We start from the raw sequence: 56,762 nt of genomic DNA on the forward strand, positions 1-56,762 counted from the left end.
GGAGTCCGAACACGGCGGCCGCCTCGGCGAGCACCTCCGCCGACGGGTCCTGGAAACCGCCGACGATCTTCGCCACAGCCCTCTCCCGTCCTCTCGGATCAACCGGACCAAGTGTAGGGGCGGCACAGTGATCGTCCCGCTTCGTCCGGTACCGGTCCCTCCCCTCGTGGGGACCGGTACCGGACGGAAGCGGGTGACCGTGGGCAGAACGTGGCCGAGAACGTACGGCGCGCTGGTTGGAACGCGGGGCGCCGGGCTGGTGGCCTGTCATGGCGTCGCCCGTTGGCTGCGCCGCAGGGCCATGATCCTGCCAGCCGGGGGACCCGCAGAGGAGGTTCCGGTGCTGGAGACAGTGCGTTACCGCAGGTCAGCCATATAAAGTGAGTTTTCCGGTCCGGATTCAACCGCGAGGGAAGTAAGGGGTGGAAGACCTTGAGCTCCGACTCAGGAGCACGCACGGCCTTCGCGGAGCGTCTCGCACTGTTGTACAGAGAGGCCGGAAATCCGCCCCTCAAGCGCGTCTCCGAGGGAGTCGGCCGGCTGCAGCGGGTCGACGAGCGGGGACGGCCCGTCCGGGTCTCCGCGCAGCGGATCAGCGACTGGCGCCGGGCCCGTAACGTCCCCGCTCAGTTCACCGCCCTCGCGGCCGTGCTGCACATCCTCATTCCCGAAGCCCGGCGGATCAGTCCCACCCCCGTCTCGGCCGGCCTGTACGACCTCGGGCAGTGGCAGCGGCTGTGGGAGCGCGCGCTGGCGCCGGACGAGGACGAGAACCCCCAGCCGGAGCCGCCCGCCGGGGTCTGCCCGTACCGCGGCCTCGCCTCCTACCGGCAGGAGGACGCCCGCTGGTTCTTCGGCCGGGAACGGAGCACGGAGGCCCTGGTCAAACTGCTCCGCTCGGCGGCCGACACCGGCACCGGCGGTCTGGTGATGCTCGTGGGCGCCTCGGGCGCGGGCAAGTCCTCGCTGCTCAACGCCGGTCTGGTGACGGCCCTGGAGGACGGCGCGCTCGGCGGTACCGGCGAGGACGGCGACCGCAGGGTCGTTCAGCTCGTCCCGGGCGCCGATCCGCTCACGGAGCTGACCGCTCGTATACCCGAGCTGAAACCGCTCGTCTGCGGCACCGACACCGGCGGACCGGACATCGACCATCCCCCGGAATTCCCGCACGCCGTCCGGGAAGCGGTCGCCTCGTGGGCTCAGCGCGAGGCCGCCGCCGCCCGGCCGGTAGTGATCGTCGACCAGTTCGAGGAGGCGTTCACGCTCTGCTCGGACGAGACGGCCAGGCGTACGTTCGTCCGGCTGCTGCACGCCGCGTGCACGCCCGCCGGCCCGGACGTCCCCGCGCCCGCCCTGGTCCTGCTCGGCATCCGCGCCGACTTCTACGAGCGCTGCCTGGACCATCCCGAGCTGGCCGACGCGCTCCAGCACCGGCACATGGTGCTCGGACCGCTCACCGACGGGGAACTGCGCGAGGCCGTGACGGGTCCGGCCCGGGCCGTGGGCCTGGAGCTGGAGCCGGGGCTCGCGGAGCTGATCGTGCGCGAGGTGAGCGCCGACGGTCCGCGCGGCGCCCATGACGCGGGCGTACTGCCGTTGCTCTCGCACGCCCTGCTCGCGACCTGGCAGCGCCGCAAGGCGGGCCGGCTGACGCTGGCCGGCTACCGCGCGGCCGGCGGTATCCAGGGCGCGGTCGCGGCGACCGCAGAGCGGGCCTGGACGGGTCTGGACCCGGCGGCCCGTACGGCGGCCCGGCTGCTCCTGCTGCGTCTGGTGCGGCTGGGCGAGGACACCCAGGCCACCCGCCGGCGCGGCACCCGGCGCCAGCTGGCCGCCGAGTCGACGGACCCGGGCAAGACCGAGGAGTCCCTCGAAGCGCTGGTGCGGGCCCGGCTGGTGACGCTGGACGCGGACACCGTGGAGATCACCCACGAGGCGCTGCTGACGGCATGGCCCCGGCTGCGCGAGTGGATCGACGAGGACCGCAGCGACCATCTGCTGCGCCAGCGCATCGAGGAGGACGGCCGCTCCTGGGAGGGCTCCAACCGCGACTCCTCGCTGCTGTACCGGGGATCGCGGCTGGAACAGGCCCGCACCTGGGCGAAGTCCGCCGGGGACACCTATCTGACCCGCAGCGCGGTGGAGTTCCTGGCCGCCTCGGTCCGGCTGCGCCGGCGTACCGTCCTGATCGCCCGGGGCGCGGTGTCGGCGCTGGTCGTCCTCGCGCTGGTGGCCGTCGGTTCGGCGGTGGTCGCCTGGCAGCAGCGCAACGACGCCGTGTTCGAGCAGGTCGTCGCGGAGGCGGACCGCGTCCAGTACACGGATCCGTCGCTGTCCGCCCGCATCGACCTGGTCGCGCACCGGCTCAGGCCCGACGACGAGGGCACCAACACCCGGCTGATCTCCATCGTCAACGCGCCGCTGGCCACCCCGCTGACCGGCCACAGCGGCGCCGTGTACCTGACCTCGTTCAGCCCGGACGGAAAGCTCCTCGCGAGCGCCAGCTACGACCGGACCGTCCGGCTGTGGGACGTCAGCGACCGCCGGCACCCCAGGGCGCTGGGCAAACCCCTCGCCGGCGGCACCAGCTGGGTGAGCAGCGCGGTCTTCAGCCCGGACGGCAGGACGCTCGCCGCCGCCGGGGACGACGGGAGGATCCGGCGGTGGGACCTCGCCGACCCGCGTCACCCGAAGCCCCTCGGCGCTCCCCTGACCGGCCATCGCGGCACCATCTACCTGATCGCGTTCAGCCCGGACGGGCGCACGCTGGCCTCCGCCGGTGAGGACCGCACCGTACGCCTGTGGGACACGCGGGGCGCGAAGCGGCCGCCGACCGTTCTGAGCGGGGCCGGTGCCGCCGTGCGGTCCGTGGCGTGGAGCCCCGACGGGCACACCGTGGCCGCCGGGGGCGACGACAACTCGATCCGGCTGTGGGACACCACCGACGTACGGCGGCCCCGGGCGTACGACAGGGTGCTGCAGGGGCACACGGGACTGGTGCACTCGGTCGCCTTCAGCCCGGACGGGACGGAGCTGGCCAGCGGCAGCGCGGACGACAGCGTCCGGCTGTGGGACGTGCGGGACCCGGCCGACGCGAGCCAGATCGGCTCGCCGCTCACCGGTCACACCGGTCCGATCTGGTCCGTGGCCTTCAGCCCGGACGGCAGGATGCTGGCCGCCGCCAGCGCGGACAGCACGGCGAGTCTGTGGAACGTGAGCGACCCGGCGTACCCCTCGAAGGTCGGCGAGCCGCTCGCCGGGAGCAGCGGTGAGATGTACGCGCTGGGCTTCAGCCCCGACGGCCGGACGCTCGTGACCGGCAGCGGCGACAGCAAGGTGCGCCTGTGGTCGATCCCGGCGGGCGACCTGGTGGGCAGCAGCGGGGCGTTCCGGCGGGACGGCCAGGTGCTCGCCACGGCCGGGCGGGACGGGCGGATCCGGCTGTGGAACGTGACGGACCCCGGCCGGCCCGTGGCGCTGGGCAAGCCGTTCACCCCGGTGGTGCGCGACCCGTTCTCCCAGGTGCTGTTCTCCCCCGACGGCCGCACGCTCGCGGTGCTCACCACCGGCCGGGTCCACCTGTGGAACGTCACCGACCCGGCCCACCCCGTGCCCTACGGCCCGGCGCTCGTCCTGCACTCCAGGTTCATGGGTCCCGACGCGCTGGCGTTCAGCCCGGACGGGCGCACCCTGGCCACCGCCTACGACAGCCGCAGCCTCCAGCTGTGGGACGTCACCGACCCGGCGCACCCGGTGTCCCACGGTCCGATCTCCGGGCACCGGGGGTACATCGACAGCCTGGTCTTCAGCCCGGACGGCGGGACCCTGGCCAGTGGCAGCGCGGACGGCACGATCCGCCTGTGGAAGGTGACGGACCCAGCTCGCCCGGCCCTGCTGCGCAAGCCGCTCACCGGGCACACCGGGCCCGTCAACGTGCTGGTCTTCAGCCCGGACGGGCACACCCTGGCCAGTGGCGGCGACGACGACACGGTCCGGCTCTGGGACGTGACCGATCCCGCCCGCGCCCTGCAGACGGGTGCGGGGCTCACCGGGCACTCCGAGGCGGTCGTGTCGCTGACGTACAGCCGCGACGGCTCCACGCTGGCCAGCGGCGGCAACGACAACACGGTCCGGCTCTGGGACGTGGCCGACCCGTCCGCGGCCGGTCCCATCGGGCAGTCGATGAGCCCCAGCGCCAAGACGGGCAGCTTCCTGTCCTTCAGCCCCGACAGCCGGATGCTCGGGGTCTCCAGCGGCGCGGACACGATCCGGCTGTGGGACCTGGACGTCGACGACGCGATCAGCCGTATCTGCGCCACCACGTCGAACGTGCTGACCCGCCCGGTCTGGGAGGAGTACCTGCCACGGCTCTCGTACGATCCTCCGTGCGACTGAAGCGCATTACGTGATCCCGCTCACAACTCCTCCCCGCAGCGGAGCAGTCCGCTCCCGCTGTTCCTGCGGCCTTGTTAGTCTTGGCCACAGCCCGACCGCTGGTGCATCCCCCGTCGCCAGCGGTCGGGTCTTTTCGTTCGTGATCCCGTTTTGGTCCGGGGCCGTGCGCATGACGATCATCACGGCCGTCCAGGCGCTGGGTGATACAGGAGGACGGCCGGACGGACGAGGTGCGCCCGTGCATCCCCGACGACCCCCGGGTGACGTTTCGTCAGGGCCGCCCCGGCGGGCCGGGGGTCGCCCGCACCATCGCGCTCGCGCACGCGACGGGGCCGTACGTGAAGATCCTGGACGCCGACGACCTGCTCACCCCGGACGCCCTCGCCCGGGACCTGGCCGCGCTGGAGGCCGATCCCGCGCTCGGCTGGGCCACCTCCCGGGCCCTGGACCGGCTCCCCGACGGCTCCACGATCGCCTCCCCCGGCGACCCCGAGGAGGGCCCGCTCGCACCCGGCGCGCTGCTCGCGCACTGGAAGGCCCACGCCTTCCCGCTGGTCGTCCCCGGCACCCTGTTCGTCCGCCGTGAGCTGCTGCTCGCCCTCGGCGGCTGGATGGCCCTGCCCGCCTCCGAGGACACCGGCCTGCTGCTGGCCCTGGACGCGGTGAGCCGCGGCTGGTTCACCGCCGAGCCCGGCCTCCTGTACCGCAAGTGGGAGGGCCAGGTCACCGGGCAGGCGGCGCACGTGGACCCGGCGGAGCGGGCGGCCCGCGTGGCCGTGACGGAGGCCCGGGCGCGGGCGCCGGCCTCCCTCGACTGGAGCCGCTGACCGGCTTGTGGGGCTACCGGTCGAAGTCGAGCCCCAGCATCCGGATCGCGTTGCCGCGCAGCAGCTTGTAGGTGACGTCCTCGGACAGCCCGGACACGTGCTCCCACGCGACCTTCTTGGTGTGCGGCCAGGTCGAGTCGACGTGCGGGTAGTCGGTCTCGAAGGTCGCGTTGTCCACGCCGACGGTCTCGATCGCCTCGATGCCGTGCTTGTCGCGGAAGAAGCAGCAGAAGATCTGCCGGTAGTAGTACGTCGACGGCGGCTCCGGGATCAGGTCCCTGACCCCGCCCCAGGCCCGGTGCTCCTCCCAGACGTCGTCGGCGCGTTCCAGGGCGTACGGGATCCAACCCATCTGGCCCTCGCTGTAGGCCAGTTTGAGCCGCGGGAACTTCACCAGGACCCCGGAGAAGAGGAAGTCCATCATCGAGGCCATGGCGTTGTTGAAGGACAGGGAGGCCTGCACGGCGGGCGGGGCGTCGGGGGACGCGGCCGGCATCTGCGAGCTGCTGCCGATGTGCATGTTGACGACCGTCCCGGTCTCCTCGCACACGGCGAAGAACGGGTCCCAGTAGCCGGAGTGGATCGACGGCAGCCCCAGATAGGTCGGGATCTCGCTGAAGGTGACGGCCCGTACGCCCCGTTCGGCGTTGCGGCGGATCTCCGCGACGGCGAGCTCGACGTCCCACAGCGGGATCAGGCACAGCGGGATCAGCCGTCCCGCGCTGTCCCCGCACCACTCCTCGACCATCCAGTCGTTGTAGGCGCGCACACAGGCGAGCCCGACCTCCTTGTCCTTTGCCTCGGCGAAGGTCTGCCCGCAGAAGCGGGGGAAGGTGGGGAAGCACAGGGAGGCCTCGACATGGTTCATCTCCATGTCCTCGACCCGCGCCTTGGGGTCCCAGCAGCCCCGCCGCATCTGCTCGCGGGTGATCCCGTCGAGGGTCATCTCGTCCCGCGAGAAGCCGACGGCCGCAATGATCCGCTTGTACGGGAAGAGGTCTCCCTCGTACTCCCACCAGTCCGTGAGCTGGCCTTCCGGATCGGTGGTGAACCGGTACTTCCCGCCGACGTACGCGAGGTCCCCGATGCCGGCGGTGAGCGGCTTCGGCCCCCTGTCCCGGTACTTCGCCGGAAGCCAGGTCTCGAAGAGGTGCGCGGGCTCGATCACGTGATCGTCCACGCTGATCACTTTGGGGATGTCCCCGATGCCCGGTCCCGTTCCGGTTCCGCTCTCGCTGGTGACGGCCATTGCCTGCCCCCTAGCCGGTATCTGATGGATCGTCAGATTGCAGGCTAGGGGGAGGCACCCGCATCGGCAAGGGCCGGACGGGTCGGAACGACGTCACGGCGCCGCGCCCTTGGCCGACCGCACCGCATCCGGCACTCGCACGGACCGCTCGCGTCAGTTGTTCCAGGTCTCGTCGTACGGGTCGTGCGGTGTGGGGACCGGCTCGGCCTTCGTGACCTGGAGGTACGGGATCGGGCCGCCGTTCACCGAGTCCTTGGTCCGCTTGGCGGTGTAGGTGCCGGTGACCTGGAGCCAGCCGTCCGGCTTGAGGACCGGCGGGATCTGCCCGGTGAGGCCGACCTTGACCGGCTGGGCGTCCGCCGCACAGCAGTTGAGGGCCATGCGGACCAGATAGGGCGCGCCAGAGCGGTCCAGGGCGACGAACCCGGTGACGGTGATCTGCCGTCCGGCCAGGCCCCGGCCGTGCTCGTAGACGGCCCGGCCCGCGTAGTCGGCGAGTCCGAGCCGCAGGGGTCCGCTCCGCGGGAGCTTCATATAGCCGTACGACTGCTGCAGGGCCGTGCCCGTGCGCATCGCGCTGTAGGAGCCGAGGGCGGGCGGGGCGACGAGGATCAGGGCGAAGAGGGGGAGGACGAGGAGCCAGGAGACGCGGGGTTCGCGGTGGGGGTGTTCCTCCTCCTTGGCTTTGGCCCGCCACTCGTACCAGGCCGTCGCCAGCGCCGTCACGATCAGGACGACCCCGGCCGCCAGGACCAGCGGGCGCAGGCCCGCCTTGACGTAGCGGAGGTAGAGATCGGTGAGGCCCGCGTGCAGGAGGGCCGCGCCGAGGACGAACAGGACCGCCGACTGTGCCTGCCGGTTCACAACATCACCAGCCCGGTCAGCACGGACACGACGATCGCCAGGGCGAGGGTGGCGGGCGCGAAGCGCAGGGCGAAGGCGCGGCCGAAGGTGCCCGTCTGCATCGCGAACAGCTTGAGGTCGATCATCGGGCCGACGACCAGGAAGGTCAGCCGGGCGGTCAGCGAGAACTGGGTGAGCGAGGCGGCCACGAACGCGTCCGCCTCCGAGCAGATCGACAGCACCACGGCGAGCGCGGCGAGGGCCAGCACCGCGATCACCGGGTTCTCCGCGGCCGTACGCAGCCATGTCTGCGGGACCACCGCCTTCAGGGTCGCCGCCGCCATCGCGCCCACGACCAGGAAACCGCCCGCGTGCATCACGTCGTGCCGGACCGACCCCCAGAAGGCGGCCCCCTTGCCCTGGCCCTCGTACGAGTGACGGGCCGGCTCCTTCAGCAGGTCGGTGCGGCCGAGGCGCAGCCACAGCCAGCCCATCGCGCAGGCCACCAGCAGGCTCGCGACCAGCCGGGCCACCACCATCTCGGGATCGCGCGGGAACGCCACGGCGGTCGCCGTCAGCACGATCGGGTTGATCGCCGGGGCGGAGAGCAGGAAGGCGAGGGCCGCGGCCGGGGTGACACCGCGCCGGACCAGCGCCCCCGCCACCGGCACCGACGCGCACTCGCAGCCCGGCAGCACCACGCCCGCCGCCCCCGCCACCGGAACCGCGAGGACGGGGTTGCTCGGCAGGGCGCGGGCGAAGAACGACGGCGGCACGAACACCGCGATCGCCGCCGACAGCAGCACGCCGAGCACCAGGAAGGGCAGCGCCTGGACGAGCACGGCGACGAACACCGTCATCCAGCTCTGCATGACCGGCGCGCCCAGCGCCCCACGGATCGGCCCCTGGAGCAGCACCACCAGCAGCATCAACAGGGTCAGCACGAGGGGGGAGTTCAGGCGCCGTTCGGCCGCGTCCGGCGGTGCCGGGCGCGGGTCCTCGCCGGTGTCCCGCGTGGGCGGGGGTGCTTTGGTGACGGACACGGCCGGGGTCCCTCCGGGGGTGGGGTGCTGGTTTCCCTGTCCGTGCGTACGGCGGGGAAGGTCCGATTGCTCAGCGTGCGGGGCGTTTTGGGGATTTCTTGGCAGAGGGACTCGGGAAGGGGCGGACGTGGCGACATCCGTCCCGGTGAGGCAGTCTTCTCCCTCGTGGGGAGCGTTCCGAACCAGGGTCCCGGACTGCCGGGCGACACGGCCGCGCACATGGTGGTGTGCGGGGACGACGGGCTCGCGCACCGGCTGGCGGCCGAACTCAGAGGGGTCTACGGCGAGCAGGTCACGCTCGTCGTACCGGCCTCCGAACGGTCCGTGCGGCCGCCGGTGGTGGTGCGGGCCCGCTCCGCGTCCGCTCTGCTCGACCGGGTGGTGACCGCGGCCGCCGGCCTGACCGGCAACGGCAACGGCGCTGTCGCCGCCGCCGGCGAACCCCCGGGCGGCATACGGCTGATGGAGGCCGCCGAGCCCAACGAGGCGGCGCTCGCCGGGGCGGGCGTGGAACGCGCGGACGCGCTCGCGCTCGTGTACGACGACGACGAGACCAACATCCGCGCCGCCCTCACCGCCCGCCGCCTCAACCCCCGGCTGCGGCTCGTCCTGCGGCTCTACAACCGGCGCCTCGGCCAGCACATCGAGGAGCTCCTCGACCAGGCGTCCGCGCTGGCCACCGGCGGCCCGGCCGACGGGTCCGGCTTCGACGCCTCCACGACCGTGCTCTCCGACGCCGACACCGCCGCGCCCGCACTGGCCGCCACCGCCCTCACGGGCACCAGCAAGGTCCTCCAGACCGGCGGTCTGCTGCTGCGGGCGGTCGAACGGCCGCCGGCCGGCGACGGGGTGAGCCCCGCTCCGGGGCTTGCCACGCTCGCCCTGCTCTCGCCGACCGACAGTGCCGGGCCCGGCGGCGACCAGGGCCCGACGCTGCTGCCGGACGCGGCCACGGTACGGGAGGGCGGCGGGCGCACGACCGTCGTGCTGGAGCAGGTGTCGTACGCCGGGCCCGCGCTGCCCGACGGGCGGGGGGTGATGCCCTGGTTCGCCTCGCTGTTCTCGCGGCGGCTGCGGTGGTCGCTGGCCGGGATGGTGGGCTGCGTGGTCGCGCTCGCCGTCGCGCTGTGGCTGGTGACCGGGATCCATCCGCTGCGCGCCTTCTATCTGACACTGCTCGACCTGTTCGCGATCGACGACCCCGCGATCGGCCAGTCCGTCGGGCGGCAGATCCTGCAGCTGCTGTCCGGACTCGCCGGGCTGCTGCTCCTGCCGGTGCTCCTCGCGGCGGTCCTGGAGGTCCTCGGCACCTTCCGCACCACGTCCAGCCTGCGCAAACCGCCCCGGGGTCTCGGCGGCCATGTCGTGCTGCTCGGGCTCGGCAAGATCGGCACCCGGGTGCTGACCCGGCTGCGGGAGCTGAACATCCCCGTGGTGTGCGTCGAGTCCGACCCCGAGGCGCGCGGACTGGCCACAGCGCGCCGGCTGCGGGTGCCGGTGGTGCTCGGGGACGTCACGCAGGAGGGCGTCCTGGAGGCCGCCAAGATCCACCGCGCGCACGCACTGCTCGCGGTGACCAGCGCGGACACCACGAATCTGGAGGCCGTGCTGTACGCCCGGGCCGTCCACCCCGACCTGCGGGTGGTGCTGCGGCTGTACGACGACGACTTCGCGACGGCGGTGTACCGGACCCTGAGGGCCGCCCACCCCCGGGCCTCCACCCGCAGCCGCAGCGTCTCCCACCTGGCGGCCCCCGCCTTCGCCGGGGCGATGATGGGCCGCCAGATCCTGGGGGCGTTCCCGGTGGAGCGGCGGGTGCTGCTGTTCGCGGCGGTGGACGTGGGCGGGCATCCCCAGCTGGAGGGCAGGACGGTGGGCGAGGCGTTCCGGGCCGGGTCCTGGCGGGTGCTGGCCCGGGAGGAGTCCGGGGACTCCCCGGGGCTGGTGTGGGACCTGCCGGACACATATGTGCTCCAGGCCTCGGACCGGGTGGTGCTGGCGGCCACGCGGCGGGGGCTCGCGGAGTTGCTGGGGCGCAGGGGCCGGGCGGCGGCGTAGCCGTACGCGAAGGCCGTGCCGGGTCGGGCGGTGGTGCGGCTGCGGGCAGGTGGGGGCCGATCGCGCAGTTCCCCGCGCCCCTTGGGTGGGTACAGCTCGTCCGACTTCGACCGCACCCACCTGAGGACAAGGGAAACTGCGCTCCCGCCTACCCCAAATGCCTCGCCGCGAAGTCCAGTTCCAGCTTCACCTGCTTGATCCGCTCGTCCACCACCAGCGAACCGTGACCCGCGTCGTACCGGTACACCTCGTGCACCGCTCCCCTCGTCTCCAGCCGCTTCACGTAGTTGTCGATCTGGCGGATGGGGCACCGCGGGTCGTTGACGCCCGCCGAGATGTACACGGGAGCCTTGACCTGGTCCACGTACGTCAGGGGCGAGGACGCCTCGAAACGCTCCGGGACCTCCTCCGGCGTACCGCCCAGCAGTGTGCGGTCCATCGCCTTCAGCGCCTCCATCTCGTCGTGGAACGCCGTGACGTAGTCGGCGACCGGGACCGCCGCGATCCCGAGCGTCCACGCGTCCGGCTGGGTGCCGAGGCCGAGGAGGGTGAGATAGCCGCCCCAGGAACCGCCCGTGAGGATCAGCCGGCCGGGGTCGGCGAGGCCGGACGTGATCGCCCATTCCCGCACCGCCGCGATGTCCTCCAGCTCGATCAGGCCGACCCGGTGCTTCAGCGCGTCGGTCCACTCGCGCCCGTAGCCCGTGGAGCCGCGGTAGTTGACCCGGACGACCGCGTACCCGTGGTCCACCCAAGCCGCCGGACCCGCGGCGAAGGAGTCGCTGTCGTGCCAGGTCGGGCCGCCGTGGATGTCGAAGACCGTCGGCAGCGGTCCCGTGGTGCCCGCCGGCCGCTGGACCAGGGCGTGGATCCGGCCCCCCGGACCCTCCACCCACACGTCCTCCACCGGTACCGAACCGGGGGACTTCAGACCCGGCGGGTCCAGGACCACCTCGCCGGTCGTCGAGCGGACCGCCGACGGCTCGGCGGCGGAGGACCACAGGTACTCCACGCTGCCGTCGGGGCGGGCCGTCGCCCCGGAGACCGACCCGGGCGGGGTCGCGACCTTCTCCAGCTTGCCGCTCTCCAGGTCGTACCGGAAGAGCTCGCTGCGGGCCTCGAAGCTGTGCGCGATGAGCAGGCCCGTGCCGTCCGGGTACCACTCGGCGCCCACGTCACCGGGCAGGTCCAGGGCGAGGTCGGTCTCCTCCCCCGTGGCCACGTCCCACACCAGCGGCTCCCAACGGCCCCGCCGCTGATGGCCGATGAGCAGCCGGGTGTCCCCGTCGACCGGGGCGAAGCCCAGGACCTCCAGGCCCAGTTCCTCGGTGCCGCCCCGGGTGTCGTCGAGTTCGGCGACCGCTCTGCCGTCGGGGCGCACCACGCGCAGCGCCGAGTGCATCGCGTCGCCGTGTTCGGTGTGCTCGATCGCGATCAGCGAGCCGTCGTGGGAGAGGTCCCCGACGCCGGCCGACTCGCGGTGCCGGTAGATCTCCACCGGGTCCTCGCCGGTGCGCACGAGGTGGACCGAGGTGCCCTCGTCGTCGGTGGAGCGGCCCACGACCGCCGTACGGCCGTCCCGGCCCAGGGCCAGGCCCGCCGGGTAGGAGGGCTCCAGGCCCGGTGCGGCGGGCTCGTCCGCGCCGCCCTCGAAGGGCTGGCGGCGCCAGACGCCGAACTCGTCGCCGTCCTTGTCGTCGAACCACCAGATCCACGCGCCGTCCGGGGAGAGCACGCCGTCCGTGGTGCCGTTGGGCCGGTCCGTGACCTGCCGCTGGACGCCGGTGGCCCGGTCCCAGGCGTACAGCTCGTAGGTCCCCGTGGCGTTGGACACGAACAGGGAGCGGTCGGGGGCGTCCTCCGCCCAGTCGGGCAGCGACACCCGGGGCGCCCGGAATCGCTTCTCCCAGTCCGGCATCTCGTCGTTCCGCTCGGCCGCGGCGGACCCGTTGCTCTCAGTCATGACCCCATACTGCCCGCCTTCACAGACAATCCGCAGACCAGGCCCCCAGCCTGTGGACAACTTCTACCCGCCGCTTACCCGGAGCCCCGCGACCAGGCCGGAAAGGCCGTCCCGGGCCCGTTGTCAGTGGCGGGGTGCACACTCGTCCCCATGACCGATCTGCGCGAGACCGTGGAGCGTTTCTGGGCCTTCGCCGAGGCCCGCGACTGGACCGCGTTCGCGGACACCCTGGCCGAGGACGTCGTCTACACCCTGCCGCAGACCCGCGAGCGCATCAGCGGGCGGAAGCGGTACGTCGAGTTCAACCGCGAGTACCCGGGCGACTGGCATCTGCGGACGGAGCGGATCGTCGCCGAGCCGGACCAGGTCGTCACCTGGGTGCACGTCACGGTGGGCCTGGAGGAGATGTACGGCATCTCGTTCTTCACCGGGGACGACAGCGGCCGGATAGCCACGGTCACCGACTTCTGGCCGGAGCCGTACGAACCCCCGGCGGGCCGCGACCACCTCACCGAGCGGTACTGACCGTTCCTGGCCGCCCGCTTTCGCTCCACATCCGGCGCCGACGGATCGTGTCCGTGGTCCGGAAGGGGAGGGCGGGGTCCCTCACGCGCGGGGACACGCCGGTCGGCCCGGACGGTCCGATGCCCCGCACGATCACTCCGGTCGTGTGGGGGGGTGTCGTCCGTCGCCGGACGACGACTCCGCCGTCAGACCCCGCTTACGCGCCGCCCACGTCTCTGTCCCAACCCCGCGCCCCGCCGCCCGGAAGCGGCCCCGTACCGTGGGAGTGTGTACCGGTTTCTGCTGACACCTCGCTGGTTTGGCATCAACGTCTTCGTGCTGCTCGCCATCCCGTTCTGCATCTTCATGGGGTCGTGGCAGCTGAGCCGGTTCGAGGACCGGATGACGGAGAGCCGGGACGCGAAGCAGTCGGTCGTCACCGACGAGCGGGAGGCCGCACGGCCGCTGGCCGAGCTGCTGCCGGTGGACAAGGCGACCTCCGGCAAGCAGGTCACCGCGACCGGCCGGTACGACAAACAGCTGCTCGTCCCCGACCGGCAGGTGGACGACCGCGAGGGCTACTACGTCCTGACGCTGCTGCGCACCGACGGCGGCGAGGCCCTGCCCGTGGTGCGGGGCTGGCTGCCCGGCGCCCCCGACCCGGCGAAGGTCCCGGCCGCGCCGAAGGGCGAGGTCACCGTCACCGGTGCGCTCCAGGCCTCGGAGACCCCGGGGGACAACGGCGTCAGTGCGCGGGGCGGGCTTCCGGCCGGGCAGACCTCGGCGATCAGCGCGGCCTCCCTGATCAACCTGGTGCCGTACGACGTGTACGACGCGTGGGTCACCCTCAACACCGGTGACTCGGGGATGAAGGCGGTGCCGGCGACGGCGCCCGCGGACAGCGGGCTGGACCTCAAGGCCTTCCAGAACCTCGGCTACACCGGCGAGTGGTTCGTCTTCGCCGGCTTCGTGGTCTTCATGTGGTTCCGTCTGGTGCGCCGCGAGGTGGAGTTCATCCGGGACGCCGAGCTGGGCATCGTCCCGGACGACGAGGGGCAGCGGTCCGAGGAGCAGCCCCAGGAGACGGCGAGCGCCTGAGGCCGGGCGTCCCCCGACGCCCTTCGCCCCGCCGCGGCCCGGTCACGCCGACGGCAGCACGCCCGTCGAGTAGACAACCCCCGCGCACGCGTTGGACACCGTCGTGGACACCGACGGTCCGCCGCCCTCCGCCGTGTTCGTCACCAGGACGCTGCCGTCGAGGGTGCCGCCCTCCGTGAGGAGCTGGGTGGAGGTGCCGGTGTCGCCACCGGTGGAGGAGCCCTCGCTGGTGGAGGTGTCGGGGGAGGTCGAGGGATCTGGGCTGGGGTCGGTCGAGGGTTCCGAGGTGGGACAGGTCTCGGACGGCACCCAGGCGAACTTCACGTCGTAGGAGGAGCCCGGCTGGAGCACCAGCTGGGAGACCTCCTGGGAGGGGTCGGGCAGCCCCGCCGAGGCCGCGTCACCCGACGCGTGCCGCTGCGTGACGATCTTGCTGCTGTCGGCCGCGCCCTGCGCGCTCGTCGTCACGATGCCGGGCCCCGTGACCGTACACGCGGCGGTGGAGCCGTTGGTGACGTGGAAGGTGCCGTAGACCGTCCCGGAGGCGTCGGGCACCGCGGTGCTCGCCGTCGGGGTGCCGAGCTGGGCGGCCGTACAGACCGGGGCGCTCGTGGAGGTCGTGGCCGACGGGTCGGTGCCGCTGCCGGCGCCGGTGCTCGCGCCCGCGGTCTTGCCCTTGTCCTCGCCCTTCGTGCCGCCCTTGCCCTTGTCCTCGGTCTTGCCCGCGGAGCCGCCGGAGGTGGACTCGCCGCCGTTCTCCTGCTTGCCCTGGCCCGCGCCGCCCTGCATCTGGGAGGTGTGCCCGGCGTTGGAGGTGTTGGCACTGGTGCCGGTGGAGGAGACGTGCACGACGGCGGGGATCGCGGTCCCGAAGAAGAGGGCCGCGGCCGCCATGCCGACGACGGCCTGCCGCTTGCGTGCCCGTCGTGCGGGCACCGCCTTGCGCAGATGGTCCAGGGTGCCGTCCCGCGGCTCCATCTCCTGGACCGCCTGGTGCAGCAGTCGTCGCAGTGCCAGCTCGTCCGAGTCGAACTCCCCCGTGGAGCTCAGATCGTCGGGGCCCTGATTCACAGTTCCGTTCCCAGCGTGCGATTGCTTGTGCTCTTGCCGCGCCGCCCAGGTCGGCTCGTGCTTGCCTTCCCCGGTCGGCTCATGCCACGCGTAAGGCTCGTGGCGCCGTCCCTCGGAATCACCCTCGCCACTCACACCGGCTCCTCCATCGCGACCCGCAGCGCGGCGATCCCGCGGGAGCCGTACGCCTTCACGGAGCCCAGCGAGATGCCGAGCGTATCGGCGACCTGGGCCTCGGTCATGTCCGAGAAGTAGCGCAGGACCAGGACCTCGCGCTGGCGGCGCTGCAGGCCCTTCATCGCCTTGATGAGGGAGTCGCGCTCCAGCAGGTCGTAGGCCCCCTCCTCGGCGCTCGCCATGTCGGGCATCGGCTTGGACAGCAGCTTGAGTCCGAGGATGCGCCGGCGCAGGGCCGAGCGGGAGAGGTTGACGACCGTCTGGCGCAGGTACGCGAGCGTCTTCTCCGGGTCGCGGACGCGTTTGCGTGCCGAGTGGACGCGGATGAAGGCCTCCTGGACGACGTCCTCGCAGGAGGCGGTGTCGTCGAGCAGAAGAGCCGCGAGACCCAGCAGGGAGCGGTAGTGCGCCCGGTAGGTCTCGGTGAGGTGGTCGACGGTGGTTCCGGCTGCCGCGGTGTCCTCGGCGTACTCGGCTCCGTCACGCTGACTGGGTATGCGGGCGGGCGGCCTCGCTGCGGGCATGGGCGCGATCACCGGCATGCCACCGGGCGCCCCGGGCCTGCGGGGCCGGAGGACAGCCGCGCCGCTCGGCGCGGCAGGGAAGTCGAGTACCTGAGCCACGACAGTTGGACACGCTCACCCCGGTGAGGGTTGTACGCGGCCGTCCATCTTCTCTCAGGCAGCACAACTGACCGTGCGTCAAACGCGCTCATGCCTACCCGCTCTTCCCCTGTGTCCTGAATGGCCGAGGCGTCCCCACGCCTCGCAAGCATCCCCGCACCCCTGAAAGGGCGTTCGCAAAGACGCTCCCCGCCCTTCGCACGGTTGCGGAGAGCGGGGAGGAAAATCTTCGGACGTCCAGGCGCCGGGATCAAGTGGTACGGACTATTGGTCGCACCACATGTCGCACACAGATCCTACAAAGGGTTCCGGCCACGGCCAGGACTTTTCCGGTACGCACAACTGCGTACGACAGATCCGGCGGCGGACGAACGTCACCCGAACTCGGCCGCGACTAGCTCCGCGATCTGCGCGGTGTTGAGCGCGGCACCCTTGCGCAGGTTGTCCCCGCACACGAAGAGTTCGAGCGCGGTGGGGTCGTCGAGGGCCCGCCGGACCCGCCCCACCCAGGTGGGATCGGTGCCGACGACATCGGCGGGAGTGGGGAACTCCCCGGCCGCCGGATCGTCGAAGAGGACGACCCCGGGGGCGGTCGCGATGATCTCGCGCGCCTTGCGGACGGTGACCTCGCCCTCGAAGCGGGCGTGGACGGTGAGGGAGTGCACGGTGACCACCGGCACCCGCACACAGGTCACGGCGACCGGCAGGTGGGGCAGTCCGAGGATCTTGCGGGACTCGTCACGCACCTTCATCTCCTCCGAGGACCACCCGTCCTCACGCAGCGACCCGGCCCACGGCACGACGTTCAGCGCGACCGGCTCCGGGAACGGCCCGGTGTTGTCGCCGACGGCCCGCCGCACATCACCGGGGTGCGTGCCGAGCTCGGTGCCCGCGACCAGGGACAGCTGCTGGCGCAGGGTCTCGACGCCGGCCCGGCCCGCGCCGCTCACCGCCTGGTACGAGGACACCACCAGCTCCCGCAGCCCGAACTCGGCGTGCAGCGCGCCCAGGGCCACGATCATGGAGAGGGTCGTGCAGTTGGGGTTGGCGATGATCCCGCGCGGCCGCATCCGGGCCGCGTGCGGATTGACCTCGGGCACCACGAGGGGCACGTCCGGGTCCATCCGGAAGGCGCCGGAGTTGTCCACGACGACGGCTCCGCGCGCGGCGGCGACCGGCGCCCACTGCGCGGCCACCTCGTCGGGCACGTCGAACATGGCGACGTCGACCCCGTCGAAGGCCTCCTCCGACAGGGCCACCACCTCGACCTGCTCCCCGCGCACGGCCAGCTTGCGGCCGGCCGAGCGCGGGGAGGCGATCAGTCGGATCTCGCCCCAGATGTCCGCGTGCTGGGACAGGATCTGGAGCATGACCGTGCCGACGGCCCCGGTCGCGCCTACGACCGCGAGCGTCGGACGTACGGTCATCGGCCGGTGCCTCCGTAGACCACGGCCTCGTCGCTGTCGGAGTCGAGCCCGAAGGCGCTGTGCACGGCGCGGACGGCCTCGGCCACGTCGTCGGCGCGGGTGACGACCGAGATACGGATCTCGGAGGTCGAGATCAGCTCGATGTTCACGCCGGCGTCGGACAGGGCGGTGAAGAAGTCGGCCGTGACGCCCGGGTTGGTCTTCATGCCCGCGCCCACGAGCGAGATCTTGCCGATCTGGTCGTCGTAGCGCAGCGAGTCGAAGCCGATGCCGGACTTGTTCTTCTCCAGGGCGTCGATGGCCTTGCGGCCCTCGGCCTTGGGGAGGGTGAAGGAGATGTCCGTCAGCCCGGTGGAGGCGGCGGAGACGTTCTGCACGATCATGTCGATGTTGATCTCGGCGTCCGCGATCGTGCGGAAGATGACCGCGGCCTCACCCGGCTTGTCCGGCACGCCGACGACCGTGACCTTGGCCTCGGAGGTGTCGTGCGCGACACCGGAGATGATGGCCTGCTCCACCTGCTTGTCCCCTTGCTCGATCGGCTCACTGCTCACCCACGTGCCCTGCAGCCCGCTGAAGGACGACCGGACGTGGATCGGGATGTTGTAGCGACGGGCGTACTCCACACAGCGGTGGAGCAGCACCTTCGAGCCGGAGGCGGCGAGCTCCAGCATGTCCTCGAAGGAGATCCAGTCGATCTTCTTCGCCTTCTTCACCACCCGCGGGTCGGCGGTGAACACGCCGTCGACATCGGTGTAGATCTCACACACCTCGGCGTCGAGGGCGGCCGCGAGCGCCACGGCGGTGGTGTCGGAGCCACCGCGGCCGAGCGTGGTGATGTCCTTCTTGTCCTGGCTGACGCCCTGGAAGCCGGCGACGATGGCGATGTTGCCCTCGTCCAGGGCCGTACGGATACGGCCCGGCGTGACGTCGATGATCCGGGCTTTGTTGTGGACCGAGTCGGTGATGACGCCGGCCTGGCTGCCGGTGAAGGACTGGGCCTCGTGACCCAGGTTTTTGATCGCCATGGCCAGCAACGCCATGGAGATTCGCTCTCCGGCGGTCAGCAGCATGTCGAACTCACGCCCGGCAGGCATGGGAGAGACCTGCTCGGCGAGATCGATCAGCTCGTCCGTCGTGTCGCCCATCGCGGAAACGACGACGACCACCTGGTGGCCGTTCTTCTTCGCTTCGACGATTCGCTTGGCGACGCGCTTGATGCCTTCGGCATCGGCTACGGAGGAGCCTCCGTACTTCTGCACGACAAGGCCCACGTGCGCTCCTCGCTCAGTCCGTGTGTGTCGGCTCAGTTTACCGAGCACCCGAATTCCACCTCCGCGGTATCGCATCGTGAGATTCGGACGCCCAGGTCAGCGCATGCCCATTCGTGGACCTCGGGAAAAGTGCACCGCGTCACATGGCCCCATGGGACCCCTGCGACAAGGGTGAATTAAGTTTCAAGGATTAGGGTGCGGCTGTGCGCGTACTTCTGGTGGAAGACGATGAGCCGGTCGCCCAGTCCCTGAGGCGAGGCCTGATCCGCTACGGGTTCGAGGTCGAGTGGGTCTCCACCGGCGGGGCCGCGCTGAGCCATGAGGACCCCTACGACGTCGTCCTCCTCGATCTCGGCCTGCCGGACACCGACGGTCTCGACGTGTGCCGGGCACTGCGCGAGCGCGGGGACGTGCCGATCATCGTGATCAGCGCGCGCAGCGACGAGACGGACCGGGTGGTCGGGCTGGAGCTTGGCGCCGACGACTACGTGACCAAGCCGTTCGGGGTCCGGGAGGTCATCGCGCGGATACGGGCCGTGATGCGGCGCGCGCAGCCCCGTACCGGCGTCGCGGCGGGCCCCGACGCCTACGGCGCCCGTCTGACCATCGACCGCAAGGCCGCCCGGGTCCGGCTCGACGGCGAGGAGGTGCCCCTGACTCCCAAGGAGTACGACCTGCTGGCCTTCCTCACCGAGGAGCCGGGCGCGCTGATGTCGCGCGAGCAGATCATGGAGGCGGTCTGGGACGCGAACTGGTTCGGGCCGACCAAGACGCTGGACGTGCATGTGGCGGCGCTGCGGCGCAAGCTCGCCGGGGCGGTCGTCATCGAGGCGGTCCGGGGCGTGGGCTTCCGCCTGGAGATCGCCAAGGACGCCGGGGTCTCATGAACCGGCAGCTCATCCGGAGTTACATCCTGCTGGTCGCGGTGGCCATCTTCCTGTTCACCGTCCCGGTCGCCTTCACGCTGACCAAGCAGCTGCGGGACGACACCCGGCAGTCGGTCCTGCGCGAGGCGAACACCATGGCGCTGCTGCTGAGCAACGGCACCAGCACCTCGTGCGAGGCCCTGACCGAGGTGGCCACGGCCTACGGCGACGTCCAGGCGACCCCCACCGCCCGCTGCGACCCGAAGCTGCCGGTCCCCGTGGCGGACGCGGCGCTGCGGCGGGCCGTGGACAAGAACGAGCCGACCACCGACTGGGGCTCCGACTTCGTCTGGGGCAGGCATCTGGAGGTCACCGTCCCCGCGAAGGGCGACGCGGCCGTACGGATCGTCTACTCGACCTCGGACATGACCAGACGCCTCTGGCAGATCTGGGGCTTCCGGGCCGGACTCGCCGTGCTGGTGCTCGCGGCGGCCGCCGCGATCGGGGCGTACGCAGCCCGCCGGATCACCGCTCCGCTGCGCGAACTCAACTCCATGGCCAGCAAGTTCAGCGACGGCGACCTCACCGCGCGGTCTCCCGTGACGGGTCCGCCGGAGACCCAGACCCTCGCGCGCACCCTGAACCAGGGCGCCGAACGTCTGGACACACTGGTGGCCTCGCAGCGCATCTTCGTGGCGGACGCCTCGCACCAACTGCGCACCCCGCTCACGGCCTTGCGCCTCTCACTGGACAACATCGCGGACGGGGTGGACGACGAGTCCGTCCGGGAGGACGTGGAGCAGGCGACGGCGGAGGTGGTCCGGATGAGCCGCCTGGTCAACGGTCTGCTGGTGCTGGCGCGGGCGGAGGCCAAGGTGGCGGCCGCGGAGCCGCTCGTGCTGAGGGACATCGTGGACGAACGGCTGACGGTGTGGAGGCCGGCCGCCGACGAGCGCGGAGTCACCATCGCGCTCAGGGGGAGTGTTGTCGACGACCGGCCGTCTGTGCTGGCCAGCCCCGGTCATCTGGACCAGGTGCTGGACAACGTGCTCTCGAACGCCCTGGAGGTCTCGCCGGACGGCGGGCGGATCACCGTCGAGGTCGAGTCCCGGGCGGACACGGTGGTGCTGTCGGTGCTCGACGAGGGGCCGGGCATGCCCGACGCCGACAAGGCCCGCGCCTTCGACCGCTTCTGGCGCGGCCAGGGCCTGACCGGACGCTCCGGATCGGGTCTCGGCCTCGCCGTCGTCCGGCAGTTGGTGACCGACGACGGCGGAACCGTGACGCTGGCGGACGCGCCGGGGGGCGGGCTGAAGGTGGAGATCACCCTTCGGGCATCGCCGAGGAGTGGTGGTTGACGATCTTCCACGCGCCGCCCCGCTTCTCGTACTCGTACGTGTAGCGGGCCTCGACGACACGCTTGTCGCCGCTCTTCGGGTCGGTGAGCGTGAACTCGTAGACGCCGGTGTCGAGAGCGGAGTTGCTGTCGAGGACGTTGACGATCGTCTGGACCTTCTTGCCGACCGGCTTGTTCCGCAGGAAGTGCTCGAAGTAGTCGACGATGCCGGCGCGGTCGGTGCGGACCTTGTTGGAGACGGTGGGCAGGAGGACCGCGTCCTTGGCGTACAGGTTGGCGACCTTCTCGGCGTCGCCGGTCTGCAGGGCGGCGTTCCAGGTGTCGAAGAGGTGGGCGATCTGCTTCTTGGAGGGCTTGTTCGCGTGCTCCGGTCCGGCGGTGGCCGCGACCGTGCCAAGGGTGCCGACGGCCACGAGCGCGGTGGCGGTGACGAGGGCTGCGCGCTTGGTTATGGAACGACGGGTCATCGCTGTCTCCAGTGCGGTGAGAGGTGGTGCCGTGAAGTGACTCCAGACTCGCTTCGCGCTGGTTAGGGTCCGTGCAGCCGATGTACAGGGCGGAGACAGGGCTCGTGCAATTGACGCCGGGTGCGCGCTGGTTCACCTACCGTGAGGAACCATGACCGTGACGGCGGATGTGCTCCTGGCGGGAATCGTGCTGCTCGGCTCCTGCGTGCAGTGGCTCACGGGAATGGGCTTCGCCCTGGTCGCCGTGCCCGCGCTGATCCTGCTGCTCGGCCCGGCACAGGGCGTCGTGCTGGCCAACTGCGCGGCCGGGGTGATCTGTCTGGTGGGGCTGGCCGGCGGATGGCGGCTGGTGCGGCCGCGCGCGATGGTGCCCTTGTGCGCGGCGGCGGCCTGCACGGTCCCGGCGGGCACCTGGGTCACCCGTCGACTCCCCCAGCCCTGGCTCCTGTTGGTGATGGGCGGCCTGGTGACGGTGGCGGTGCTGCTCGTCCTGCGCGGCGCCCGGGTGGCCGCCCTGCGCGACACCCGGGGTGCCGTGTTCGCGGGCGCGGCGGGCGGGTTCATGAACTCCGCGGCGGGGGTGGGCGGCCCGCCGTTCTCGCTCTACGCCGTCAACGCGGGCTGGACGGTACGGGAGTTCGTCCCGAACGCAATGTTCTACGGCGTGATCGTGAACGCGTTCTCGGTGGCGTCGAACGGGGTGCCGGGGCTGCGGGGCCCGCAGTGGGTGCTGGTGATCGCGGCGATGGGGGCGGGCGGACTGACCGGCAGGTGGCTGGCGTCCAGGACACCGGAGAGGCGGGCCCGCCTGATCGTCCTGCTGCTGGCCCTGGCGGGCGGGATCACGGCCGTGGGAAAGGGGCTGTGGGCCCTGTGACCCCCCGGCCCGGCCCACCGGGCCCCCGACCGCCGAGGCGCCTCACACGCGCCCCCCGTACAGCGCCACCAGGCCGTGGTCCAGCTCCGCTCCCACGGTCTCCTCGCCCGCGGCGACGACCGTGTACGTGCGGGCCAGGAAGCGGGTCAGGTCCGCGGTGGCGAATCTGAGCACGGCGACGCCCTGCGCGGCACGGAACTCGACGTAGGTGTGGGCCGAACCGGCCGGCCGGACCCGGACGTTGCCGACACCGGCCGGCGCCCGCAGTCCCTCGCCCAGCAGGACCCGGGCGAAGGTCCACGTCGTGACCTCTCCGTCGACCGTGACGTGCGGCGGGAAGTCGACGTGCACGGCCGCGGGGTCGGCGGAGCTGAAGCGCAGGGTCGCGGGGATCGCGAGCTCCCGGTCCGTGGCCGTGATCAGGCGAGCGCCTGTCGGCTGCTGGAGGGTGACGTGCACGAGGAGCTCCAAGTGGGCGGGGGCACGGGCCGGGTGTGGCCGTTGTGCAGTGAGACCACCCCGGGCACCCGCGCATTACGCCGTTTCGGACGCCACCTCGTATGACGCCCGTCACACCAGCGCTACTTGGGCTGGTGCAGCCCCAGCGGACCGGCGATCTCCTCCACCATCACCCGGCCCGCCTCGATCTCCAGCGTCTCGTCGCCCATCGCCTGGTCGGTGTCGAGGCCGTCCAGTTCCGCCAGCGGCTGGTTCAGGCGTACGTGCGCCACGATCGACTGCAGGGCGCGCAGGGTCGCGGACGCCGTGGAGCCCCAGTTGGAGAAGTACGAGAACTGCCACCACCACAGGGCCTCGGAGGTACGGCCCGCGCGGTAGTGGGCCATGCCGTGGCGCAGGTCGGTGATGACGTCGGTCAGGTCGTCGGAGATCCGGGCCGGGACCGGCGCCTTGCGGGGCTCGTAGGGGTCGAAGACCTCGGAGTAGACGTCGATCGGGTCCAGCAGCCGGGCGAGGTTCTCGCGGAGTTCGTCCACGTCGGCGTCCGGGCCCGTGTCGGGCTCGTAGCGCTCGTCGGGGACGATGTCCTCGTGGGCGCCCAGGCGGCCGCCGGCCAGCAGGAGCTGGGAGACCTCCAGGAGCAGGTAGGGGACGGCCGAATCGGGTTCGTCGCCCTTCGCCACCTCCATGACGGCCACCAGGAAGCTCTCGACCTGGTCGGCGATCTGGACCGCGAAGTCGTCGGGGTCCTGGGCAGTCTCGTGCAGTGCGGCGTCAGACATCTAGGAGTCGTCTCCCCTCGAAGGCGCGGCCGAGGGTCACCTCGTCCGCGTATTCCAGGTCGCCACCCACCGGGAGGCCGCTGGCCAGGCGGGTGACCTTGAGGCCCATGGGCTTGATCATGCGGGCGAGGTACGTCGCCGTGGCCTCGCCCTCCAGGTTCGGGTCGGTGGCCAGGATCAGCTCCGTGACCGTCCCGTCGGCCAACCGCGCGAGAAGTTCCCTTATCCGCAGGTCGTCCGGACCGACACCCTCGATGGGGCTGATGGCACCGCCGAGCACGTGGTACTTGCCGCGGAACTCACGGGTGCGCTCGATCGCGACGACGTCCTTCGGCTCCTCCACCACGCAGATGACGGAGAGGTCGCGGCGGGGGTCGCGGCAGATGTTGCACAGCTCTTCCTGCGCCACGTTGCCGCAGGTCGCGCAGAAGCGGACCTTCGCCTTGACCTCCATCAGGCACTGCGCGAGACGCCGTACGTCCGTCGGCTCCGCCTGCAGGATGTGGAAGGCGATCCGCTGGGCGCTCTTGGGACCGACGCCGGGCAGCCGCCCCAGTTCGTCGATCAGGTCCTGGACCACGCCTTCGTACAACGGACTGCCGTCCTTCCTGGGATTCCTTGCGATACGTACGCTAGTTGGCCGACACCCGACTTAGAAAGACGGGGCCCTCCTAGAAGGGCAGCCCGGGGATGCCGCTGCCGCCGCCGAGGCCCTGCGCGAGCGGGCCGAGCTTCTGCTGCTGGAGGGTCTGGGCGTTCTCGTTGGCCGCCTGTACGGCCGCCACGATCAGGTCGGCGAGGGTCTCGGTGTCCTCCGGGTCCACCGCCTTCGGGTCGATCTTCAGCGCGCGCAGTTCACCGGCCCCGGTGACGGTGGCCTTCACCAGACCGCCGCCCGCCTGGCCGTCGACCTCGGTCCCGGCGAGTTCCTCCTGCGCGCTCGCCAGGTCCTGCTGCATCTTCTGGGCCTGCTGAAGCAGCTGCTGCATGTTGGGCTGGCCACCACCGGGGATCACGATCAGCTCCTGTGTCGGTACGGCTGTGCGGGCGAGGTTTTTCCTCTCTGGCACGAGCCTACGTGGTCGGGACGGGCGTCGCCCCAGCACTCTTTCGAGTGAGTCGGCCTGGAGTCCTATACCTGATCAAGGCCCTCTTCCGAGCGGAAAAGCGACCAAAGCACCCCCTTCGCCACCCATTGGGCGGTAGGAAGGATCCCCGCACATCAGCATCAGGCGTCACGCAGGGTGACCGATCAGTAGGGAGCGCCGGGTGGGTCAGCCGGAGATGCAGCCCGAGGGCCCGCCTCAGGACGGACGGGCCGATCTGGCCGGGCGGACGTTTCCGCTCGGGGACTGGGGCGAGCCCGCCGTACGGCTGGACGAGCTGTACCGGTGGGTGGAGCACGGGGCGCTGCAGACGGCGTCCTGGTATCTCGCGGACCGGGTGGGGAAGCGGCGCTGTGCGCGGGCCCTGCGGGGCGGGGCCGCGGTGGGTGCGGTGACCGGGGCGGTGCTGCCGTTGCTGGGGCTGACCGGAGTGGTGGGGGCCGGGCTCGCGCCCTGGGGCTATCTCGCCCTGCTCCTCGCGGTGGCCTGCGTGGCCGTCGACCGCTTCTTCGGTGTGACCTCCGGGTGGATAAGGGACGTGGCCACCGCGCAGGCCGTGCAGCGCCGCCTGCAGGCCCTCCAGTTCGACTGGGCCTCGGAGAGCGTCCGTGAGGTGCTCGGTCCCACGGAGGGCACGGCCGCCGAGGCCACCGAACGCTGCCTGGGCGTCCTGCGCCGCTTCTCGGAGGACGTCACGGAGCTGATCCGGGTGGAGACGGCCGACTGGATCGTGGAGTTCCGCAACGGTTCCGCGCCGATGGGCATCCAGGGCGCGGTGACGTCCGGGGGACGCCAGGACTCCGGCGGCGCCCAGGGACGCTTCCCGCTGCCCCCGGGCCCGCCGGCCCGCCCGAACATGCCCCGGCAGCGGCCGCCGGAGGCCCGGTGAGCCGGCTCCGGCGTCAGCCGCACCGGCCCGCCGCCCGGGTGCACGGCAGATGCCCCTGCTCCCGGATCACGTCCTGGCTGGTGCCCTCGTCGAGGTAGGGCGAGGAAGCCGGCGGCGAGGGACCCGGGGGCCGGGGAGCGGTAGGTGTAGGCGTACTCGACCCGCGGTAAGGAAGCCGCCTCGCCGTCCAGGGGCACCCGGCGTTCAGCCGCCGTACGCGGGAGGGGTTTTCAGGGCGAGGCCGAAGGGGCCGTCGGCGCCGCGCCGGGGCTCTCGTCGTCCAGGACGGCGTACACCGAGCCGCCGGCGCCCAAGGCCACCACGAGCGCGATCGCGAGGAGCGCCAGCGTGACGGCACGGCTGCGGTCCTCCGGCCGGGGGCCCGGCTCGGGCGGGTACGGCGTCGGACAGGTGCCGGGCGCGGGACGCTCCCGGGCGTGGCCGCGCCCTTCGCCGTCCGCCGCGCCGGCACAGCCGTGTTCCTCCATCGCAGGCCCTCCCCCGAGACCGCGCGCCCGCACACCTGCGCGACAGAAGACCAGTGTCTACGTCCGTGCGCCGTCCGTCGAGATCTGGTCGAGCACCTTGGACAGCCGCTCCAGCACCCCGACGGCTTCGGCGAGTTCGGCCTCCCCGAAGGCCTCCGCGAGCCGGTCGGCGAGCGCCGCGTGCCCCGGGTCGATCCGCCGCACGGCGGCCCGTCCCTCCTCGGTCGGCGCGAGGAGCTTGGCGCGCCGGTGGGCGGGGTTGGGCCGGTACGCGGCCAGCCCCCGCTCCACCAGCAGGTCGGCGATCCGCTGCACGCTCTGCCGGGTGATGCCCATCTCCCGGGCGATCCCGGCGACCGGAAGCGGCTCGGGGAGCACCGCGCCGAGCACCTGCCACCAGGCGGCGGTGAGCCCGGCCGGCTCGGCCAGCTCATCCGCCACCGCGAGGAACTGGCCGTTGAGGCGGAACACCCCGAGCGCGCCACGGCTGAGCAGCTGCTGCCGCTCCCGGCTCACCGTGCGGCTGCCTTCTCCAGCACGGCGTACGCCTCGGGGTCGGAGTCGTGGAACAGCCGGTACCAGGCGTCAAGGACCTCGCCCTCGTACACCCCGAGCAGCCGGAAGATCTCCCGGGCGAAGGCGACGGGCTCGGTGGGTCCGGCGGTGATCAGCCCGCCGTCGGTCACGGCGTCCGCGTCGACGTACCGCTCGCCGCCGCCGTACCCCGTGGCCGCCAGATAGAAGGACACGGCACCGGTGTGCCGCCGGTCGTCCAGCAGCCCCTCGCGCGCGAGGCCCGCGGTGGCCCCGCAGATCGCGGCCACGGGAACCCCGGCGTCGAGGAACTCCCGCGCCTTGCGGGCGAAGGGGGCGAGATCGCCGGAGGTGTCCCAGAGATCGGCGCCCGGGAGGATCAGCAGGGAGCTCTCGGAGGGCCGTACGTCGTCCAGGGCGCACGCGGGCTGCACCCGCAGGCCCCCGATCGAGGTCACCGGCTCGCGGCCGGGGCCGACCGTGCGGATCTCGTACCCGGCACGGGCGAGGTAGGCCGTGGCGTGTCCGGTCTCCCAGTCGGCGTAGGTGTCGTACACGGCGTGGTGCACAGGTCGCTGAGTCATGACAACATGCTGTCATTTCGACAGCAGACTGTCAATCGTTGGGGGCTGGACAACCTGTCGCGTAAAGCCCGCGTCCACAGACAGGACGCCGATACCGCTTCCGCATCGCGGACATTTACGCTCACTCGTATGACCCCTCAGCCACACCCCGAGGTCGGCGCCGCCGTGAAGGCCGCGGACCGTGCTCATGTGTTCCACTCCTGGTCCGCGCAGGAGCTCATCGACCCGCTTGCCGTCGCCGGTGCGGAGGGGTCGTACTTCTGGGACTACGACGGGAACCGCTATCTCGACTTCACCAGCGGGCTCGTCTACACCAACATCGGGTACCAGCACCCGAAGGTCGTCGCCGCGATCCAGGAGCAGGCGGCGAAGATGACGACCTTCGCGCCCGCCTTCGCCGTCGAGGCACGGTCGGAGGCGGCCCGGCTGATCGCCGAGCGGACGCCCGGGGACCTGGACAAGATCTTCTTCACCAACGCGGGCGCGGACGCGGTGGAGCACGCCGTGCGCATGGCCCGGCTGCACACCGGGCGGGCCAAGGTGCTGTCCGCCTACCGCTCGTACCACGGTGGCACCCAGCAGGCCGTCAACCTCACCGGGGACCCGCGGCGCTGGGCCTCCGACAGCGCCTCCGCCGGGGTCGTGCACTTCTGGGCGCCCTTCCTGTACCGGTCCCGCTTCTACGCCGAGACCGAGGAGCAGGAGACCGCGCGGGCGCTGGAGCACCTGGAGACGACCATCGCCTTCGAGGGCCCCGCCACCGTCGCCGCGATCGTCCTGGAGACCATCCCCGGTACCGCGGGGATCATGGTCCCGCCGCCCGGCTACCTCGCCGGTGTCCGCGAGATCTGCGACAAGTACGGGATCGTCTTCGTCCTGGACGAGGTCATGGCCGGGTTCGGGCGCACCGGTGAGTGGTTCGCCGCCGACCTCTTCGACGTCACGCCCGACCTCATGACCTTCGCCAAGGGTGTCAACAGCGGATACGTGCCGCTCGGCGGTGTCGCCATCTCGCAGAGGATCGCCGACACCTTCGGCAAGCGGCCCTACCCCGGCGGGCTCACCTACTCCGGGCACCCGCTGGCCTGCGCCGCCGCCGTCGCGACCATCGAGGTCATGGCGGAGGAGGGCGTCGTCGACCACGCCAAGCACCTCGGTACGGCCGTCCTGGAGCCCGCCCTGCGGGAGCTCGCCGAGCGGCACCCGAGCGTCGGCGAGGTGCGGGGCGTGGGCATGTTCTGGGCCCTGGAGCTCGTGAAGAACAAGGAGACCCGCGAGCCGCTCGTGCCCTACAACGCGACCGGTGAGGCGAACGCCCCGATGGCCGCGTTCGCGGGCGCGGCGAAGAAGCAGGGCCTGTGGCCGTTCGTCAACATGAACCGGACGCATGTCGTGCCGCCGTGCAACGTCGGCGAGGCCGAACTCAAGGAGGGCCTCGCGGCGCTGGACTCCGCGCTCGGCGTGGCGGACGAGTACACGGAGTAAATCTCCGGGACCTTCGAACGCGTAAGGTGGCGTGCTCGTAGACATATGTACGAGCACGCCATCTGCACCTGCGCGAGGGAGGCGCCCCGACGATGCCCGGCAGCAGCGGCAACGGTGCCGTCACCCGCAGTACGCTGCGGCAGCAGATCGCGGACGCGCTGCGCGACGAGGTACTGGCCGGGCGGCTCCAGCCGGGGCAGGAGTTCACCGTCAAGGAGATCGCCGAGCAGTACGGCGTCTCCGCGACCCCGGTCCGCGAAGCCCTCGTGGACCTGTCCGCGCAGGGACTCCTCGAGGCCGACCAGCACCGCGGCTTCCATGTGCACGAGTACTCCCTCGACGACTTCCGCGGCATGATCGAGGCCCGCAGCCTGGTCACGGACGGCATGTTCCAGGCGCTCGACGCCGGCCACCGCATCCTCCAGGAGCTGGAGGAACCCCGTACCGCCGCGGCCGTGGCGGGCGTCCGGCGGCGCGGCGAGGAGGCCCAGCGGGCCGCCGCCGCGGGTGACCTGACCGTGCTGATCGGCTACGACCTGCGCTTCTGGCGCGAACTGAGCGTCCTGTTCGGCAACCCCTATCTCGCCGACTTCCTGCACCGGCTGCGCGTGGAGACCTGGGTGTGCACGGTCCAGCACCTGCGCCGGGTCACCGATCTGCGCGGCAGCCTGTGGTCCGCGCACCCCGAGGTCGCCGACGCCCTGTACCGGCAGGACACCGCGACCGCCCGTGAGCTCCTCACCGCCTACAACGGCCACTATCTGACCCTCATCGAGGGCCTCACCGCCGACTGACCGCCCCCGGCACGGGTAAGGGACCACCACGACCCGCACAAGGGGCCCCGGCCCGGGGCCGCAGCGACTACCCTTCCCTGACCACCGTGTGACGATATCCGCGCACCGCGAGTATCCGAGGAGCTGTCTTTTGGCCTGTGACCTGTGGCTGGTGCCGCTTGTCGACGTGTTGTGCCACACCCCGGACAACCCGTTCGCCGAGGAACTCGCGCAATACAACAAGGTGCTCGCCGAGGCCGGGTTGCCGCCGGTGCCGGTGTACCAGTACATGCCGGGACTGTCCGGCGAGGTCGCCCCGGTGGCCGGTTTCGACTACGACGCCCTGCACTTCCTGCGCCGCGCCTATCTGCTCCAGGTGTGCGGGCTCGCGGTCACCCCCGTGGACGAACTGGGCGGTGACTACGAGCAGTTGCTCGAGATGTTCGAGGCGACGGCCCAGCAGTCCCATCTGGTCTGGCACTACGACCACGCGGGCGCGTACGTCCCCGTCGACTTCCCGCATCCCCTCGCCAACGACGAACTCCTCGCGGGCGGCGGCCCGTTGGGCTCCTCGCAGGCCCTGCTGAGGGAGCTGGAGTTCGTGGCCCCGGTGATCGGCATCGACCCGGCCAACCCACCGGCGCCCCCCGAGCCGCCACGCGCCCCCACGGAGCTGGAAGAGCCGGCCGTTCCCGCGCCCTACGACCCCAGTCCCTTCGCCCGCGAACGCCATGTCTGGCTGGGCCTGCACGCCGCGGCGACCCGGAGTCTCGCCCAGGGTTCGATGATCATCTTCAGCTGAGGGTCAGCGCCCCAGCTGGGAGAGCCCCTTCTGGACGTCCTCGTAGTTCATCACCGGGGTGTAGGTGATCTTCGCACCCAGGTTCTGGAAGAACGGCTCACTGATCACCGGCATCAGTGAGCTGTCCTGCATGTCGAAGACCATGTAGGCGGTGCGCTGACCGTTCTCGGAGGTGAAGTAGGCGGCTTCGGGCTTGATCAGCTCCATCGACTGCTCGATCAGCTTCGGCAGGGTGCCGTGGCTGATGGCGTCGTTCGCCTTCTCCGTGTCCATGGACACCTTGAGCAGTACGCGCATCGCACTCACCTTCTCCAGATCGACAGGCAGAGATGCACGGTCTCAGAATATGCCCGAATGGGGCATTTCTCCCTGGCTGCTCCGGGGCTGGGCCGCGATCGCCGTCGGGGTCGCCGACCGCCGCACCCGCCCCACCGCCGGAACTACCCCTCCACCAGGGCCACTTCCGCCTTCCGCAGCCGCTCCGGCTCCGCGACCACGTCGATCTCCCGGATGAGGTCGCCGTCGAAGGCGAAGCGGAGCAGCACCCGCAGCCGGCCCTGCGCCAGCATCGCCATACCGACCTCGCCGTCGACGAGGACGAGAGCGGCGGAGCGGGCGCGGCCCAGGGAGGCCATCGCGCCCTCGGCCACCGGGCGGGCGCCCCGGACCAGGACGGGCTCGGGGGTCGGTACGACGGCCCGGTCGGCGTGCAGGACCACGTCCGGGTGGAGCAGGGCGAGCAGGGCGTCGAAGTCGCCGCCACGGGTGGCGGCGAGGTAGGCGTGCACCACCCGGTGCCGCCGCGAGGCGTCCGTGGCGGGCGCGGTGGGCGCGGGGGCGCCCTTGACCCGGCGGCGGGCCCGGCTGGCCAACTGCCGGGTGGTCGCCGGGGTCTTGTCGATCAGCGGGGCGATCTCGTCGAACGGCACCTGGAACATGTCGTGCAGCACGAACGCGAGCCGCTCGGCGGGCGCGAGGGTGTCGAGGACGATCAGCAGGGCCAGGCCCACGGAGTCGGCGAGGAGGGCCTCCTCCTCGGGGTCCGTGACCCGTGCCGCGGAGGCCGGGACCCGGTCGGCCGACAGTTCCTCCTCGCGGCGGGTCTCGCGCGCCCGCAGCAGGTTGAGACAGACCCGGGCGACGACCGTGGTCAGCCACCCGCCCGGATTCTCCACACCGGACGTGTCCGCGCGGTCGACGCGCAGCCAGGCGTCCTGGAGGGCGTCGTCGGCCTCGGCGAGCGAGCCCAGCATGCGGTGGGCGACGGCCCTCAGCCGCGGCCGGTGCTCCTCGAACTGCGCTGCCATCCAGTCCCGTTCGGACACGGCGTCCCTCCCCCGGTTCCCCCTGAACACCTTCGACGCACCCTAGAGCACCGGCCGACGATGATCCACTGAACGGGTGAATGCCCGCATACGCCCACAAAGGGCTGGGCATGCAGCGCGCATGCGCCCCGCCTTGATCACGTCCGTGCTGCTCGCCGCCCTGCTTCCCCTCGCCGCGCCGCCCGCCCACGCCGCCGCTGCCGTACCGCCGGGGCATGTCCATTTCTGGGCCGAGCCGGGGCAGATGGGGCCCGGCGGTGCCTGGGACTACGCGCCACCGGGGTACAAGGAGGCGGCGCCGCGGGTGAAGCGGCACGCGTACTCCTTCGACTCGCACGCGCCGGTGACCGTGTACGCGATCAGCTTCCAGGGCGGCGGCGCCTGTGTGTACCGGGCGATCCGGCCGGACGACTACTCCGACAACTGGGGCTGGGCGACGAGGTTCGACGGCGTCAGCGACACCCCCATGGGCTGCCAGGCCGGCTGACCCGCTCATGCGTGCCCGTACGGCGACGGCCCTGGCCGTGCTCACCCTGCTCACCGGATCCGCCTGCACGGCGGGGGCCACCCACCCGGCACCCCCGGCCGACGACGTGATCAAGGCGGCCACCCGCGCGCTCACCGACGACTGTCTGACCCGGCGGGGCCTCACCCCGCACTCGGGCCGACAGCGCGTGTCCGACGCCCTGTTCGGCACCGGCCGGGCGGAGCTGTCGCTGCGGCTGCCCACCGGCTACGTGGTCCGCACCCACACCGACGGCTGCCTCGCGGCGGCGCAACGGCGGCTCTACGGCGACCAGGACCGCTGGTTCCGCACCTCGGTCGTCGTCAACAACCTCAGGCCCGAGGCCGAGAGCACCGGCCGCCCGCTCTCCGAGGTCCGTGCCGCGCACCGCGCGGAGATCGCGGAGTGGCGGCGGCTGCGCGCCCGTGCCCTCACCACAGCGACCGCCCTGCTGGAGGGCGGCGGCACCACCCACCCGAAGGGAAACCAGTGAAGCGCTTCATCGCCGTCCTGTCCGCCGGACTGCTCGCCACCGGAGTCGTCCTCGCCACCTCGGCCTCGGCCCAGGCGGCGGCCTGCGGCAGCGGGAACTTCTGCGCCTGGACGGACGCCAACTACCAGGGCCAGAAGATCGAGTGGACCGGTGACGACGGCTGGTGGGAGGGCAACATCGCCGACCAGGACTCCTCCTGGGCCAACCACGGCATCTCGGGCCCCGGCATCAAGGACTACGTCAAGGTGTACGCCTCCGCCCACCAGTCCGGTCCGATGACCATCTGTCTCGCGCCCGGTCAGGAGGCCGGCTACAACGGCGTGGCCAACGACCGCGGCGACTCCCACATCTGGGCGACCGGCTGCTGAACAGCCGTCCCACGACGCCCGGCCCCGCGCCCGGAGAGTCAGGCGCGGGCGCCGAGCCACTCGGTGGCGTGGTCGACGGCCGCAGCAAGGTCGAGCAGCCGGCACTCCGCGTCACCGACGCTCCCCCTCGACACCGCGCCGGTGGCCTCGAAGGACCGCCCCAGCTCGGCGAACGGCGAGGCGTCGAGGGCGACATCGAGGTAGCGGTACCAGGTCGGCCGGTCCCGCTCGTCGGCGACCACGCACGCGTACGGCACCCGCGGCCGCCCCGGCACCCGGTACTCCGCAAGGTGGAAGGCCGTGCACACGTCGTAGCCCACACCCAGCAGCAGAACGCGAGCGCCGACGCGCTCCAGCCGGGCCAGCGGTGACCGCTCGCCCAGGTGGCAGTCCGGCGCGTGGTCCTCGGTGATGTGGCGGGCCCGGGGGCCCAACGCCGTGAAGGAGCTCTGCGGATGGGCGCTGCGCAACGCGCCGGGCCGGGTCCGCACGGCCTCCGGAAGAACCCCCACGCCGAAGCAGGGGGTGCTCGACGGGTCGTAGGCGGGCATCCGGGCCCGCAGCCCGGCCCAGTGCTCCTCCGGCACGGTGCAGCCGCGGGTGAGGTGCCAGCGGGAGGGATCGGAGTTGTCCGGTGTCTGGGTGTACGCCACCAGCGTGCCGGCCGGACCGAGTACCTCCCGCAGCGCGTCGACGACCGTCTCCACGCCGCCGGTCACCGGACCCAGCGCACGCAGCGAGGCGTGCACCAGGACAGTGTCCCCGGTCCGCAGCCCGAGGCCGCTGAGGTCGGCGGCGAGCGCGCTCCTGGTCCGCGGGGGCCTCGGCGACGCCGGCGGGCGGCGTACGGCCTCGTCGGCCGCGGTGACGAACCGTACGCCCGCGGGCAGCAGTTCGCCGCTGTCCAGGAGGGTGCGGGCGGCGTCGACGGTGTGCCCGCGCCAGGTGCTGTACTCGCGCCGGGCCCGCCGTCCCCCGACGGCGAGCTCGGCCCGCCAGAAGTCGGTCACGCCGAGATGCGCGTACATACCCTGCAACAGCGCGCCGGCCGGCCGCGGGTCCGGGCGCCAGGGGGCGTGGTAGCGCACCCCGGTGGGTGGGGCGTGCAGGGGCAACAGATCCATCAGGGCGCCGAGTTGGACGTGCAGGAACTCGTGCACGAGGGTCAGCGCCAGCAGGACGGGGTCCTCCTGGAGCGAGGCGGCGACGGCGCCGTAGGCCCGCCGGGCGGCCGAGCTGACCGCGGTGCCGTCGGGGCCGGGGCGCAGCGGGACGAGCGTGGTCAGACAGGCCGCCATCGGACGGACGTGCCAGGGGTGCCGCTGCACGAGCACCTTCCAGGCGGCGGACAGGGCCTTCTCCCAGTGCCGGGTGCGCTCCCCGGTGAGGGGACCGTCGAGGGTGTGCCCGTGGGCGTCACGGAAGGGACCGCTGTCGGCGAGCCGCACCTGGAGGACCTGGCCGTCGCGCTCCGCCCGCACGATCGGCCAGGCGGGACCGGGCGCGCCGGCCAGGAGTTCCTCCCACCAGGTGAGCCAGGTCGGCTCGATCTCCTCGCCGCGCTCCAGCACCGCGACCGCGCGGGCCAGTCCCTCGTCCAGGTAGGGGTGGAGCATGACGGCCCGCCACGCCTCGGGGTCCCGGCGGCCGAGATCCAGCAGTCCGGGGTACACGGCGCCGAGCCCTGCAGCGGCCGGTCCCCGACGTTCCGCCGCCCGGTGCAGGGCGCGGACCAGCAGCTTTCGCTTGCTGAGCTGACCGGACCGCAACAACGCCACGGCCTCCGGTCCACCCCGCGCACAGGCCAGTGCCCCGAAGACATGCGGAGGCACGAAGTGCCGCCCGGCAGTGGCCGCATGCTCCCGCCCGCCGCTCACCGGACCGGTTCCCGTCGGGGCGCGGTCAGTGCGGTGACGTCGTGGCGCAGTCGGGCCGCGATGTGGTCCACGAGCAGGGCCAGGTCGGCGCAGTAGACCGACGGAGCCGAGAAGGCGGGGCCGGCGGAGGGGGCGTAGCGGTGGGCATACAGGCCGCCGCCGCAGACCCGGGCGCGCGGGCATGCGCGGCAGACGGGGCCGAGTCCGGCGAACCCGCGCTGCCGGATCTGGAAGGCGGAGTGCGCGGCGGCGTCGGCGAAGGTGTGCCGGAACACGTCGAGACCTGTCACCGGGGCCCCGGGATAGGAGACCTTCAGCGAGTCCGCCTGCTCGATGGCCCCGTCCGTCTCGACGACGACCAGGTCGACCGGGGTCAGTCCGACCGCCTCACTGCGCGAGGTGCCGCCCAGCAGCAGCGCCATGATCTCCTCGAAGAGCCGTACACCGGTCTCCCGCCGGGGAGCGTCGTACCAGCGGTCGAAGACGACCCGCAGCCATTCCCCGTACGGCACGGCCCGGGCGGACACGGCAGGTCCCGGCGGTGCAGTCGGGGGCGTCCTGCGGTCGGCCAGGCCCGGCGGCGGCGCGTCCCAGGTCGCGTGCGGCAGCAGCAGGTCGATGCGGGGCGGTGCGAAGGCGAGCAGGGCCTCATAGGTGGCGAGCGGTTCGGCCGCCGTGTCCACCACGCACAGGAGGCCCGCGAAGAGCTCCCGGTACGGTCCCTCCGTGAGCATCCGCAGCGACCGCGCGACCGCAGCATGGCTGCCGCGCCCGTCCGGCCGCCGGCGGTGGCGGTCGTGCGCGGCCGCAGTCCCGTCCAGGCTGACGCCGAGCCGGACTCCGTACCGGCCGAGCACCGGCAGCAGCGCCGGGTTCTCGGCCAGCCGCACCGCGTTGGTCTGGAGGGTCAGCCGCAGCTCGGCCACCGTGGCCACCTCGTCGGTGAGCACCCGCAGCGTCGCCTCCAGATGTTCGGCGCCGACCAGGAGCGGCTCCCCGCCGTGCAGCACCACATGGACCGTCGACAGGGCGTGCTGCCGGGCGTGCTCGGCGATCAGCCGGGCGGTGCGCCGCACGGTCTCCAACTCCATACGGCGGGGCCGCCCGCGCCAGCTCTGGTCGGCGGCCTCGTACATGTAGCAGTAGGTGCAGGCCAGATCGCAGCGGCTGTGGACCTTCAGCAGGAACTGGCGGAAGGGCAGCGTCGCGTGAGGCGGCCGCTCTCGCGGTCCGCACGGCTTGTAAGGCGTGGGCCGGGTGGCGTCCATGGGCCTCGATCGCTCGGGTGCGACGGTGGTGAAGCGGCATCCTACAACCCGTCATCCCCGCCAAATGCCGTGCGCGGAGGGGCCTACGGAGCGGCAGGAGGACCGGGAGCGGTCAGGTGGTCGGCGGCTCGATGTCGGAGTCGAGCCGCTGTCCCGACCGCACGGCCTTGGTGGTCGGATGGTCCTCACCGAGCGCGCGCACGGCGTTGCGCCGGGCCTCCTCGGCCAGTCGGTCGGCCTCCGCAGTCCGGCCCGCGGCCCGCAGGGTGAGCGAGAGGTTGGAGGTGACGCCGATGGTGTCGTAGTGCTCGGGACCGAGCGTCCGCTCCAACTGCTCGCGTACGAACTCCTCCTGTGCGGCGGCACCGTCCAGATCGCCCTCGGTCACCAGCTCGTTGGCGTGGTTGATGATGCAGGCCAGCGTGTAGAGGTGGGTCTCCCCGAGCACGGAGCGCAGCCCTTCCAGCGCCCGGTCCACCAAGGCGTGCGCCTCGGTCGTGTCGCCCACCAGACGCAGATAGACCGAGACGTTGTTGACGCACGCCAGGGTGACCGGATGCATTGCCCCGAGGTAGTCGTGGTAACGGTTCATCACCCGCTCCGCGAGCTCCAGGGCTCCCGCCGGTTCGCCGAGTGCCGCCAGGTCGCTGGCCAGGTTGGAGGCGGCGGCGAGGGTGTCCTGGTGGTCCGGTCCCAGATCCGCCACGTACCGGCTGCGGATGTCCTCGTCGATCTCCCTGGCCCGTTCGTACTCGCCGTTTCTGCGCAGCGCCACCGCCAGATTCTTGCGGGCGCGCAAGGTCTCGACGTGGTCCTCGCCCAGCGTCTCCCGGTAACGCGCCACCGTGCTCTCCAGCAACTCCAGGGCCTCCCGCAGCCGCCCGGTCTCCCGCAGGTCGCGGGCGTAGTTGCTGGCCGAGGAAAGCGCGTTGATGCTGTTCGCGCCGTGCGTCTCGCTCTGCTGCCGCCACGCGCTGTGGTGCAGCTCCAGGGCGGCACGGCGGTCGCCCGCCAGGTATTCGGACAGGGCCAGGTTGTTCAGGTACATCAGGGTGCGCTTGTGGTCGTCGCCCAGGGTGCGCCGCGCCGCCCGCAGCGTCCGCCGGTCCAGTTCGCGCGCCTCCAGATAGCGGCCCAGTTCCCGCAGGTCGGCGGCGACGTTGCCGGCCGCGGCGAGGGTATGGGCGTCCTCGTCCCCCCGGCTGCGGCGCAGCCGCTCGTGAGTGTCCCGGTCGGACTCGTACGCCTCCCGCAGCCGTCCGAGCGAGCGCAGGACGTTGCCGAGCTGGATGCGCAGGATGAGCGTCTGGGCGTCGCCCTCACGACTGATGCCCAGGTCCTGCCACCGTTCGAGGGTGTGCGACGCCAGCTCGTGCGCGGCCGCGTGCAGGCTGCGCTTCCACAGGTAGCGGACCGAGTCGGTGATCCAGGCCCGCACCTGGGGGTCGGCGCTCTTGTAGGCGCGGGAGGGTGCCAGATGCGGCAGCAGCTGGTCGTAGACCTTCCAGTCGGAGGTGCGGTCCGGGTCGCCCGGTCTGGCGTCGGCCAGTGCGGTGTGCACCACGCGTCGCAGGTCCGCCCTGCGCTCGTCGGGGACCTGGTCGCGGATGACCGCCTGCACCAGCCGGTGGACGGTGAGCGTCTCGCTGCCCTGCTCACTCCTGGCGAGGCCGAACCGGTTGATGGCCCGGACCACCTGTGCGATGGCCATCTCGTCGCGCGGCTCCCCCTCCGGGAGCGTCAGGGCCTGGGTGACGGCCCTGCCGTAGAGCAGGGCCTGCGGGATGGGGTCGGGGCCGAAGAAGGAGCAGATCTCCAGCATCTCGGCCGCCGCCAGGTTCACCCGGCGCAGCTCGTCGAGCGCGAGGAGCCAGGTCGCCACGGCCGAGTGCGGGTAGTCCCGGTCGGGCAGCCGGGTGCTGCGCAGGACCTCGGTGAGCCGCTCGCCCAGCGAACTGAGGTAGGTCGCCACCGGCATGCTGCTCTCGCTCAGCCAGACGGCGGCCTGGCCCACGGCCAGCGGCAGATCGCCCAGTTCCTCGGCGACCCGCTCGGCGTCGTCCTTCGCCAGGCCGGGGTTGAGCCGGCGCAGCAGCTCGACGCTCTCCCGGCGCTGGAACACCTCGACCTCGACCAGGCCCGCGTTGTTCACCCAGGCCCGGTCGCGCGAGGTCATCAGCACATGTCCGCCGGGCGGCCCCTCGGGAATGAGATCGGCGAGCGCCTCCGGGCGGCCGGCGTTGTCGTAGACCAGCAGCCAGCGGTCGTACGGCTCGCCGCGCCTGAGCGCCCGCAGCACCGCGTCGGCCGTGCCGGAGACGTCCTCGCCCCGTTCCAGGCCCAGGTCGGGGGCGAGTTCGGCGAGCCCGGAGCGGATCAGGCCGGGTTGTGCCGCGTTCACCCACCACACGGCGTCGTAGGCGGACTTGAAACGGTGCGCGTACTCCTGGGCGACCTGGGTCTTGCCCATCCCGCCCAGCCCGTACAGCACTTGGGGCCGGGGGGCGGGCCCGGCGGTGAAGCCGTCACGGACGTGGTCCAGAAGAGCACCGCGGCCGGTGAAGGAGACGTTGCGCGAGGGGACCCGCTGCACGGCCGGCGCATCGCTCGGATAGGGCGGAACGACCGTACCCAGGGGCGGGGTTCCGGGCTCGGACGACCGGCGGCCCGACGGCGCGCCGACGGTCAGCAGCAGCTGCACGGCGGCTTCGTCGGGCTGTCTGCGGGTGAGGTCCAGGGCGGTCCGGTCGCCGAACGGGCGCCCCGGGGCGGCCTCCGTCTCCTGCACCCGTACCGGCAGCAGCGCCGGGCCGCCGCCGGCCTGGACGTCGCCCAGCTGCTTCGCGATGATCCGGGCCCGCGGCAGGGTGAGGTACTCGGGGGACAGCAGGGCGAGCAGCCGGCCGTGCCGCTCCAGTACGGCCGTCGCCTCCGGCGGGGCACCCGTCATGGGTTCGACGGCACTGTGCAGGGACACCTCGTAGCCGACGGTCTCCAGATGGGCGGCGGCCCACTCGGCCCACATCCGGTCGATCGGCGCGTAACTGACGTACATCCGGGGCGGCACGGCGCGTGGATCACGCAGGTACTCCGTCGCCAACTGCTTGCGTTCCTCGGCCGGTTGCGGCTCCAGGGTCTGCACGTCGTGGTCGGTGATCCACGCGGTGAGCCGTTCGAACGCGGTCAGCAGCGAGTCCTTCTGGAGCAGCCGGTCCCGCACGGTCGCCGGTATCTCCGCGTAGGCGTAGTACGGCTTGTAAGGGATCTCCACTTCGCCCCAGTACCGGCCGTGGTGTTCCTCCCCCAGCCAGGACAGGAACGGCGCGAAGCCGGCACGGGCGGAGTCGCGGCCCTGGTCCAGCAGTTCCTGCTCGGCGTTCTCCACGCGCATGGGCACCGGCAGGATCCGGATCGGGCGCGAGGCGGAGGCAGCCACCGAGCCGGCGGCCGCGATACCGCCCTCGATGCTCTGGTGGTTCAGCACGAAACCGTCCACCACGATGTCGGGCAACAGGATGGTGCAGATCCCGGAGATGTCGCTGACCCCGGTGCGGCTGTCGATGAGGACGTAGTCGTACTCCTCCGCCATCCGTCGGCGCAGCGTCTGGAGGAAGGCACCGCCGCCCAGACGTTCGTAGAACGAGTGCCAGTTGAAGCTGGTGACGGCGGCCGAGTAGGCGGCGGACTGGCGGCCGGCCGGCAGGAAGTCGAGACGGCCGCCGGGCGGCAGGCTCAGTCGGAGGCCGGTGGTGTAGGGGCCGGGGTCGGCGCAGGCACGCAGCTCCTCCTCGCCCATGACGGCGGGCTCCGCGCCCGGTTCGGCAGTCGCCCGGTCCGGGCGGCCGGAGCCCATGACCCGCCCGACATAGGCCTGCACCATGTTGATCAGGCCGTCCGTCGACCGCAGTTCGGAGTCGACGACGAGCAGCGGCCGCAGATATCGGTGCATGCCCGGGGCTTCGAGGTCCCAGTCGACCAGCAGCACCCGTAACCCCCGACTGGCCAGGATCCAGCCGACGTTGACCAGTGCCATCGTCCGTCCCGTACCCCCCTTGTACGAGTAGAAGGTGACGATCTTGCCCTCGCGTCGTGCCTGGGTGTCAGCGGTCATCGTCCGGTCCTTCGGTGGGGGATGCCTCGGGCGGATCGTCCGGCCCGCCCGTGCCCGTGGGCGGCCGCGCCGGCACCCCCAGAGCGGGCAGCGGCGGTGCGACCGGCCCTTCGGGGAGTACCACGGGGTCGGCGGTCTCCGCCAGCCGGTTCTGGGCCACGGTGACCATCACCGAGAGCTTGTCGTCGAAGTGGCCCTTGTCCACCTGGACCCGGAACAGCGGGTCCCAGGCGTCGTTGCGGCGCATCCAGTTGCGCTGGAAGACCCGGCTGAGGTCCTGCCAGAGCGTGTCGGCGTGGGACTCCTCGTCCGTCTCGTGACACGGCACGAGCACCCCTGTGACGGGATGGTTGTGCCGGTCGAAGGCAGCGAGCGCGGTCCGGTACGGCTCCCCGCGGGCCGTCCACGCGTCGATGAGCAGCACACTGGTCTCGCGGTTGCGCATGCCCTCCTCCAGCTTGCGGAGGAGATCGTGGCCGACCTCGTCGAGATGCGCCAGACACCGCGAGTCGTTGATCACCTGCTGAGCGCGGAACGCCGCGGTGGGGTGCACGGGCGGGTGATACGGCGTCCAGTCGTAGGGCGAGCGTCCGTAGTACTGGGAGTTGTTCCGGCCCTCGGGCGGTGCGGAGGCGGTCCCTGCGGCGACGAAGACCCGGACGGTCCCCGTGGCGTTCCCGATGAGCTCGCCCACCTGGTACCCCTGGAAGGCACTGCGCACGATCCGCAGATCGGGGCTGACCTGGGGGAGCCCGTAGCGCTCGGCCGCCCTGCGCACCGCGTCGGCAACCGTCGAGACGACCGCACGATAGAGCGCGCCGGCAGGGTCGGTGCGCATGATGTGCATCAGTCCGCGCTCCGCGTACTCCTCGCGCATCTGCGGGTCCATACCCCGCTCGGTGTACTGGTACCGGCTCATCTCGGGAGGCAGCGCGCCGCGGAAGGGCAGCCACCGCACGGGTATCAGCGCGGGCGCGTCGATGTCGGTCTCGCCGCGGAAACGCGTCAACCGGTCCTGGAAGACCGCCCATTCCTTGCCGCAGTACGGACTGTTCACATAGCCCGGCGAGCACAGCGCCACGAACGCGCGGCAGCTGCCGACCGCGTCGCCGAGCACCTTCTCCCAGTCCGCGCCCATCCTGATCCGCTCCAGGTCACGGAAGGCCGGCTGGCTCTCGCAGTCCGCTTGCCTGGCCCGGAGCTCCGTCAGCAGGTCCGCGTAGAACTGGCCCACGAAGGCGTCCTCGCGGTCCTCCCGTCGCGCATAGCTGAGGAAGAAATAGAACCCCGCCAAGGGCATCCCCACCACCCCCGTATCAGGCCGCCGCCGGCGCCGATCCGCCGGGACGTCCCCCTGCCTGACATACATACGCGGCGCCTTCATACCCACGCCGTCCGGGGCTCAGACATCCCCCCGGAAAACCTATAGGCTCACCCCCGTCGCCGCTGAACGGGCGGCAGCCGCAGAGAAGGGCACATCACGTGCAGAAGGACGCGAGCGGTTCCGAGTTCGTCTCGGTGCTGGTGGATGTCGCGGATCTGCCCATGGAATTCCTGGACGATCTGCCGGACACCGTCCTGGCCGAGCAGCTGCGGCGGGTGGTCGGTGAGGCCCTGAACCCGACGAGCGAGTCCTTCGCCGCGTTCCAGTCCGCCCTCTCCGACTCCTGAACGTCACGCGAACGCCGTTTGCGTCCGCGGCCCGGCGCGCGATCGGCGTCCGGGCCGCGTACTTTCCGGAATGCGGGCGGCTCGTACTCGAGGAGTGCGGTGCTCGAGGAACGCGCGCCCGCGGACAGGCTTCGATCGGTGAGGCTTCAGGCGAACACCGGCGTCCCGCTCTGCGTCAGCCGCCAGTTGGTGACGGCGAAGTCCTTCGGGTCCAGCGCGCCCTTGGAGGTCACGTAGTCGATCATCAGCTGGCGGATCTCGTTGGTGGAGCTGTAGGCGATGTCGGCGGCGGCGATGTGCGGGTAGCCGGAGCCGCCGTTGGCCCGGTAGTTGTTGACGGCGACGACGAAGACCTGGTCGTCGGCGACCGGAGTCCCGTTCCAGGAGAGGTTCTTGATGCGCGAGCCCTCCGCCGCCGCGATGTCGATGTCGTACGAGACGCCCGCGGCGGTGTCGTACATGTAGTCCCAGAAGTTGTTGGCGTTGGTGAGGGTCGCGGTGTCGACCTTCGTGCCCGCCGGCACCTGGTGGTAGTACTTCGCCGCGTACTCCAGGTAGTCCTTGAGCTGGGCGCCGGTGAGCTTCTTGCCGTAGAGGGTGTTGTCGTAGATGTAGAGCCCGGCGATGTCCTTGATGGTGACGCTGCCCGCGGGGATGTCGGCGGTGCGGGAGAAGGGCGCGGCGACCGAGATCAGCGGGAGGGCCGCGTCGGCGGTGGAGAGGCCCGCCTTCACCGTGTCCATCTGGACCTGGTGGATGAAGTCCATGATGGGGACGTCCTTCCAGCAGGACTCCGCCGCCGAGAGGTCCTCGGTGCAGGTGCCGACGGCCGTGTTGACGTACTTCACGACCAGCTCGTGGTCGGCCTCCAGGAGCTTCCTGATCTCCGGGTCCTCGTCGACGGTGTTGGGGTTCAGGGTCTGGGCGGTCTTCCGGGTCACCTTCCACTGCCCGCGCACGAGTTCCAGCTCGAAGTCGAAGACGCTGAGCCGGTAGCCCCAGCAGTACGGCTCGGACAGCAGGACGTCCTCGCCGGTCTCCTCGTTCTTCACCGTGTACGACGGCACCTCGACGTGGGTGTGGCCGACGAGGATCGCGTCGATGCCGGGGACCTGCTGGGCGACGAGGTTGGAGGCGTTCTCGACGTAGGGCAGCTCGTCGCCGTAGGACGAACTGCCGTCCAGGCCCGAGTGGTCGGTCAGGAAGACGACGTCACAGCCGAGGGCGCGCAGCCGGGGCACGTACTTCTTCGCCTGCTCCACCAGGCCCGGGAAGACCATCTTCCCGCTGACGTTGTCCTTGTCCCACAGGGCGATGCCGGGGTTGGTGAGGCCGAGGATGCCGACCTTGATGTCGGGGGCGCCCGGGACGCAGATGCGCTTGACGGTGTAGGGCTGGAAAGCGGGCTTCAGTGTCTTCGCGTCGAGCGCGTTGGCGCCCAGCAGCGGGAAGTGGCACTGGCTCTCGAACTTGCGGAGCACCTCGATGCCGTAGTTGAACTCGTGGTTGCCGAGGGCGGCGGCGTCGTAGCGCATGTGGTTCATGGCGACGGCCATGGGGTGCTTGGGGGCGCCCTTGTCGGTGATGGGCTTGACGCGCGCGAAGTAGTAGGCGAGGGAGGTGCCCTGGATGATGTCGCCGGCGTCGACGAGCAGCACGTGCTCCTCGCCCTTCGCCTCGCGCTGCTGCTTGATCAGCGTGGCGACCCGGGCGACGCCGACGGAGTTGCCCTTGCTGTCGGAGTAGGCCTTGTCGAGGTAGTAGTCCCAGTCGAAGACATGGCTGTGCAGGTCGGTGGTGCCCAGGATGGAGAAGGTCCAGGTGCGGTTCTTCTTCCCCGGCCGCACCGGCCCCCGCTCGGCGGCCTCGGCGGGAGCCGCGGCCACGGCACCCGCGGCGGCGACGGCCGCCCCGGTGACGGCCGACTTCTTCACGAACGCACGGCGGTTCATGGGACTGAGGGGCATGCAGAGCTCCTGGAAACGTGGCGCGACGCGCGTAGACATGGAGGCGTGGGGGCGTGCGGGCTACTCGCGTAGAGCGTGACGGTTGCCGGGCCGCCCGGGGAACCAGGAATCGGCCATGTCCAGTTCAAGGATGGGTCAGCTCGGCCGGCCGGGAAGGGCCGCCGTGACGCGCTCGATGACGAGTCCCAGCAGCACGGCCGCCGCGAGCAGGAGCGCCTCCGCCACCACGAGGACGGCCATCGACCCCGGCGCCATCCGGCCCACCACCACGAGCACGACCGCGTGCGCGACCCAGGCCGCCCACCACAGGTTCACCAGGGTCGTGCCCCGCTTCTGCTCCCATTCCGAGGAGCTCGCGCGCCCGATGTCCAGCACGAGCCGGCGCGGGACGAAAAGGTGGGACAGCTCCTGGGCTGCGCTCCGGGACCTGGCGAGCCACACCAGGAACAGCACGATCGCGAGGTTCACGCGATCGAAGAAGATCATGGAGACGGAGCCGGACCGGTGCAGGGAGGCGACCGTCGGGTGCAGATAGTGGTCCCGGACGGCTACCGCGCGGAACGCGTCCGCGACGGCGGCCGCCGCAAGCGCCACCGTAGGGACGGGCCGAAGACCATGAGGGACACCGCCCGCAGGGCTCCCCGGATCCATGAGCATAGTGATCATAGGAGGAACCGGTGCCGGGGAACACGGCGGCGGAGCCGCCCCGAGTGGGACGGCCCCGCCGTGAGGAGACCGGAACATCCGGCCCGGGGATCAGAGGAACGAGTTGATCTCGATCGTCTCGTCCCGGCCCGGGCCCACGCCGATCGCGGAGATCGGGGCGCCGGACATCTCCTCCAGCGCCTTCACGTAGTCCTGGGCGTTCTTCGGGAGGTCGGCGAAGGTCTTGGCCTTCGTGATGTCCTCGCTCCAGCCGGGCAGGTACTCGTAGACCGGCTTCGCGTGGTGGAAGTCGGTCTGGGAGTAGGGCAGTTCCTCGACGCGCTCGCCGTCGATCTCGTACGCGACACAGACCGGGATCTGCTCCCAGCCGGTGAGTACGTCGAGCTTGGTGAGGAAGAAGTCGGTGAGGCCGTTGACGCGGGTCGCGTACCGGGCGATCACCGCGTCGAACCAGCCGCAGCGACGGTCACGGCCGGTGGTGACACCCCTCTCACCACCGATGCGGCGCAGCGCCTCGCCGTCCTCGTCGAACAGCTCGGTCGGGAAGGGGCCCGAACCGACGCGGGTCGTGTAGGCCTTGAGGATGCCGATGACCCGGCTGATCTTCGTGGGGCCGACACCCGCACCCGTGCACGCGCCGCCCGCGGTGGGGTTGCTGGACGTGACGAACGGGTAGGTGCCGTGGTCGATGTCCAGGAGCGTGCCCTGGCCGCCCTCGAACAGGACGACCTTGTCCTGCTCCAGGGCCTGGTTCAGCACCAGGACCGTGTCGGCGACGTAGGGCTTGAGCCGGTCCGCGTAGCCCAGCAGTTCCTCGACGACCTGGCCGACCTCGATGGCCCGGCGGTTGAAGACCTTGGTGAGGAGCTGGTTCTTGCCGTCGAGGGCCGCCTCGACCTTCTGGGTCAGGATCGACTCGTCGTACAGGTCCTGGATCCGGATGCCCACACGGTTGATCTTGTCCGCGTAGGTCGGTCCGATGCCGCGGCCCGTGGTGCCGATCTTGCGCTTTCCGAGGAAGCGTTCCGTCACCTTGTCCACAGTGACGTTGTACGGCGTGATGATGTGGGCGTTACCACTGATCAGGAGCTTGGAGGTGTCGACGCCGCGGTCGTTCAGTCCGTTCAGCTCGGAGAACAGGACCGACGGATCGACGACGACACCGTTGCCGATGACCGGGGTGCACCCCGGCGACAGGATTCCGGAAGGGAGGAGGTGGAGGGCGTACTTCTGATCGCCCACGACTACCGTGTGGCCGGCGTTGTTGCCGCCCTGGTAGCGCACCACATAGTCCACCGAGCCACCGAGCAGGTCGGTCGCCTTTCCCTTGCCTTCGTCACCCCACTGAGCACCGAGCAGCACAAGTGCGGGCACGCGCGTACACCCCTTCCGGGCGGGGCATGTCCAAGGTCGGGGGCGTACGCGTACGGTTCACTCCGTCGCGTGCACCACGGCCGTCGTCGGCCGCTGCCCGTCGGACCCGGATGCCCCGGAATAGACGAAGCCCCTGGCGCAATAGCGCAAGGGGCTCTTGCACAAAGATGCTACCCGAGGAAGCGAGGCATGGCCGAGGTGGCGACTTCCGCGACGTCCGATCAGCTGCTGGTGGTGATCGACCCGGTCGCCCGGCAGACGGACGGCGAGTCCGTACGGATCGTGAAAGACGTGCTCAGCGCGGGTGCGGTGACGAAGGTGTGTCTGCCGGACGGGCCCGAGGAGTTCGCCCGCGCACTGGCCCGGCGCGGCTCGCGGCGGCCGGTGGTGGTCGGTGACGACCGGGCGCTGATGCGCGCGGTGGTGCTGCTGCACCGGCAGCGGGAGCTGGCCGGATGTGTGCTGTCGGTGGTGCCGGTGGGCCCGGTCCTGGGCGTCGCCCACGCGCTGGGGGTGCCGATGGGGGCGGTGGCGGCCGCGCGGGCGGTCCTGGACGGGACCGAGCGGCGGCTGGACATGCTGGTGGACGACAGCGACGGGGTGGTGCTCGGAGCGCTGCGGATTCCGGCGCCGGCCGCCCGGGAGGAGGTGGAGGCCGCGCGGCCCTGGCTGCGGACCTGCCAGTCCCTGGTACGGACCCTGGTGCCGGCCCGTCCCGCCCGGGAGACCGCGACCGCCGTCACCGGGCCCCCGCGGCTGCGGGTGGAGGTCGACGGGGTGACCCTGGTGGACCTGGACCAGCCCCTGGAGGCGGTCTCGGTGACTCCGGGTTGCGGCGGCGGCCTGGCCTCGGTGGAGGTGCGCCCGCTGTCGGTGGGGGCGGAGGCCTCCCCCCTGCTGGCCACCGGCCGGACGGTGACCGTCACCGGGGCGGACTTCCGCTACCGGGCGGACGCGGGGGTGGCCGGACCGGTACGCAGGAGGACCTGGACGGTGCGGGAGCGCGCCGTGGGCCTCGTGCTCCCCTCGTGATCTCCCAACTCCCGAATCCAAAGGTATGGTTGACAAACATTTAACGCCCCGAGACCCTTGCTCGACTCATTCGGGCTGGAGAGTTCCGGTCCGGCACGCTGTGGACGGGCAAGGGAGAGGGGCGGCCGATGGCTGTGGACGAGGGAGTCGCCCCGGCGGCGAAGACGGACGGCGACGGCACGGTTCACCGGCTGAAACCCAACGCCATCGGGCTGCTCGGCGTGGTCTTCATGGCCGTGGCGACCGCCGCGCCGATCACCGCGATGACCGGCAACGTGCCCTTCATGGTCTCCGCGGGCAACGGCATCGGCGCCCCCGCGAGCTATCTCGTCGCAATGGTCGTCCTGGCAATCTTTTCCGTCGGCTTCACCTCGATGGCGAAGCACATCACCTCGACGGGCGCCTTCTACGGCTTCATCTCCTACGGCCTCGGCCGCACCGCCGGTCTCGCGTCGGGACTGCTGGCCACCTTCGCCTACGTGGTGTTCGAGCCGGCGCTCATCGGCATCTTCTCGACGTTCGCGACGCAGACGCTCAAGGACCAGACCGGTGTGCACGTGCCCTGGTGGGCGTTCGCGGTCCTGATGCTCGCGGTCAACGCGACGGGCACCTGGTTCGGCGTCTCGGTCGCCGAGAAGCTGCTGGTCGTGCTTCTCGCGACCGAGGTGACGGTCCTCGCCGCGATGGCGGTCTCGGTCGCCTTCCACGGCGGCGGCCCGGACGGCTTCGGCCTTGACCCGGTGAACCCGGTCAACGCGTTCAAGGGCACCTCCGCCGGCCTCGGTCTCTTCTTCGCCTTCTGGTCGTGGGTCGGCTTCGAGTCGACGGCGATGTACGGCGAGGAGTCCCGCAACCCGAAGAAGATCATCCCCAAGGCGACGATGATCTCCGTCCTCGGCGTCGGCGTCTTCTACGTCTTCGTCTCCTGGATGGCCATCTCGGGCACCGGCGAGTCGAACGCCGTCAAGGTGGCCACCGACAACCCCCTGGCCCTCTTCTTCGGGCCCACCGAGCAGTACGTCGGCCACCGGGCGGTCGACGTCATGCAGTGGCTGATGATCACCGGCTCGCTGGCCTGCGGCATGGCCTTCCACAACTGCGCCGCCCGCTACATGTACGCGCTGGGCCGCGAGGGCGTGCTGCCCGTCCTGAAGAACACGGTCGGCCGCACCCACCCCCGGCACGGCTCACCGCACATCGCGGGCCTGGTGCAGACGGTGATCACCGCCGTACTGCTGGCGGCCTTCTGGATCGCCGGCAAGGACCCGTACACCGGCACCTACGTGCTGCTCGCGATCCTCGGCACCATGGCGATCCTGGTCGTGCAGGCGGTGTGCTCCTTCGCGGTGCTGGCCTACTTCCGCACACACCACCCCGAGAGCCGGCACTGGTTCCGGACCCTGGTGGCCCCGCTGGTCGGCGGTGTGGCGATGCTCGCGGTGGTCGGCCTGCTGGTCTCCAACATGGGCGCGGCGGCCGGCACCGAGTCCGGTTCGCTGGTACTCAGGGCCACGCCGTGGCTGGTGGCGGCCGTCGCGGCGCTGGGCGTCGGGTACGCGCAGTACCTGAAGCGGCGCGCGCCGCAGCGGTATCTGCTGCTGGGGCGGACGGTCCTGGAGGAGACCAAGGAGCGTTAGTCCCCGAAGAGTTCGGCGCGGTGGGCCTTCCAGCGCTCCATCATCCGCGCCACGTCCTTCTCGATGAACTCGAAGAACGCGAGGGTCTCGGCCAGCCGGTGTCCTGCCGGCGTCCCGGCGCCCAGGCTGGCCACCCCCTCGCGCAGAGCATCCTCCCACCGCTTGATGATCGCCTCACGGTTGGTGAGCGCCTGGTACCACTGGTCGGAGTGGACCCGGTAGCGCTCCCGCCGTGATCCGGGTTCCCGCTCGCGCGACAGCATGTGCACCTGGGCCAGGTACCGCACCGCACCCGACACGGCCGCCGGGCTGATCCGCAGCCGCTCGCTCAGTTCGGCGGAGGTCAGGGCGCCGCTGTCGGACGCGAGCAGGGCCGAGAAGACCCGGGCCGGCATCCGCTGCAGCCCCGCTTCGACGAGCTGCGCCGCGAACCGCTCCACGAACCGTGAGACCGCCTCCGGGTCCCGCTCCACCGCATCCGTCATGGTCACCACCCTAACGGGGCTTCATATGCTTCCTTAACTTCACAAATTTCTGAAGCAAGCGTACGTTCTGAAGCATGATGAAGGCCCTCACCGTCTCCGGACTGCACAAGTCGTTCGGCAGGACCCACGCGCTCGACGGCCTCGACCTCGATGTCGAGACCGGCGAGGTGCACGGCTTCCTCGGCCCCAACGGCGCCGGCAAGTCCACCGCCATCCGCGTCCTGCTCGGCCTGCTGCGCGCCGACTCCGGCACCGCGCGGGTGCTGGGCCGCGACCCGTGGGCGGACGCGGTCGAGGTGCACCGCCGCATCGCCTACGTCCCCGGGGACGTGACCCTGTGGCGCAACCTCTCCGGCGGCGAGGTCATCGACCTCTACGGCCGGCTGCGCGGCGGTCTGGCCCCCGGCAGACGCGCCGAGCTGATCGAACGCTTCGAGCTGGACCCCACCAAGAAGGGCCGCACCTACTCGAAGGGCAACCGCCAGAAGGTCGCCCTGGTCGCCGCGTTCGCCTCGGACGTGGACCTGCTGATCCTGGACGAGCCGACCTCGGGGCTGGACCCGCTGATGGAGGCGGTCTTCCGGCGCTGCGTGGAGGAGGAGCGCGAGCGCGGCCGTACGGTCCTGCTGTCGTCGCACATCCTGAGCGAGGTCGAGGAACTCTGCGACCGGGTCAGCATCATCCGGCGCGGCCGCACCGTGGAGTCGGGCTCGCTGGCCGAGCTGCGCCACCTCACCCGCACCAGCGTCACGGCCGAACTCGCGGGCGCCCCCAACGGGTTGGCGCATCTGCCGGGCGTCCACGACCTCGACGTCCAGGGGCGGCGGGTGCGGCTCCAGGTCGACACCGACAAACTCGACGCCGTACTGCGGTCGTTGACCGCGTCGGGCGTGCGCTCGCTGACATCGACCCCGCCGACGCTGGAGGAACTGTTCCTGCGCCACTACCAGGACGAGGCGGCCGTGCGATGACCTCCCTCGTGGGCACGGGCGTGCTGCTCCGCTTCAACCTGCGCCGCGACCGGCTGATGATCCCGGTGTGGGTGGCGGTGAACACCCTGATGGTCCTGTCCATGCCGAACACCCTGAAGAGCATGTACGGCACCGCGGCCGAGCGCGCGGACCTGCTGGACCAGGTCGCCACCAACTCCTCCTTCCGCGCGCTGATCGGCCCCGTCTTCGGCGACTCCCTCGGCGCCCTCACCGCCTGGCGGGTCGGCGTCTACGCGGGGGCGCTCGCCGCCGTCACCGGTCTCCTGGTCGTCGTACGCCACACCCGTGACGAGGAGGAGAGCGGGCGGCAGGAGCTGATCTCCTCCGGCGTGGTGGGCCGACGGGCGTCCCTGACGGCGGCGCTGCTGGCTGCGGGGGTCGCGAGCGGTGTGCTGGCACTGCTGGTGACGGCGGGTCTGGCGGGCCAGGGAGCCGTGGGCGCGCTGGCGTTCGGCCTGGGTCTCGCCGCCGTCGGCATGCTCTTCGCCACGGCGGCGGCGGTCGTCGCGCAGCTGACGGAGAGCGCGCGGCTGGCGCGGGGGCTGACGGCGGGGGTCCTCGGGGCGGCCTTCGTGCTGCGGGCGGCGGGGGACTCGGCGTCCACCGACGGTTCGTCGGCGCTGACCTGGCTGTCGCCGCTCGGCTGGCTGTCGCAGCTGCGCCCCTTCGCCGGCGAACGCTGGTGGGTGCTGGTGCTGTTCGCGGCGGCGATCGCGGGCCAGGGCGCGCTGGCCTACGTCCTGGCGGGTCGCAGGGACGTGGGCATGGGCTTCGTCGCGACGCGCCCCGGGCCCTCGTCCGGCCGCCTGGGCACGGCGGGAGCGCTGGCCTGGCGGCTCCAGCGGGGCAGCGTGCTCGGCTGGTCGATCGGCTTCTTCCTCGCCGGGGTGGTCTACGGCGGTCTGACGGACGGCGTGGCCGACCTGGTCGGCGACAACGAGAAGGCACGGGAGATCTTCGAGCGGATGGGCGGACGGTCCGGGATCACGGACGCGTTCCTCGCCTCGATGACCGGGATGCTGGGGCTGGTGGCCGCGCTGTACGTCGTCGCGTCGGTGCTGCGGCTGCACGGCGAGGAGACGTCGATGCGGGCGGAACCGCTGCTGGCGAACGCGGTGGGCCGGCTGCGGTGGGCCTCGGGTCACCTGGTGATCGCCTTCGGCGGCTCGGCGCTCATCATGCTGCTCGCGGGTCTCGGCTTCGCCGTGGGCTACGGCAAGGAGGTCGGCCCGATCCTGGGCGGCTGCCTGGTGCAGCTCCCGGCGGTGTGGGTCGTCGCGGGGCTCGCCGTCCTGCTCTACGGGCTCGCCCCACGCCTGGCCCCGCTGGCCTGGGCAGTCGCCGGGGCGGTGCTGCTGATCGGCTGGGTCGGCCCGGCCCTCGACGTCCCGCGGACGGTCCTGGACCTCTCCCCGTTCGGCCACCTGCCGAAGCTGCCGGGCGGAGAGATGGAGTGGGGGCCGGTGCTGGTCCTGCTCGGGCTGGCGGGGGTGCTGGTGGCGGCAGGTCTGGCCGGACTGCGGCGGCGGGACCTGACGACCTGAACCACCGCGGGGGAAAGTTCGTCTCTCCTGACATGACGCGAGGTGCGGACCGGTTGACCTGCGCGGGCTGTGCCCTGTCGGCGGCGGGCGCGACCGCGGCCCCGCTGCTGTGGCTGTCCATGCCCCGCACCCGGCGCCACCTGGGCGGCGGCTTCGAGAACGAGGGCATGGACTACGGCGTGCTGCTCACCGAGCTGCCCTTCGTGGTGCTCGCCGGCGCCTTCCTGCCCCTGCTCGCCGTCACCCTGCTGAGCCGGCTGCGGGACCGGCGCCGGCCCTAGGGCCTGTCGTTTGGATCAGCCCGGCGTCGCGGGGTCGAGTCGGCAGAAAAGCACCGCACCTCACGGCCGGGCTGATCCAAACGACAGGCCCTAGGCCGTCTCCACCTGGAGCCCCTCCAGCCCCCGGATCACGAAGTTCGGCTTGCGTTCCGGCTCCGCCGCCAGGGTCAGGGCCGGGGCCTTCTCCAGCAGGGCCGTCATGGAGGCGGCCAGTTCGATCCGGGCCAGGGGGGCGCCGATGCAGTAGTGGATGCCGGCGCTGAAGGAGATGTGCGGGTTGTCCGTTCGGGTGAGGTCGAGGCGCCCGGGATCCGGGAACACCTCGGGGTCGTGGTTGGCGGAGCCGAAGAGCAGGGCGATCTCGGCGCCGCGCGGGACGGTCGTGCCGTCGATCTCGATCTCGTCCAGGACCCAGCGCTCGAAGAGCTGGAGGGGGGTGTCGTAGCGCATCAGCTCCTCGACGGCCCGGGGGACGAGGGAGTGGTCCGCGCGCAGGGCGGCCAGTTGCCCGGGGTTGCGGAACAGCGCGTACCAGCCGTTGACCGTGGCGTTCACGGTGGCCTCGTGGCCCGCGTTGAGCAGCAGGACGCAGGTGGAGATCATCTCCTGCTCGGTGAGCCGGTCGCCCTCGTCATGGGCGGCGATGAGCCCCGAGATCAGGTCGTCGCCCGGCTCCTTGCGGCGCTCGGCGATCAGGTCGCGGAGGTAGTCGGAGAACTCGACCGAGGCACGGACCGCCCGCGCCGCCACGTCCTCGGGCGGATTCAGCTCGTACATCCCGCAGATGTCCGCCGACCAGGGCCTGAGCGGCGCCCGGTCCGCCTCCGGGATGCCCAGCATCTCGGCGATCACCGCGACGGGCAGCGGCTCGGCGACATCGGTGAGCAGATCACCGCCGCCCCGCTCGACGAGCCGGTCCACCAGCTCACCGGCCAGCTCGGTCACGTACGGCCTCAGCTGCTCGACCGTCCGCGGGGTGAAGGCCTTCGACACCAGTCGCCGGATCCGGGTGTGGTCCGGCGGCTCCAGGTCGAGCATGCCGTGGTCGTTGAGGGTGTGGAACGGCTCGTGCTCCGCCGGGGGTGCCGTACGCCCGAAGTCCTCGTGGGTGAACCGGTGCTGGTAGGTCCGCCCGAGCCTGCGGTCCCGGAGCAGCGCGGAGACGTCCGCGTGGTGCGGGACGAGCCACTGGTGCGTGGGCTCGTAGTACTGCACCCGGCCGTGGGCGCGGAGCTCGGCGTAGGCGGGGTACGGGTCGGCGAGGAACGCCGGGTCCCAGGGGTCGAAGGCTGCCATGGACGGACGCTAGCCCGGAAACCCCGCCGCTGACCAGGGGTGACGGTCTCCGCTCCGGTGGCGGGCCGGCACCCTCCCGGGGAGCGTGGCGCGGGGGGCCGGGGGCGGCCGCTGGGTAGGGTCCGGTTGTGAGTCGGGATACGGCGTCGCCGGGCGAGGCGAGCGGTGCACCCTCGGCGCGGACCGTCCGGGCGCTGTGGGGCGGGTCGGCCGTCCTGGTGCTCGGCGTGCTCGGCACCTCGGTGATCGCCGTCGGCGCCGGCACGGGCGGGCGCCTGGCCGTGGCCCTGGTCCTGGTCGCCGTGCAGGTCTGCGCCCTGCGGTGGGTGCTGCGCCGGCCGGTCGCCGTGCTGGGCGCGGGCGTGGTCACGGGGGTCGCGGTGTGGGCGCTGTTTCCCGCGGTGACGCTGACCGGGGCCCTGCTGGCGGCGCAGGTCGCCCTGTGCGTGCTGTCGGCCGCACGGCCGCGACGGGTGTCGGTGACGGCACTGGCGGGGATGTGCGCCCTGGCGCCGCTCGCGTTGCTCGTCGGCGGACCCGGTGTCGTGTCCGCGTACCTGCCCGCCGTGCTCCTGGCGTGGACCGCGGGCCAGTGGCGCGGGGCGCAGCGGGCGCGGGCCGCGGCGGAGACACGGCGGGCGGTGGCGGAGGAGCGCGCGCGTATCGCACGGGAGGTGCACGACGTGGTGGCTCACACGCTGTCGGTGATGGTGATCCAGGCGGGCGCCGCCGAGGACGTCTTCACCGCCCGTCCCGAGCAGGCCCGTGAGTCGCTGCGGGCGATCGAGAGCGCCGGGCGGTCGGCACTGGGCGAACTGCGGCTGCTGTTGCGGGCGTTCCGGCCGGAGGCCGGGGACCAGGACGAGGGGGAGCCGACCCTGCGGCCCGGTCTGGCCCGGTTGGACGAACTGACCGACGCCGTGCGCGCGGCGGGTGTGACGGTGCGCCTGCACCGTGAGGGCGTCGCGGACGGCCTGCCGGCGGCGGTCGATCTGGCGGCCTACCGGATCGTCCAGGAGTCCCTGACCAACACCCTGCGGCACGCCGGCGGCGCCGACGAGGTGCGCCTGACGCTGACGGCCGACGGGGAGCGGATCCGGATCACCGTGGCCGACAACGGCCGTACGCCGTCGGCCCGGTCCGCCGGGGCGGGCTCGGGGCGCGGTCTGGTGGGCATGCGGGAACGGGTCCGGATGCTCGGCGGGAGCCTGCGCGCCGGTCCCGCGCCCGGGGGCGGGTTCGTGGTGGAGGCCGAACTGCCGACGGAGTACGCGTCATGACCCTTCGCGTGGTGGTGGCCGACGACCAGGCCCTGGTGCGTACCGGCTTCCGGATGATCATCGACGCCCGGGACGACCTGGAGGTGGTCGGCGAGGCGTCCGACGGCCGGGAGGCCGTGCGGCTCACCCGGGAGACCCGGCCGGACGTGGTGCTGATGGACGTACGGATGCCCGTCCTGGACGGCATCGAGGCGACCCGGCGGATCGTCGCCGACGGCAGCGCGGCCCGCGTGCTCGTGCTGACCACCTGGGACCTGGACGCGCACGTGGTGGCGGCCCTGCGCGCCGGGGCCAGCGGGTTCCTGCTGAAGGACATCCGGCCCGCCGAACTCGTGGACGCGATCCGCCTCACGGCCCGCGGGGACGCGCTGCTGGCCCCCACGGTGACCCGCCGGGTCCTGGACCGGTTCCTGCGCACCGCGCCCGACCTGGAACCCCCGCCGGGCCTGGAGAGGCTGTCCGGCCGGGAGCGGGAGGTGCTCACCCTGATCGGGCAGGCGCTGTCGAACGCCGAGATCGCCGCACGACTGGGCCTGTCGGAGGCCACCGTCAAGAACCACCTCACCGCGGTGCTGCGCAAGCTGGGCCTGCGCGACCGGGTGCAGGCGGTGGTCGCCGCCTACGACCACGGCCTCGTCCGGCCACGGCGCCCCTGACCTCCTCCCTGGGGAGGAGAGACCGCGCCGCTCCTCCTGCGCTCCCAGAACGGATCCGTTCCTGAGGCCGATCAGCGGCGGGACGCCCGGCCGTAGCGTCGTCGGTATGACCGAGGCGCTCCACCACCGCATGTACCTGCTCGCCTACGACGACGCGGCCGAGGGCCCGTACGACCGCTCCCGGACCGGGCTGCTCGTCCGGGCGGCCGTCCTGACCGAGCTCGCGCTGCGCGGGCGTCTGGTGGAGTCCGGTGACGGCGGCGTCACGGTCGCCGGGACGGGATCGACGGGGGATCCCGTGCTGGACGAAGTGCTGCGCGAGGCCCGCGGCCAGAGCTGGAAACAGCTGGTCCGGCGTCGGCGGCGGCGGACCCTGACGGCCGTGGAGGACCGGCTGGCCGCGCTGGGCCTCGTCACCGTCCGGGCGTCCCGGATCGGCCGGGGCGGGCGGCGCGTGACCGTGCCGGACCCGGCCGCGCTCCGGGCGGTGCACGCCGGCGTGACGGCCGTGCTGCACGGCGACACCCCCGTCCACGAGATCCCCGCCGCCGACACCGCCCTGTCGGCGCTGGCCGCGGCCGGCAAGGTCCGGTCGGTCCTGTCCCGGCGGGACGCCCGAGTGCTGCGGGAGCGCGTCGACGCCTGCACGAGCCGCCTCGGGACCCTCGCGCCCGGTCTGGAGAAGGCCGTGCGCGGGCTGAACACCACCATGATCGCCGCCCAGGGCGGGATGGGCGGCGGCTGACCGCGTCCGCGCGAACGGGGAGTCCCATGAGCATGCACCGCGTCCTGACCACCCTGACCTGCACCCTGGCCGCCCTGACCGCCGTGTGCGCCACGGCGCGGCCCGCGCTGCCGGCACCGGCCCTCTCGACGGACCGCGCCACACCCGCCGTCGGCACGACGGTCCGCACGCACGACGGCCTGCTGCGCGGCACCGCCCACGACGGCTACGCCACCTTCGAGGGCATCCCCTACGCGGCGCCGCCCGTCGGCCGGCTGCGCTGGGCGCCACCCCGCCCCGCGCGGCCCTGGGCGGGGACCCAGGACGCGACCGGACCCGCGAGCGCCTGCCCGCAGCCGGCCGGCGAGGTGCCCGGCGGCAGCACCGACGAGGACTGTCTGTACCTGAACGTCACCACCCCGGCCGGCGCCGCCCCACGGCACCCCCGGCCGGTGATCGTCTGGCTGCACGGCGGCGGCTTCACCACCGGCGCGGGCAGCTCCTACGACGCGCACCGCATGGCCACCCGGGGCGACGTCGTGGTCGTCACGGTCAACTACCGCCTCGGCGCCCTGGGTTTCCTCGCCCACACCGGCCTGACCGGTTCCGGCACCTTCGGCCTGGCCGACCAGCAGGCGGCGCTCCGCTGGGTCAGGGCCGGCATCGGCGCCTTCGGCGGCGACCCGCACCACGTGACCCTGGCCGGCGAGTCGGCCGGCGGCTACAGCGTCTGCGCCCAGCTCGCCTCGCCCGCCGCCGCGGGGCTCTTCGAGCGGGCGATCATCCAGAGCGGCCCGTGCACCGGACGTCCCGACCGGCCGTTCGCCCCCTCCGCCGCCGCGCTGCCCGCCGCGCGGGAGACCGGGGCGCGCCTCGCCGCCGGGGTCGGCTGCTCCCTCGCCCGGGACACCGTGGCCTGTCTGCGCAAGGTGCCGGTCTCCCGTCTGCTGGCCGCCCAGGACACCGACCAACAGCCCGCCTACGCCACCCCGTTGCTGCCCCGCGACCCCGCGGCCGCCCTCGCCGCCGGCCGCGTCCAGCACGTGCCGGTACTCCTCGGCAGCAACCACGACGAGGGCAACGGCTGGGCCGCCGGCATCGTCCAGGCGGGCAACCCCGTCACGCCCGAGACCTGGCCCGACGTCGTGGCCGCCTTCTTCCCCGACCCGGCCCGCGCGAGGGCGATCGT

At 72.0% G+C, this 56,762-nt stretch carries 51 protein-coding genes and 1 pseudogene (1 of these 52 only partly in view); 25 read left to right on the forward strand and 27 right to left on the reverse strand.

From position 1 onward, the window contains the following. Positions 1–432: 432 nt before the first annotated feature. On the forward strand, positions 433–4,395 hold the full coding sequence (locus tag AQI94_RS21495; protein WP_031058701.1) for a WD40 repeat domain-containing protein: 3,963 nt from the start codon (positions 433–435) through the stop codon (positions 4,393–4,395). Positions 4,396–4,589: 194 nt separating this feature from the next. Then, positions 4,590–5,222 (forward strand): annotated as a pseudogene (locus AQI94_RS21500) (glycosyltransferase family 2 protein); the annotation flags it as partial. A 13-nt stretch (positions 5,223–5,235) separates the two neighbouring features. Here the strand turns inward: AQI94_RS21500 and AQI94_RS21505 are convergent. The 3 genes from AQI94_RS21505 to AQI94_RS21515 all read right to left on the reverse strand — a co-directional run bounded on the left by AQI94_RS21505 (position 5,236) and on the right by AQI94_RS21515 (position 8,357). Then, positions 5,236–6,471 (reverse strand): amidohydrolase family protein, encoded by a 1,236-nt coding sequence (locus AQI94_RS21505; protein ID WP_031058706.1) that lies wholly within the window; start codon positions 6,469–6,471, stop codon positions 5,236–5,238. Positions 6,472–6,624: 153 nt separating this feature from the next. Continuing rightward, the gene (locus tag AQI94_RS21510) at positions 6,625–7,335 is read right to left on the reverse strand and encodes a TIGR03943 family putative permease subunit (RefSeq protein ID WP_031058709.1); all 711 of its coding nucleotides are present in this window, start codon (positions 7,333–7,335) and stop codon (positions 6,625–6,627) included. Beyond that, entirely contained in the window at positions 7,332–8,357 is a 1,026-nt protein-coding gene (locus tag AQI94_RS21515; protein WP_031058711.1) for a permease, read from the reverse strand. The genes AQI94_RS21510 and AQI94_RS21515 overlap by 4 nt, the downstream gene beginning before the upstream one ends. Before the next feature lie 219 nt (positions 8,358–8,576). Between AQI94_RS21515 and AQI94_RS21520 the strand changes: the two genes are divergently transcribed. Further along, complete coding sequence (locus tag AQI94_RS21520; protein ID WP_031058713.1) at positions 8,577–10,415, forward strand: NAD-binding protein; 1,839 nt, start codon at positions 8,577–8,579, stop codon at positions 10,413–10,415. A 148-nt stretch (positions 10,416–10,563) separates the two neighbouring features. Here AQI94_RS21520 and AQI94_RS21525 read toward each other — a convergent pair whose 3' ends face one another. Continuing rightward, entirely contained in the window at positions 10,564–12,378 is a 1,815-nt protein-coding gene (locus AQI94_RS21525) for a S9 family peptidase (RefSeq protein WP_031058715.1), read from the reverse strand. A 150-nt stretch (positions 12,379–12,528) separates the two neighbouring features. Between AQI94_RS21525 and AQI94_RS21530 the strand changes: the two genes are divergently transcribed. After that, positions 12,529–12,903 (forward strand): nuclear transport factor 2 family protein, encoded by a 375-nt coding sequence (locus AQI94_RS21530; RefSeq protein ID WP_031058718.1) that lies wholly within the window; start codon positions 12,529–12,531, stop codon positions 12,901–12,903. 267 nt (positions 12,904–13,170) lie between these two features. Continuing rightward, positions 13,171–13,980: an SURF1 family protein gene (locus AQI94_RS21535; protein ID WP_031058721.1), complete on the forward strand. Its 810-nt coding sequence runs from the start codon at positions 13,171–13,173 to the stop codon at positions 13,978–13,980. A gap of 42 nt (positions 13,981–14,022) precedes the next feature. Here AQI94_RS21535 and AQI94_RS21540 read toward each other — a convergent pair whose 3' ends face one another. From AQI94_RS21540 to AQI94_RS21555, 4 genes are all read right to left on the reverse strand, one after another. Next, entirely contained in the window at positions 14,023–15,051 is a 1,029-nt protein-coding gene (locus AQI94_RS21540) for a serine-rich family protein (RefSeq protein ID WP_031058723.1), read from the reverse strand. Positions 15,052–15,182: 131 nt separating this feature from the next. Next, a complete protein-coding gene (locus AQI94_RS21545) occupies positions 15,183–15,752 on the reverse strand; it encodes a SigE family RNA polymerase sigma factor (RefSeq protein ID WP_391270706.1) in 570 nt (189 codons plus the stop codon). Positions 15,753–16,225: 473 nt separating this feature from the next. Continuing rightward, a complete protein-coding gene (locus tag AQI94_RS21550; protein ID WP_031058729.1) occupies positions 16,226–17,278 on the reverse strand; it encodes an aspartate-semialdehyde dehydrogenase in 1,053 nt (350 codons plus the stop codon). Then, on the reverse strand, positions 17,275–18,552 hold the full coding sequence (locus AQI94_RS21555) for an aspartate kinase (RefSeq protein ID WP_020124036.1): 1,278 nt from the start codon (positions 18,550–18,552) through the stop codon (positions 17,275–17,277). Before AQI94_RS21555 ends, AQI94_RS21550 begins: the two co-directional genes overlap by 4 nt. A gap of 203 nt (positions 18,553–18,755) precedes the next feature. Between AQI94_RS21555 and AQI94_RS21560 the strand changes: the two genes are divergently transcribed. Together AQI94_RS21560 and AQI94_RS21565 are read left to right on the forward strand one after the other, a co-directional pair. Further along, on the forward strand, positions 18,756–19,439 hold the full coding sequence (locus AQI94_RS21560) for a response regulator transcription factor (protein WP_031058733.1): 684 nt from the start codon (positions 18,756–18,758) through the stop codon (positions 19,437–19,439). Then, on the forward strand, positions 19,436–20,776 hold the full coding sequence (locus tag AQI94_RS21565) for a sensor histidine kinase (protein ID WP_031058736.1): 1,341 nt from the start codon (positions 19,436–19,438) through the stop codon (positions 20,774–20,776). The genes AQI94_RS21560 and AQI94_RS21565 overlap by 4 nt, the downstream gene beginning before the upstream one ends. Here AQI94_RS21565 and AQI94_RS21570 read toward each other — a convergent pair. Continuing rightward, complete coding sequence (locus tag AQI94_RS21570; RefSeq protein WP_031058738.1) at positions 20,742–21,242, reverse strand: SgcJ/EcaC family oxidoreductase; 501 nt, start codon at positions 21,240–21,242, stop codon at positions 20,742–20,744. The two genes, AQI94_RS21565 and AQI94_RS21570, sit on opposite strands and share 35 nt — an antisense overlap. 151 nt (positions 21,243–21,393) lie before the next feature. On the opposite strand from AQI94_RS21570, the gene AQI94_RS21575 reads away from it, so the two are divergent. Next, the gene (locus tag AQI94_RS21575) at positions 21,394–22,119 is read left to right on the forward strand and encodes a sulfite exporter TauE/SafE family protein (RefSeq protein WP_031058741.1); all 726 of its coding nucleotides are present in this window, start codon (positions 21,394–21,396) and stop codon (positions 22,117–22,119) included. A gap of 42 nt (positions 22,120–22,161) precedes the next feature. Here AQI94_RS21575 and AQI94_RS21580 read toward each other — a convergent pair whose 3' ends face one another. From AQI94_RS21580 to AQI94_RS21595, 4 genes are all read right to left on the reverse strand, one after another. Beyond that, positions 22,162–22,578, reverse strand: coding sequence for an SsgA family sporulation/cell division regulator (locus AQI94_RS21580; RefSeq protein ID WP_031058744.1), 417 nt, complete (start codon positions 22,576–22,578; stop codon positions 22,162–22,164). Between the two features lie 122 nt (positions 22,579–22,700). Further along, entirely contained in the window at positions 22,701–23,360 is a 660-nt protein-coding gene (locus tag AQI94_RS21585; RefSeq protein WP_031058747.1) for a DUF5063 domain-containing protein, read from the reverse strand. After that, positions 23,353–23,952 carry a recombination mediator RecR gene (gene recR / locus AQI94_RS21590; protein WP_007383602.1) on the reverse strand — a complete coding sequence of 200 codons (600 nt, stop codon included), beginning with the start codon at positions 23,950–23,952 and terminating at the stop codon, positions 23,353–23,355. The genes AQI94_RS21585 and recR overlap by 8 nt, the downstream gene beginning before the upstream one ends. A gap of 79 nt (positions 23,953–24,031) precedes the next feature. Continuing rightward, complete coding sequence (locus tag AQI94_RS21595; protein WP_078902955.1) at positions 24,032–24,376, reverse strand: YbaB/EbfC family nucleoid-associated protein; 345 nt, start codon at positions 24,374–24,376, stop codon at positions 24,032–24,034. A gap of 253 nt (positions 24,377–24,629) precedes the next feature. On the opposite strand from AQI94_RS21595, the gene AQI94_RS21600 reads away from it, so the two are divergent. After that, a complete protein-coding gene (locus AQI94_RS21600) occupies positions 24,630–25,355 on the forward strand; it encodes an SLATT domain-containing protein (protein ID WP_031058751.1) in 726 nt (241 codons plus the stop codon). Positions 25,356–25,585: 230 nt separating this feature from the next. On the opposite strand, the gene AQI94_RS21605 is transcribed toward AQI94_RS21600, so the two are convergent. From AQI94_RS21605 to AQI94_RS21615, 3 genes are read right to left on the reverse strand one after another with little or no spacing between them, the layout of a single operon-like run. Further along, positions 25,586–25,843, reverse strand: a complete 258-nt coding sequence (locus AQI94_RS21605; protein WP_062229884.1) for a hypothetical protein — start codon at positions 25,841–25,843, stop codon at positions 25,586–25,588. Between the two features lie 57 nt (positions 25,844–25,900). Continuing rightward, a complete protein-coding gene (locus AQI94_RS21610; RefSeq protein ID WP_031041724.1) occupies positions 25,901–26,359 on the reverse strand; it encodes a MarR family winged helix-turn-helix transcriptional regulator in 459 nt (152 codons plus the stop codon). Beyond that, positions 26,356–26,961, reverse strand: coding sequence for a type 1 glutamine amidotransferase family protein (locus AQI94_RS21615; RefSeq protein ID WP_031041723.1), 606 nt, complete (start codon positions 26,959–26,961; stop codon positions 26,356–26,358). The genes AQI94_RS21610 and AQI94_RS21615 overlap by 4 nt, the downstream gene beginning before the upstream one ends. Before the next feature lie 129 nt (positions 26,962–27,090). Between AQI94_RS21615 and AQI94_RS21620 the strand changes: the two genes are divergently transcribed. The 3 genes from AQI94_RS21620 (at position 27,091) to AQI94_RS21630 (ending at position 30,021) form a co-directional block, all read left to right on the forward strand. Further along, on the forward strand, positions 27,091–28,446 hold the full coding sequence (locus AQI94_RS21620) for an aspartate aminotransferase family protein (RefSeq protein ID WP_031041722.1): 1,356 nt from the start codon (positions 27,091–27,093) through the stop codon (positions 28,444–28,446). 92 nt (positions 28,447–28,538) lie between these two features. Further along, positions 28,539–29,240, forward strand: coding sequence for a GntR family transcriptional regulator (locus AQI94_RS21625; RefSeq protein ID WP_031041721.1), 702 nt, complete (start codon positions 28,539–28,541; stop codon positions 29,238–29,240). Positions 29,241–29,370: 130 nt separating this feature from the next. After that, complete coding sequence (locus AQI94_RS21630; protein WP_031041719.1) at positions 29,371–30,021, forward strand: hypothetical protein; 651 nt, start codon at positions 29,371–29,373, stop codon at positions 30,019–30,021. Between the two features lie 3 nt (positions 30,022–30,024). Here the strand turns inward: AQI94_RS21630 and AQI94_RS21635 are convergent, their stop codons facing one another. Both AQI94_RS21635 and AQI94_RS21640 read right to left on the reverse strand, forming a co-directional pair. Continuing rightward, complete coding sequence (locus AQI94_RS21635; protein ID WP_031041717.1) at positions 30,025–30,318, reverse strand: hypothetical protein; 294 nt, start codon at positions 30,316–30,318, stop codon at positions 30,025–30,027. A gap of 143 nt (positions 30,319–30,461) precedes the next feature. Continuing rightward, the gene (locus tag AQI94_RS21640; protein WP_107064226.1) at positions 30,462–31,346 is read right to left on the reverse strand and encodes a sigma-70 family RNA polymerase sigma factor; all 885 of its coding nucleotides are present in this window, start codon (positions 31,344–31,346) and stop codon (positions 30,462–30,464) included. 121 nt (positions 31,347–31,467) lie between these two features. Here AQI94_RS21640 and AQI94_RS21645 point away from each other — a divergent pair, with 121 nt between their 5' ends. From AQI94_RS21645 to AQI94_RS21655, 3 genes are read left to right on the forward strand one after another with little or no spacing between them, the layout of a single operon-like run. Next, complete coding sequence (locus tag AQI94_RS21645) at positions 31,468–31,833, forward strand: hypothetical protein (protein ID WP_031041710.1); 366 nt, start codon at positions 31,468–31,470, stop codon at positions 31,831–31,833. A gap of 7 nt (positions 31,834–31,840) precedes the next feature. Next, positions 31,841–32,344, forward strand: coding sequence for a hypothetical protein (locus AQI94_RS21650; RefSeq protein WP_031041707.1), 504 nt, complete (start codon positions 31,841–31,843; stop codon positions 32,342–32,344). Continuing rightward, on the forward strand, positions 32,341–32,712 hold the full coding sequence (locus AQI94_RS21655) for a peptidase inhibitor family I36 protein (protein WP_031041704.1): 372 nt from the start codon (positions 32,341–32,343) through the stop codon (positions 32,710–32,712). Before AQI94_RS21650 ends, AQI94_RS21655 begins: the two co-directional genes overlap by 4 nt. A gap of 38 nt (positions 32,713–32,750) precedes the next feature. On the opposite strand, the gene AQI94_RS46585 is transcribed toward AQI94_RS21655, so the two are convergent. The 4 genes from AQI94_RS46585 to fsxC form a co-directional block, all read right to left on the reverse strand. Then, complete coding sequence (locus tag AQI94_RS46585) at positions 32,751–34,490, reverse strand: AAC(3) family N-acetyltransferase (RefSeq protein WP_158806213.1); 1,740 nt, start codon at positions 34,488–34,490, stop codon at positions 32,751–32,753. Positions 34,491–34,585: 95 nt separating this feature from the next. Then, entirely contained in the window at positions 34,586–35,857 is a 1,272-nt protein-coding gene (locus tag AQI94_RS21665; protein ID WP_051832022.1) for an FxsB family cyclophane-forming radical SAM/SPASM peptide maturase, read from the reverse strand. Positions 35,858–35,969: 112 nt separating this feature from the next. Then, positions 35,970–39,968: an FxSxx-COOH system tetratricopeptide repeat protein gene (gene fxsT, locus AQI94_RS21670; protein WP_031041695.1), complete on the reverse strand. Its 3,999-nt coding sequence runs from the start codon at positions 39,966–39,968 to the stop codon at positions 35,970–35,972. Beyond that, on the reverse strand, positions 39,958–41,268 hold the full coding sequence (fsxC, locus tag AQI94_RS21675) for an FxsC protein (protein ID WP_031041692.1): 1,311 nt from the start codon (positions 41,266–41,268) through the stop codon (positions 39,958–39,960). The genes fxsT and fsxC overlap by 11 nt, the downstream gene beginning before the upstream one ends. Before the next feature lie 182 nt (positions 41,269–41,450). Here fsxC and fxsA point away from each other — a divergent pair, with 182 nt between their 5' ends. Further along, complete coding sequence (gene fxsA / locus AQI94_RS21680) at positions 41,451–41,639, forward strand: FxSxx-COOH cyclophane-containing RiPP peptide (RefSeq protein WP_031041690.1); 189 nt, start codon at positions 41,451–41,453, stop codon at positions 41,637–41,639. Between the two features lie 146 nt (positions 41,640–41,785). On the opposite strand, the gene AQI94_RS21685 is transcribed toward fxsA, so the two are convergent. The 3 genes from AQI94_RS21685 to AQI94_RS21695 all read right to left on the reverse strand — a co-directional run bounded on the left by AQI94_RS21685 (position 41,786) and on the right by AQI94_RS21695 (position 45,646). Then, positions 41,786–43,606, reverse strand: a complete 1,821-nt coding sequence (locus AQI94_RS21685; RefSeq protein WP_031041687.1) for a bifunctional metallophosphatase/5'-nucleotidase — start codon at positions 43,604–43,606, stop codon at positions 41,786–41,788. 135 nt (positions 43,607–43,741) lie between these two features. Next, positions 43,742–44,200 carry a DUF4328 domain-containing protein gene (locus AQI94_RS21690; protein ID WP_037941774.1) on the reverse strand — a complete coding sequence of 153 codons (459 nt, stop codon included), beginning with the start codon at positions 44,198–44,200 and terminating at the stop codon, positions 43,742–43,744. A gap of 162 nt (positions 44,201–44,362) precedes the next feature. Beyond that, on the reverse strand, positions 44,363–45,646 hold the full coding sequence (locus AQI94_RS21695; RefSeq protein ID WP_007383588.1) for an adenylosuccinate synthase: 1,284 nt from the start codon (positions 45,644–45,646) through the stop codon (positions 44,363–44,365). Between the two features lie 189 nt (positions 45,647–45,835). On the opposite strand from AQI94_RS21695, the gene AQI94_RS21700 reads away from it, so the two are divergent. Together AQI94_RS21700 and AQI94_RS21705 are read left to right on the forward strand one after the other, a co-directional pair. Continuing rightward, positions 45,836–46,678: a hypothetical protein gene (locus tag AQI94_RS21700; RefSeq protein ID WP_031041679.1), complete on the forward strand. Its 843-nt coding sequence runs from the start codon at positions 45,836–45,838 to the stop codon at positions 46,676–46,678. Between the two features lie 128 nt (positions 46,679–46,806). After that, on the forward strand, positions 46,807–48,315 hold the full coding sequence (locus AQI94_RS21705) for an APC family permease (RefSeq protein WP_031041676.1): 1,509 nt from the start codon (positions 46,807–46,809) through the stop codon (positions 48,313–48,315). Here the strand turns inward: AQI94_RS21705 and AQI94_RS21710 are convergent. Beyond that, positions 48,312–48,800: a GbsR/MarR family transcriptional regulator gene (locus tag AQI94_RS21710; RefSeq protein ID WP_031041673.1), complete on the reverse strand. Its 489-nt coding sequence runs from the start codon at positions 48,798–48,800 to the stop codon at positions 48,312–48,314. The two genes, AQI94_RS21705 and AQI94_RS21710, sit on opposite strands and share 4 nt — an antisense overlap. A 74-nt stretch (positions 48,801–48,874) precedes the next feature. On the opposite strand from AQI94_RS21710, the gene AQI94_RS21715 reads away from it, so the two are divergent. From AQI94_RS21715 to AQI94_RS21725, 3 genes are read left to right on the forward strand one after another with little or no spacing between them, the layout of a single operon-like run. Beyond that, positions 48,875–49,771 carry an ABC transporter ATP-binding protein gene (locus AQI94_RS21715; protein ID WP_031041670.1) on the forward strand — a complete coding sequence of 299 codons (897 nt, stop codon included), beginning with the start codon at positions 48,875–48,877 and terminating at the stop codon, positions 49,769–49,771. After that, a complete protein-coding gene (locus tag AQI94_RS21720) occupies positions 49,768–51,336 on the forward strand; it encodes an ABC transporter permease (protein ID WP_031041666.1) in 1,569 nt (522 codons plus the stop codon). Before AQI94_RS21715 ends, AQI94_RS21720 begins: the two co-directional genes overlap by 4 nt. A gap of 32 nt (positions 51,337–51,368) precedes the next feature. Continuing rightward, positions 51,369–51,617, forward strand: a complete 249-nt coding sequence (locus AQI94_RS21725; protein WP_037941773.1) for a hypothetical protein — start codon at positions 51,369–51,371, stop codon at positions 51,615–51,617. 90 nt (positions 51,618–51,707) lie between these two features. Here the strand turns inward: AQI94_RS21725 and AQI94_RS21730 are convergent, their stop codons facing one another. After that, positions 51,708–52,913, reverse strand: a complete 1,206-nt coding sequence (locus tag AQI94_RS21730) for a cytochrome P450 (protein ID WP_031041661.1) — start codon at positions 52,911–52,913, stop codon at positions 51,708–51,710. Positions 52,914–53,041: 128 nt separating this feature from the next. Here AQI94_RS21730 and AQI94_RS21735 point away from each other — a divergent pair, with 128 nt between their 5' ends. The 4 genes from AQI94_RS21735 to AQI94_RS21750 all read left to right on the forward strand — a co-directional run. Next, positions 53,042–54,193: a sensor histidine kinase gene (locus AQI94_RS21735; RefSeq protein WP_208611847.1), complete on the forward strand. Its 1,152-nt coding sequence runs from the start codon at positions 53,042–53,044 to the stop codon at positions 54,191–54,193. Beyond that, entirely contained in the window at positions 54,190–54,849 is a 660-nt protein-coding gene (locus AQI94_RS21740) for a response regulator (protein ID WP_031053936.1), read from the forward strand. The genes AQI94_RS21735 and AQI94_RS21740 overlap by 4 nt, the downstream gene beginning before the upstream one ends. 106 nt (positions 54,850–54,955) lie before the next feature. Beyond that, positions 54,956–55,594, forward strand: coding sequence for a GOLPH3/VPS74 family protein (locus AQI94_RS21745; protein WP_062229886.1), 639 nt, complete (start codon positions 54,956–54,958; stop codon positions 55,592–55,594). A 26-nt stretch (positions 55,595–55,620) separates the two neighbouring features. Next, positions 55,621–56,762, forward strand: the 5' portion of a protein-coding gene (locus AQI94_RS21750) for a carboxylesterase/lipase family protein (RefSeq protein WP_062229887.1). The gene runs 445 nt beyond the window's last position; 1,142 of the gene's 1,587 nt are visible here — the first part of the coding sequence; its start codon is at positions 55,621–55,623; its stop codon lies off the right edge, out of view.

It is taken from the genome of Streptomyces pseudovenezuelae (assembly GCF_001513955.1).
In the GTDB taxonomy this organism is placed as follows: Bacteria; Actinomycetota; Actinomycetes; order Streptomycetales; family Streptomycetaceae; genus Streptomyces; species Streptomyces pseudovenezuelae.

Coding starts and splice junctions, on each gene's coding strand:
- AQI94_RS21715 (WP_031041670.1), top strand. CDS start 48,875: ATGATGAAGGCCCTCACCGTCTCCGGACTGCACAAGTCGTTCGGCAGG.
- AQI94_RS21645 (WP_031041710.1), top strand. CDS start 31,468: ATGCGCCCCGCCTTGATCACGTCCGTGCTGCTCGCCGCCCTGCTTCCC.
- AQI94_RS21615 (WP_031041723.1), bottom strand. CDS start 26,961: ATGACTCAGCGACCTGTGCACCACGCCGTGTACGACACCTACGCCGAC.
- AQI94_RS21625 (WP_031041721.1), top strand. CDS start 28,539: ATGCCCGGCAGCAGCGGCAACGGTGCCGTCACCCGCAGTACGCTGCGG.
- AQI94_RS21605 (WP_062229884.1), bottom strand. CDS start 25,843: ATGGAGGAACACGGCTGTGCCGGCGCGGCGGACGGCGAAGGGCGCGGC.
- AQI94_RS21700 (WP_031041679.1), top strand. CDS start 45,836: ATGGCCGAGGTGGCGACTTCCGCGACGTCCGATCAGCTGCTGGTGGTG.
- AQI94_RS21720 (WP_031041666.1), top strand. CDS start 49,768: ATGACCTCCCTCGTGGGCACGGGCGTGCTGCTCCGCTTCAACCTGCGC.
- AQI94_RS21530 (WP_031058718.1), top strand. CDS start 12,529: ATGACCGATCTGCGCGAGACCGTGGAGCGTTTCTGGGCCTTCGCCGAG.
- AQI94_RS21565 (WP_031058736.1), top strand. CDS start 19,436: ATGAACCGGCAGCTCATCCGGAGTTACATCCTGCTGGTCGCGGTGGCC.
- AQI94_RS21665 (WP_051832022.1), bottom strand. CDS start 35,857: ATGGACGCCACCCGGCCCACGCCTTACAAGCCGTGCGGACCGCGAGAG.
- AQI94_RS21570 (WP_031058738.1), bottom strand. CDS start 21,242: ATGACCCGTCGTTCCATAACCAAGCGCGCAGCCCTCGTCACCGCCACC.
- AQI94_RS21730 (WP_031041661.1), bottom strand. CDS start 52,913: ATGGCAGCCTTCGACCCCTGGGACCCGGCGTTCCTCGCCGACCCGTAC.
- AQI94_RS21585 (WP_031058747.1), bottom strand. CDS start 23,360: ATGTCTGACGCCGCACTGCACGAGACTGCCCAGGACCCCGACGACTTC.
- AQI94_RS21745 (WP_062229886.1), top strand. CDS start 54,956: ATGACCGAGGCGCTCCACCACCGCATGTACCTGCTCGCCTACGACGAC.
- AQI94_RS21620 (WP_031041722.1), top strand. CDS start 27,091: ATGACCCCTCAGCCACACCCCGAGGTCGGCGCCGCCGTGAAGGCCGCG.
- AQI94_RS21505 (WP_031058706.1), bottom strand. CDS start 6,471: ATGGCCGTCACCAGCGAGAGCGGAACCGGAACGGGACCGGGCATCGGG.
- AQI94_RS21525 (WP_031058715.1), bottom strand. CDS start 12,378: ATGACTGAGAGCAACGGGTCCGCCGCGGCCGAGCGGAACGACGAGATG.
- AQI94_RS21710 (WP_031041673.1), bottom strand. CDS start 48,800: ATGACGGATGCGGTGGAGCGGGACCCGGAGGCGGTCTCACGGTTCGTG.
- fxsT (WP_031041695.1), bottom strand. CDS start 39,968: ATGACCGCTGACACCCAGGCACGACGCGAGGGCAAGATCGTCACCTTC.
- AQI94_RS21575 (WP_031058741.1), top strand. CDS start 21,394: ATGACCGTGACGGCGGATGTGCTCCTGGCGGGAATCGTGCTGCTCGGC.
- AQI94_RS21635 (WP_031041717.1), bottom strand. CDS start 30,318: ATGCGCGTACTGCTCAAGGTGTCCATGGACACGGAGAAGGCGAACGAC.
- AQI94_RS21705 (WP_031041676.1), top strand. CDS start 46,807: ATGGCTGTGGACGAGGGAGTCGCCCCGGCGGCGAAGACGGACGGCGAC.
- AQI94_RS21725 (WP_037941773.1), top strand. CDS start 51,369: ATGACGCGAGGTGCGGACCGGTTGACCTGCGCGGGCTGTGCCCTGTCG.
- AQI94_RS21650 (WP_031041707.1), top strand. CDS start 31,841: ATGCGTGCCCGTACGGCGACGGCCCTGGCCGTGCTCACCCTGCTCACC.
- AQI94_RS21685 (WP_031041687.1), bottom strand. CDS start 43,606: ATGCCCCTCAGTCCCATGAACCGCCGTGCGTTCGTGAAGAAGTCGGCC.
- AQI94_RS21740 (WP_031053936.1), top strand. CDS start 54,190: ATGACCCTTCGCGTGGTGGTGGCCGACGACCAGGCCCTGGTGCGTACC.
- AQI94_RS21550 (WP_031058729.1), bottom strand. CDS start 17,278: ATGACCGTACGTCCGACGCTCGCGGTCGTAGGCGCGACCGGGGCCGTC.
- AQI94_RS21545 (WP_391270706.1), bottom strand. CDS start 15,752: ATGCCCGCAGCGAGGCCGCCCGCCCGCATACCCAGTCAGCGTGACGGA.
- AQI94_RS21520 (WP_031058713.1), top strand. CDS start 8,577: ATGGTGGTGTGCGGGGACGACGGGCTCGCGCACCGGCTGGCGGCCGAA.
- fsxC (WP_031041692.1), bottom strand. CDS start 41,268: ATGCCCTTGGCGGGGTTCTATTTCTTCCTCAGCTATGCGCGACGGGAG.